Origin of the sequence: Thermosynechococcus sp., from assembly GCF_046299635.1 — a bacterium.
In the GTDB taxonomy this organism is placed as follows: Bacteria; Cyanobacteriota; Cyanobacteriia; order Thermosynechococcales; family Thermosynechococcaceae; genus Thermosynechococcus.
Genome location: NZ_JBKBHV010000011.1, coordinates 1 through 55,309 on the forward strand (window position 1 = coordinate 1; position 55,309 = coordinate 55,309).

The 55,309-nt window shown below is 54.6% G+C and carries 58 protein-coding genes, 1 tRNA gene and 1 pseudogene (1 of these 60 cut by a window edge); 34 read left to right on the forward strand and 26 right to left on the reverse strand.

Annotation, left to right across the window (positions count from 1 at the left end):
* The 5 genes from ACK4IR_RS06270 to ACK4IR_RS06290 form a co-directional block, all read right to left on the reverse strand.
* On the reverse strand, positions 1 to 471 hold a 471-nt coding region (locus ACK4IR_RS06270; protein ID WP_409873446.1), incomplete at its 3' end, for a right-handed parallel beta-helix repeat-containing protein.
* Between the two features lie 16 nt (positions 472 to 487).
* Positions 488 to 1,747, reverse strand: a complete 1,260-nt coding sequence (argJ, locus tag ACK4IR_RS06275; protein WP_409873447.1) for a bifunctional glutamate N-acetyltransferase/amino-acid acetyltransferase ArgJ — start codon at positions 1,745 to 1,747, stop codon at positions 488 to 490.
* A 140-nt stretch (positions 1,748 to 1,887) separates the two neighbouring features.
* Complete coding sequence (gene ppc / locus ACK4IR_RS06280; protein WP_409873449.1) at positions 1,888 to 4,923, reverse strand: phosphoenolpyruvate carboxylase; 3,036 nt, start codon at positions 4,921 to 4,923, stop codon at positions 1,888 to 1,890.
* A gap of 102 nt (positions 4,924 to 5,025) precedes the next feature.
* Positions 5,026 to 6,525, reverse strand: coding sequence for a DUF3352 domain-containing protein (locus tag ACK4IR_RS06285; RefSeq protein WP_409873451.1), 1,500 nt, complete (start codon positions 6,523 to 6,525; stop codon positions 5,026 to 5,028).
* 26 nt (positions 6,526 to 6,551) lie between these two features.
* Complete coding sequence (locus ACK4IR_RS06290; protein ID WP_409873453.1) at positions 6,552 to 7,556, reverse strand: phosphoribulokinase; 1,005 nt, start codon at positions 7,554 to 7,556, stop codon at positions 6,552 to 6,554.
* A gap of 210 nt (positions 7,557 to 7,766) precedes the next feature.
* Here ACK4IR_RS06290 and ACK4IR_RS06295 point away from each other — a divergent pair, with 210 nt between their 5' ends.
* The 5 genes from ACK4IR_RS06295 (at position 7,767) to ACK4IR_RS06315 (ending at position 10,458) form a co-directional block, all read left to right on the forward strand.
* Positions 7,767 to 7,949, forward strand: coding sequence for a 50S ribosomal protein L32 (locus ACK4IR_RS06295; RefSeq protein ID WP_409873558.1), 183 nt, complete (start codon positions 7,767 to 7,769; stop codon positions 7,947 to 7,949).
* Between the two features lie 3 nt (positions 7,950 to 7,952).
* Positions 7,953 to 8,126, forward strand: coding sequence for a hypothetical protein (locus tag ACK4IR_RS06300; RefSeq protein WP_011057753.1), 174 nt, complete (start codon positions 7,953 to 7,955; stop codon positions 8,124 to 8,126).
* Positions 8,127 to 8,150: 24 nt separating this feature from the next.
* Positions 8,151 to 8,933 carry a 2,2'-beta-hydroxylase CrtG gene (gene crtG, locus ACK4IR_RS06305; protein ID WP_409873455.1) on the forward strand — a complete coding sequence of 261 codons (783 nt, stop codon included), beginning with the start codon at positions 8,151 to 8,153 and terminating at the stop codon, positions 8,931 to 8,933.
* A 72-nt stretch (positions 8,934 to 9,005) separates the two neighbouring features.
* Positions 9,006 to 9,827, forward strand: coding sequence for a hypothetical protein (locus ACK4IR_RS06310; RefSeq protein WP_409873457.1), 822 nt, complete (start codon positions 9,006 to 9,008; stop codon positions 9,825 to 9,827).
* A 112-nt stretch (positions 9,828 to 9,939) separates the two neighbouring features.
* Positions 9,940 to 10,458 (forward strand): (2Fe-2S) ferredoxin domain-containing protein, encoded by a 519-nt coding sequence (locus tag ACK4IR_RS06315; protein ID WP_409873459.1) that lies wholly within the window; start codon positions 9,940 to 9,942, stop codon positions 10,456 to 10,458.
* Here the strand turns inward: ACK4IR_RS06315 and ACK4IR_RS06320 are convergent.
* The gene (locus ACK4IR_RS06320) at positions 10,435 to 12,672 is read right to left on the reverse strand and encodes a heavy metal translocating P-type ATPase (RefSeq protein WP_409873461.1); all 2,238 of its coding nucleotides are present in this window, start codon (positions 12,670 to 12,672) and stop codon (positions 10,435 to 10,437) included. The genes ACK4IR_RS06315 and ACK4IR_RS06320 overlap by 24 nt on opposite strands.
* Before the next feature lie 183 nt (positions 12,673 to 12,855).
* Here ACK4IR_RS06320 and ACK4IR_RS06325 point away from each other — a divergent pair.
* From ACK4IR_RS06325 to ACK4IR_RS06335, 3 genes and pseudogenes are all read left to right on the forward strand, one after another.
* Positions 12,856 to 13,364 (forward strand): annotated as a pseudogene (locus ACK4IR_RS06325) (Uma2 family endonuclease); the annotation flags it as partial.
* 101 nt (positions 13,365 to 13,465) lie between these two features.
* Positions 13,466 to 14,248, forward strand: a complete 783-nt coding sequence (locus ACK4IR_RS06330; RefSeq protein WP_409873463.1) for an ABC transporter permease — start codon at positions 13,466 to 13,468, stop codon at positions 14,246 to 14,248.
* Between the two features lie 66 nt (positions 14,249 to 14,314).
* Positions 14,315 to 14,386, forward strand: a tRNA-Thr gene (locus ACK4IR_RS06335).
* Positions 14,387 to 14,426: 40 nt separating this feature from the next.
* On the opposite strand, the gene ACK4IR_RS06340 is transcribed toward ACK4IR_RS06335, so the two are convergent.
* Entirely contained in the window at positions 14,427 to 14,981 is a 555-nt protein-coding gene (locus ACK4IR_RS06340; RefSeq protein ID WP_409873465.1) for a TSUP family transporter, read from the reverse strand.
* A 19-nt stretch (positions 14,982 to 15,000) separates the two neighbouring features.
* Entirely contained in the window at positions 15,001 to 16,362 is a 1,362-nt protein-coding gene (gene trxB, locus ACK4IR_RS06345) for a thioredoxin-disulfide reductase (RefSeq protein ID WP_409873466.1), read from the reverse strand.
* A 157-nt stretch (positions 16,363 to 16,519) separates the two neighbouring features.
* Between trxB and ACK4IR_RS06350 the strand changes: the two genes are divergently transcribed.
* The 3 genes from ACK4IR_RS06350 to ACK4IR_RS06360 all read left to right on the forward strand — a co-directional run bounded on the left by ACK4IR_RS06350 (position 16,520) and on the right by ACK4IR_RS06360 (position 21,880).
* Complete coding sequence (locus tag ACK4IR_RS06350) at positions 16,520 to 17,518, forward strand: DNA-methyltransferase (protein ID WP_409873468.1); 999 nt, start codon at positions 16,520 to 16,522, stop codon at positions 17,516 to 17,518.
* 102 nt (positions 17,519 to 17,620) lie between these two features.
* Positions 17,621 to 21,127 (forward strand): chromosome segregation protein SMC, encoded by a 3,507-nt coding sequence (gene smc / locus ACK4IR_RS06355; RefSeq protein WP_409873560.1) that lies wholly within the window; start codon positions 17,621 to 17,623, stop codon positions 21,125 to 21,127.
* Positions 21,128 to 21,238: 111 nt separating this feature from the next.
* On the forward strand, positions 21,239 to 21,880 hold the full coding sequence (locus tag ACK4IR_RS06360; RefSeq protein WP_409873469.1) for a DUF3747 domain-containing protein: 642 nt from the start codon (positions 21,239 to 21,241) through the stop codon (positions 21,878 to 21,880).
* Between the two features lie 2 nt (positions 21,881 to 21,882).
* On the opposite strand, the gene smpB is transcribed toward ACK4IR_RS06360, so the two are convergent.
* A complete protein-coding gene (smpB, locus tag ACK4IR_RS06365; protein ID WP_409873471.1) occupies positions 21,883 to 22,341 on the reverse strand; it encodes an SsrA-binding protein SmpB in 459 nt (152 codons plus the stop codon).
* A 103-nt stretch (positions 22,342 to 22,444) separates the two neighbouring features.
* Here smpB and eda point away from each other — a divergent pair, with 103 nt between their 5' ends.
* The gene (gene eda / locus ACK4IR_RS06370) at positions 22,445 to 23,071 is read left to right on the forward strand and encodes a bifunctional 4-hydroxy-2-oxoglutarate aldolase/2-dehydro-3-deoxy-phosphogluconate aldolase (RefSeq protein WP_409873473.1); all 627 of its coding nucleotides are present in this window, start codon (positions 22,445 to 22,447) and stop codon (positions 23,069 to 23,071) included.
* Here the strand turns inward: eda and ACK4IR_RS06375 are convergent.
* The gene (locus ACK4IR_RS06375; protein ID WP_409873475.1) at positions 23,022 to 23,714 is read right to left on the reverse strand and encodes a DUF1997 domain-containing protein; all 693 of its coding nucleotides are present in this window, start codon (positions 23,712 to 23,714) and stop codon (positions 23,022 to 23,024) included. The genes eda and ACK4IR_RS06375 overlap by 50 nt on opposite strands.
* A 154-nt stretch (positions 23,715 to 23,868) precedes the next feature.
* Between ACK4IR_RS06375 and ACK4IR_RS06380 the strand changes: the two genes are divergently transcribed.
* On the forward strand, positions 23,869 to 25,950 hold the full coding sequence (locus ACK4IR_RS06380) for a glycosyltransferase (RefSeq protein WP_409873476.1): 2,082 nt from the start codon (positions 23,869 to 23,871) through the stop codon (positions 25,948 to 25,950).
* 83 nt (positions 25,951 to 26,033) lie between these two features.
* Positions 26,034 to 26,426, forward strand: coding sequence for a DUF1823 family protein (locus ACK4IR_RS06385; protein ID WP_409873478.1), 393 nt, complete (start codon positions 26,034 to 26,036; stop codon positions 26,424 to 26,426).
* Here the strand turns inward: ACK4IR_RS06385 and bioA are convergent.
* From bioA to ACK4IR_RS06435, 10 genes are all read right to left on the reverse strand, one after another.
* Entirely contained in the window at positions 26,402 to 27,712 is a 1,311-nt protein-coding gene (gene bioA / locus ACK4IR_RS06390) for an adenosylmethionine--8-amino-7-oxononanoate transaminase (RefSeq protein ID WP_409873480.1), read from the reverse strand. The two genes, ACK4IR_RS06385 and bioA, sit on opposite strands and share 25 nt — an antisense overlap.
* Positions 27,705 to 27,968, reverse strand: coding sequence for a YlxR family protein (locus ACK4IR_RS06395; protein ID WP_409873482.1), 264 nt, complete (start codon positions 27,966 to 27,968; stop codon positions 27,705 to 27,707). The genes bioA and ACK4IR_RS06395 overlap by 8 nt, the downstream gene beginning before the upstream one ends.
* Before the next feature lie 5 nt (positions 27,969 to 27,973).
* Positions 27,974 to 29,161: a transcription termination factor NusA gene (gene nusA, locus ACK4IR_RS06400; protein WP_409873484.1), complete on the reverse strand. Its 1,188-nt coding sequence runs from the start codon at positions 29,159 to 29,161 to the stop codon at positions 27,974 to 27,976.
* A gap of 42 nt (positions 29,162 to 29,203) precedes the next feature.
* Positions 29,204 to 29,665, reverse strand: coding sequence for a ribosome maturation factor RimP (gene rimP, locus ACK4IR_RS06405; protein WP_409873485.1), 462 nt, complete (start codon positions 29,663 to 29,665; stop codon positions 29,204 to 29,206).
* 206 nt (positions 29,666 to 29,871) lie between these two features.
* Positions 29,872 to 30,171 carry a hypothetical protein gene (locus tag ACK4IR_RS06410; protein WP_409873487.1) on the reverse strand — a complete coding sequence of 100 codons (300 nt, stop codon included), beginning with the start codon at positions 30,169 to 30,171 and terminating at the stop codon, positions 29,872 to 29,874.
* A gap of 113 nt (positions 30,172 to 30,284) precedes the next feature.
* On the reverse strand, positions 30,285 to 31,538 hold the full coding sequence (arsJ, locus tag ACK4IR_RS06415) for an organoarsenical effux MFS transporter ArsJ (protein WP_409873488.1): 1,254 nt from the start codon (positions 31,536 to 31,538) through the stop codon (positions 30,285 to 30,287).
* Positions 31,539 to 31,548: 10 nt separating this feature from the next.
* Positions 31,549 to 32,559, reverse strand: a complete 1,011-nt coding sequence (locus ACK4IR_RS06420; protein WP_409873489.1) for an ArsJ-associated glyceraldehyde-3-phosphate dehydrogenase — start codon at positions 32,557 to 32,559, stop codon at positions 31,549 to 31,551.
* 143 nt (positions 32,560 to 32,702) lie between these two features.
* Positions 32,703 to 33,419, reverse strand: coding sequence for a hypothetical protein (locus ACK4IR_RS06425; RefSeq protein ID WP_409873490.1), 717 nt, complete (start codon positions 33,417 to 33,419; stop codon positions 32,703 to 32,705).
* A 76-nt stretch (positions 33,420 to 33,495) separates the two neighbouring features.
* Positions 33,496 to 34,719, reverse strand: a complete 1,224-nt coding sequence (locus ACK4IR_RS06430) for a DNA methyltransferase (RefSeq protein ID WP_409873492.1) — start codon at positions 34,717 to 34,719, stop codon at positions 33,496 to 33,498.
* Positions 34,720 to 34,957: 238 nt separating this feature from the next.
* Positions 34,958 to 35,515 (reverse strand): SPOR domain-containing protein, encoded by a 558-nt coding sequence (locus tag ACK4IR_RS06435; RefSeq protein WP_409873494.1) that lies wholly within the window; start codon positions 35,513 to 35,515, stop codon positions 34,958 to 34,960.
* An 84-nt stretch (positions 35,516 to 35,599) separates the two neighbouring features.
* Here ACK4IR_RS06435 and ACK4IR_RS06440 point away from each other — a divergent pair, with 84 nt between their 5' ends.
* The 9 genes from ACK4IR_RS06440 (at position 35,600) to ACK4IR_RS06480 (ending at position 43,123) form a co-directional block, all read left to right on the forward strand.
* The gene (locus ACK4IR_RS06440) at positions 35,600 to 36,652 is read left to right on the forward strand and encodes a thiamine phosphate synthase (RefSeq protein ID WP_409873496.1); all 1,053 of its coding nucleotides are present in this window, start codon (positions 35,600 to 35,602) and stop codon (positions 36,650 to 36,652) included.
* Positions 36,649 to 37,839: a class I SAM-dependent methyltransferase gene (locus ACK4IR_RS06445; protein WP_409873499.1), complete on the forward strand. Its 1,191-nt coding sequence runs from the start codon at positions 36,649 to 36,651 to the stop codon at positions 37,837 to 37,839. The genes ACK4IR_RS06440 and ACK4IR_RS06445 overlap by 4 nt, the downstream gene beginning before the upstream one ends.
* Positions 37,836 to 38,786 carry a YgfZ/GcvT domain-containing protein gene (locus tag ACK4IR_RS06450; protein WP_409873501.1) on the forward strand — a complete coding sequence of 317 codons (951 nt, stop codon included), beginning with the start codon at positions 37,836 to 37,838 and terminating at the stop codon, positions 38,784 to 38,786. The genes ACK4IR_RS06445 and ACK4IR_RS06450 overlap by 4 nt, the downstream gene beginning before the upstream one ends.
* A gap of 73 nt (positions 38,787 to 38,859) precedes the next feature.
* Positions 38,860 to 39,270, forward strand: a complete 411-nt coding sequence (locus tag ACK4IR_RS06455; protein WP_409873503.1) for a hypothetical protein — start codon at positions 38,860 to 38,862, stop codon at positions 39,268 to 39,270.
* Positions 39,254 to 40,603, forward strand: a complete 1,350-nt coding sequence (yvcK, locus tag ACK4IR_RS06460; RefSeq protein WP_409873505.1) for a uridine diphosphate-N-acetylglucosamine-binding protein YvcK — start codon at positions 39,254 to 39,256, stop codon at positions 40,601 to 40,603. The genes ACK4IR_RS06455 and yvcK overlap by 17 nt, the downstream gene beginning before the upstream one ends.
* 63 nt (positions 40,604 to 40,666) lie before the next feature.
* Positions 40,667 to 41,257, forward strand: coding sequence for a DUF3177 family protein (locus tag ACK4IR_RS06465; protein ID WP_409873507.1), 591 nt, complete (start codon positions 40,667 to 40,669; stop codon positions 41,255 to 41,257).
* 3 nt (positions 41,258 to 41,260) lie between these two features.
* Positions 41,261 to 41,917, forward strand: coding sequence for a class I SAM-dependent methyltransferase (locus ACK4IR_RS06470; protein ID WP_409873509.1), 657 nt, complete (start codon positions 41,261 to 41,263; stop codon positions 41,915 to 41,917).
* Complete coding sequence (locus tag ACK4IR_RS06475) at positions 41,917 to 42,465, forward strand: 2'-5' RNA ligase family protein (protein WP_409873511.1); 549 nt, start codon at positions 41,917 to 41,919, stop codon at positions 42,463 to 42,465. The genes ACK4IR_RS06470 and ACK4IR_RS06475 overlap by 1 nt, the downstream gene beginning before the upstream one ends.
* A 298-nt stretch (positions 42,466 to 42,763) precedes the next feature.
* Entirely contained in the window at positions 42,764 to 43,123 is a 360-nt protein-coding gene (locus ACK4IR_RS06480; protein ID WP_409873513.1) for a PadR family transcriptional regulator, read from the forward strand.
* 1 nt (position 43,124) lies between these two features.
* Here the strand turns inward: ACK4IR_RS06480 and ACK4IR_RS06485 are convergent, their stop codons facing one another.
* Positions 43,125 to 43,832 (reverse strand): uracil-DNA glycosylase family protein, encoded by a 708-nt coding sequence (locus ACK4IR_RS06485; protein ID WP_409873514.1) that lies wholly within the window; start codon positions 43,830 to 43,832, stop codon positions 43,125 to 43,127.
* A gap of 440 nt (positions 43,833 to 44,272) precedes the next feature.
* Here ACK4IR_RS06485 and ACK4IR_RS06490 point away from each other — a divergent pair, with 440 nt between their 5' ends.
* The 11 genes from ACK4IR_RS06490 to psbZ all read left to right on the forward strand — a co-directional run bounded on the left by ACK4IR_RS06490 (position 44,273) and on the right by psbZ (position 51,768).
* Positions 44,273 to 44,791, forward strand: a complete 519-nt coding sequence (locus ACK4IR_RS06490) for a phycocyanin subunit beta (RefSeq protein ID WP_011057792.1) — start codon at positions 44,273 to 44,275, stop codon at positions 44,789 to 44,791.
* Positions 44,792 to 44,860: 69 nt separating this feature from the next.
* Positions 44,861 to 45,349 (forward strand): phycocyanin subunit alpha, encoded by a 489-nt coding sequence (gene cpcA, locus ACK4IR_RS06495; RefSeq protein ID WP_149818203.1) that lies wholly within the window; start codon positions 44,861 to 44,863, stop codon positions 45,347 to 45,349.
* A 113-nt stretch (positions 45,350 to 45,462) separates the two neighbouring features.
* Complete coding sequence (locus ACK4IR_RS06500; RefSeq protein WP_409873516.1) at positions 45,463 to 46,326, forward strand: phycobilisome rod-core linker polypeptide; 864 nt, start codon at positions 45,463 to 45,465, stop codon at positions 46,324 to 46,326.
* Positions 46,327 to 46,369: 43 nt separating this feature from the next.
* Positions 46,370 to 46,606 (forward strand): phycobilisome linker polypeptide, encoded by a 237-nt coding sequence (locus tag ACK4IR_RS06505; RefSeq protein WP_149818199.1) that lies wholly within the window; start codon positions 46,370 to 46,372, stop codon positions 46,604 to 46,606.
* A gap of 7 nt (positions 46,607 to 46,613) precedes the next feature.
* Complete coding sequence (locus tag ACK4IR_RS06510) at positions 46,614 to 47,444, forward strand: HEAT repeat domain-containing protein (protein WP_409873518.1); 831 nt, start codon at positions 46,614 to 46,616, stop codon at positions 47,442 to 47,444.
* Positions 47,441 to 48,082 (forward strand): HEAT repeat domain-containing protein, encoded by a 642-nt coding sequence (locus ACK4IR_RS06515; RefSeq protein WP_409873520.1) that lies wholly within the window; start codon positions 47,441 to 47,443, stop codon positions 48,080 to 48,082. Before ACK4IR_RS06510 ends, ACK4IR_RS06515 begins: the two co-directional genes overlap by 4 nt.
* A 15-nt stretch (positions 48,083 to 48,097) precedes the next feature.
* Complete coding sequence (locus ACK4IR_RS06520; RefSeq protein WP_409873522.1) at positions 48,098 to 48,931, forward strand: phycobilisome rod-core linker polypeptide; 834 nt, start codon at positions 48,098 to 48,100, stop codon at positions 48,929 to 48,931.
* Between the two features lie 3 nt (positions 48,932 to 48,934).
* A complete protein-coding gene (locus tag ACK4IR_RS06525) occupies positions 48,935 to 49,675 on the forward strand; it encodes a phycobilisome rod-core linker polypeptide (RefSeq protein ID WP_409873524.1) in 741 nt (246 codons plus the stop codon).
* A gap of 33 nt (positions 49,676 to 49,708) precedes the next feature.
* A complete protein-coding gene (locus ACK4IR_RS06530; protein ID WP_409873525.1) occupies positions 49,709 to 50,464 on the forward strand; it encodes a phycobilisome rod-core linker polypeptide in 756 nt (251 codons plus the stop codon).
* A 143-nt stretch (positions 50,465 to 50,607) separates the two neighbouring features.
* Entirely contained in the window at positions 50,608 to 51,462 is an 855-nt protein-coding gene (locus ACK4IR_RS06535; protein WP_409873527.1) for a M23 family metallopeptidase, read from the forward strand.
* Positions 51,463 to 51,579: 117 nt separating this feature from the next.
* Positions 51,580 to 51,768 carry a photosystem II reaction center protein PsbZ gene (gene psbZ / locus ACK4IR_RS06540; RefSeq protein ID WP_181496775.1) on the forward strand — a complete coding sequence of 63 codons (189 nt, stop codon included), beginning with the start codon at positions 51,580 to 51,582 and terminating at the stop codon, positions 51,766 to 51,768.
* Here psbZ and ACK4IR_RS06545 read toward each other — a convergent pair.
* The 5 genes from ACK4IR_RS06545 to ACK4IR_RS06565 form a co-directional block, all read right to left on the reverse strand.
* Positions 51,765 to 52,541: a TrmH family RNA methyltransferase gene (locus tag ACK4IR_RS06545; protein WP_409873561.1), complete on the reverse strand. Its 777-nt coding sequence runs from the start codon at positions 52,539 to 52,541 to the stop codon at positions 51,765 to 51,767. The two genes, psbZ and ACK4IR_RS06545, sit on opposite strands and share 4 nt — an antisense overlap.
* The gene (locus ACK4IR_RS06550) at positions 52,541 to 53,002 is read right to left on the reverse strand and encodes a type 1 glutamine amidotransferase (RefSeq protein ID WP_409873563.1); all 462 of its coding nucleotides are present in this window, start codon (positions 53,000 to 53,002) and stop codon (positions 52,541 to 52,543) included. Before ACK4IR_RS06550 ends, ACK4IR_RS06545 begins: the two co-directional genes overlap by 1 nt.
* Positions 53,003 to 53,323: 321 nt before the next feature.
* On the reverse strand, positions 53,324 to 53,791 hold the full coding sequence (locus ACK4IR_RS06555; protein ID WP_409873528.1) for a CAAD domain-containing protein: 468 nt from the start codon (positions 53,789 to 53,791) through the stop codon (positions 53,324 to 53,326).
* Positions 53,792 to 54,190: 399 nt separating this feature from the next.
* Entirely contained in the window at positions 54,191 to 54,418 is a 228-nt protein-coding gene (locus ACK4IR_RS06560) for a hypothetical protein (RefSeq protein ID WP_409873529.1), read from the reverse strand.
* A gap of 777 nt (positions 54,419 to 55,195) precedes the next feature.
* Positions 55,196 to 55,309, reverse strand: partial view of a helix-turn-helix domain-containing protein gene (locus ACK4IR_RS06565; protein ID WP_409873531.1) — the end only. The gene runs 126 nt beyond the window's last position; 114 of the gene's 240 nt are visible here — the last part of the coding sequence; its start codon lies off the right edge, out of view; its stop codon occupies positions 55,196 to 55,198.

A 55,309-nucleotide genomic window follows, 5' to 3' on the forward strand; every position in this document is an offset into this window, starting at 1 on the left:
ACTCTCTGTGACCGTGCACTCTTCAATGTTGGCCTTGGCTCCCTCACGGATAACAATGCCTCTTCTGCCCCCTTGAATATGGCAATCCTGCACCACGGGAGAAGTGGTTGAACCCGCAATTTCGATGCCGATGCCTTGATTGGCGTTTGGCAACAGCTCAATCCGACAGTTCTCTAGGATGAGCCTCCCTTGGGGAACCTTGATCGCTGTTCCCGCTCCCTTGTAGTCAAAGAGCACATTCACTATCCTCGCGACTGGTGCTGCCATCACCAAGCAGCTTGCATCGGGGCTGAAAATGACGACCTCCCCAAGCTCGCCTTCTCCCACAATCTCAATCGGTTTATTGATTTCTAGGGATTCGGCGTAATGCCCTGGTTTGATCGCGAGGGTACTATGGGCGGGAACCGCAGCCAGTGCTTCAGAAATACTGTGAAAATCCGCCGATCCAAAAGCAGCAACAGTAAAGACCATAAATACTAACAAAAAGTTAAGTCGTGTACTCAGCGTTGATTTTCACATAATCGTAGCTAAGATCGCAGCCCCAAGCCACACCTCGACCTTGACCATTGCCAATGCTCACTTCAATGACAATAGGATGGTCAATAGATTGCCCACCGGTAGGATCGGTGTTGGCGGCTGCTTGGTTCACCAAGTAGGTGTGGGCGGCAGTGCGATCAAAGGCGAGGGGTTGACCGTGGCGCATCATCGGTATTCCGCCAAGGGAAATGGCCAGATTCCCGGCATCAAAGGGCACCCCGGCACGGCCGGCGGCAGCTGCAATGCGTCCCCAGTTGGGGTCTCGCCCGTAGATGGCGGACTTGACCAGCATTGAACCGGCAATGGTTTTGGCAACCTGCCGAGCAGCGGCATCATCACTGGCACCACTCACCTGAACTTCGATGAGGCAGGTTGCGCCTTCGCCATCGCGGGCGATCGCCTTCGCCAAATGGACACAGACGGCCGTCAACATTTCCTCAAGGCGGGTGGCTGCCGCTCCCGGCTCTGTAATGGCCGGCGTACGGGATTGGCCGTTGGCCAACGCAAGCACACTGTCATTGGTGCTGGTGTCGCCATCAACGGTAATTTGATTGAAGGAGCGATCGCAAGCCCGTTGCAGCATCTCCTGCCACAGGTGGGGCGACACCGCCGCATCGCAGGTAATAAAGGCCAACATGGTTGCCATATGCGGATGAATCATCCCCGACCCTTTGGCCATGCCGCCAATGCGAATCGGTTGCCCCTCCCAGAGGGTTTCAAAGGCAATTTGCTTGGGTACCAAATCCGTTGTCATAATTGCCCGCGCAGCGGCCTCGCCACCGCCAGAACTCAACTGCGTCGTCAGGGTGGGCAGGGCTTGGCGCATCTTTTCGAGGGGAATGGGCTGACCAATCACGCCCGTGGAGGCCACCAGTACCATTTCTGGACTCAGGCCTAGCGCCGTGGCCACCATCTCGGCTTGGGCTAAAACCGCCTGCCGCCCCTGTTCTCCGGTTGCCGCATTGGCCTGACCGGAATTACACACAATTGCCTGCGCTGTTCCCTTGGTTTGCAAGCGTTGACGACAGTAGGTGACCGGAGCAGCACACAGGTGGTTGGTGGTAAAGACCCCGGCAGCGATCGCCGGCACATCGGAAACAATCAAGGCCAAATCCGGTGCTCCTGAAGCTTTGAGTCCTGCCGCAATCCCCGCAGCCCGGTACCCTTTGGCGGCAGTCACCCCGCCCGCAATTTGTTGCCAATGGCTCATAGCGTCGTCAACCAGAGATCCGTTGCGATTATAGCAGGGGGATTTGCCCAAACAGCGACAATTAATGGTTTTTGCGGAACTCTAGGGGAAAATTACGACTCAAAGAGAAGCAGTTGTTCCGTAATGGGCAATAGGAATCCCTAGCCCGTATTGCGCATGCCCGCTGCCACGCCATTGATGGTTAACAGTGCTCCCCGCAGCAACTCGCCGCGACCATAGCGGCAGCGCAAAATTGCCCCCGACGTGGTTTGGCTATTGTGCTGGCGCAGCCGTTTTAGGAGAGACACTTGCAAGAAGCCGAGGGGAACAATGGTGCGGTTACGCAGTTGCACCGATCGCTGGAGTGCCGGATCCCCATCCAGCAGCCGCTGATGGCCGGTAATGGTCAGTACCAATTCGGTGGTGAGGCGATACTCCTGAGCAATCTGATCATACAGGCGAAAGAAGGCTTCACGATTTTGGGGTTGGCTGAGTTCTTGGACATAGTAGCGGGCAATTTCCAAATCTACCTTGGCAAGGGTCATCTCCACCTTAGAGATCACCATGCGAAAGAAAGGCCACTTGTAGTAGAAGTAGCGCAGCAAGGAGAGATGCTCCGCCGGTTTTTCCTCTAGGAATTCTTTGAGGGCGGTTCCCACGCCATACCAAGCCGGTAACAGAAAGCGGGTTTGCGTCCAACTAAAAACCCAAGGAATGGCGCGCAGACTTTCAAAGGTTTTCTTGCCCCCCCGCCGTGTGGGTCGCGAGCTAATTTGCAGTTGGCTAATCTCTTGAATCGGCGTGACTTCATTAAAGAATTCAATAAACTCTGGTTGCTCATAGATGAGATGGCGATAGCACTGGCGCGATCGCGCTGCCAACTCTTCCATAATCTCGTGCCAAGGCGCAATCTCATCAATGCTACTGCGCAGCAAACTGGCTTGAATGACCGCTGTAGCCACCGTCTCCAAGTTAAAAAGCGCCAACTCCGGCAGGGAGTACTTAGAGGCCAGCACCTCCCCTTGCTCGGTGATCTTGATCCGTCCCTTAATTGTTTGCTCTGGCTGCGCCAAAATCGCTGCATAGGCAGGGCCACCGCCGCGTCCCACCGACCCCCCCCGACCGTGGAAAATCCGCAGTTGAAAACCAAAACGCTCGGCAATTTTTTGCAACTGCTGCTGTGCCTTGTAAATCTCCCAGTTGCTACTGAGGAAACCCGAATCCTTATTGCTGTCGGAGTACCCCAACATCACCTCCTGTAAAAAAGGAGTGCTTTGGCTTGCTAAATAGTTGCGGCAAAAGGGGAGCGAAAAGAATTCCGCCAGCACCTTCGGCGCATGCTTGAGATCCTCAACGGTCTCAAACAGGGGAATCGCTTGCAGCGTACTGGCGCCTGTAACCGGATCAAAAAGTCCGGCTTCTTTGGCAAAGAGCAGCACCTCCAAAAGATCGCTGACCTCATGGCTCATGCTGATAATGTAGGTATTGCATAGGTCGGTGCCGAATTCCTGCTGAAGTTGCCGCACCATGCGGAAGGTTTCAATGATTTCATTGGTGCGATCGCTAAAGGGCAGTTCCCCCGGAATTAAGGGGCGACGGGTGGAGAGTTCACTGAGGAGCCAGCGCGTGCGCTCCGTTTCCGACAGTTCTGTGTAGGGGCAGGGCAGAATGCCCAAATAGGCAGTAATTTCATTGAGAGCCTCAGCGTGACAGGTGCTTTCCTGCCGAATATCCAAGGCAGCCAAATTAAAGCCAAAAACCTCCACTTGGCAAATCAAATCCTCCAACTCACGGCAGGTGAGTCCTGTTTCTTTCAGGTTACGCTGAATCAGGAGGAGTTCTGCCAAAAAATCTTGGCCATGGCGATAAAATTGACCGCTATTTAGCTCCTCTGCCTCAGGGCGGCGAATGCAATAGGTTTGCAATGTTCGGTTGCGATCGCGGGTATTGTGCAGCCGTTTGAGCACATAGGTGAGTTTGAGACGGTAGGGTTCCTGCCGATAGCGCACGGCATACTGGTCATAGACACTGGGGAGTTGGCGCTGATCTTGCTCAAGGGAATCCAGCAACTCCGGCAGAACATCACACCAGTGCAGGGAAAGGCTCAGCAAATTGATCAAGCGCTCGACGGACTTAATGTACTCCTCCAGAACCAAGTTGCGCTGATAGCAAGCCGTTTGCCATGTTACTTCCGGCTTCACGTAGGGATTGCCATCGCGATCGCCCCCCACCCACGAGCCAAAGCGACAAAAATTGTGCCGAGGGGGATTTAAGTAGGGAAATGTTTCATGGAGCGATTCCTCAAGTCGCCGATAGAGCTTGGGAATGACAGCAAAAATCACCTCTTTGAAGTAGTGGAGCGTGTATTCCACCTCATCGAGAACCTCTGGCTTAAATTGGTGCAGTTCATCGGTGCGCCACCAGAGCCGAATTTCCTCCATCAGTTGACCCCGCAGGGTTTGGGCATTCCAGTCCGTCAGGTGCGGAGAAGCCCCCTCCAGCACATCCAGTTGCTCTAATAATCGAGCCACCCGCCGCTGCTTATCACGAATCGTTTGCCGCACAATCTCCGTCGGGTGAGCGGTGAAAACCAGCTTAATGTCCAGTTGATCTAGCAGCTTTTGAATATGGCGCGGCGGTACATTCAGCGTATGTAGCCGAGGAAAGAGCCAAGCAAAGGAACCATATTGCTGGGTGGCGGGAATGGCTTCGTAGAGACTATGCTCTAGGCGTTCACTGGAGCCGCTACGCACATCCGTTGCATTGGCAGCAGTATGGGGCAAGGGAAAGCCTTCACCACTGACACTGGAAATCGGTTCACCCATGAGACTGCGGCGCTGCAATCCCTCTTGAGCTGCACGTTCGCGATTGTATTGTTGTTCGTAGTGCTGCTCGACAATGTTGATGATTTGAAAGTAGAGGTTAAAGGCGCGGGCTGCTCTGATGGCTTGATTCAGTTCAAGAGATTCAATGACCTTCAGCAGATCGCCTTCTGGGGGATGGAGGGCATGACCTTCGGGCGAAGAAAGGGCACCCAAGCGCCGCAATAAATCAACCAATTCTTGACCAGATTCTGCCGCCAAGACATCCACCAAGACCTCTTCCACCAGTCGCAACCGTTCCTGTAGAGTGCGGGCTGCCAAACTTTCACTTTCAATGAGGCGATCGCGATGGGTCACATCGAGGACTGATGTCATATTTACCCCAGTGTGCAAATATAATACTCCCTACTTTACCCAATCCTGATGCAGCAAGGTACAACCATTGATAACAGGCCTGTTAAGGCTTTGTTAACACTTTTAATCTTTTTTGTTGACAAGAATCAGTTCGAGGTGTTGCAGGCGATCGCGCATGCCGTAATTTACTAGTGTAATACTTTGCAACCGCTCCAACCAGCCGGCGGTGATGCCATTGAGGTATTGAAGCAGCGGCCAGCGTTGGCTCAAGGGAGCAAATAGCTCCGACCAACGAGCATAGACCACTCCATAAATCCCCTGCCGCTGTTTCAGGAGGCTCTCTGGCAGCCAAGACACCTTACGTCCCTGCGAGACAGACAGGATCGATAGAGAGGAGGCCAACGTCAGGCGATCGCCCCGTTGTTCATAGGCTGCTGCCACATCAGAGACTAATCCCTCACTCGTCTGCGGGTCAAGAATCAATTTCACCCAAGCGGTTACGGGTTCTTGGTTCAGAACCAAGCGATTGACCTCATAGCCATTGGCACGGGCGAGATCATCCAGTTGTTGCAACAGGGTTGGTGTTTCCGGAGTATTGCGCGTCTGCCACCACCATTGCCAGTGTTCGTCAGCTTGTCGCCAAAGGGCAAGGCTAAAGCGATCGCTGGCCAAGGGAAAAATCTGTCTAGTCAAGTCCACCGGTACATCTGCCATTAAATCCTGCAGCAGTTGGCTGGCAATATCCCCCCCTTGGGGAGTTTTGCCAAAGCGGTAATCCGTCAACGCCTCCGTAAGTTGGCTATAGCTCTCTGGCAACTGGGAACCCGCAACGACCAAGGTGGGAACCGGTTCTTGGGCACGGAGGAGCTGAAGATCAAGGGGATCGGCGGTGAAGGTCGGATCGCTGGTACGGTGGAGAACCGTTTCTAGGTGCAGCTCGGTATTTTGTGCCGTCACAGCCAACAGCAGGCGATCGTAGGTGGGCGACAGTTCACGATTATCATTACTCAGAGATTGCAGGTTGGCATAGTAGAGGGCGGTTGGTTGAGCGTTTAATTGAGGGCGTGCTGCTTGGTAAAAGGTCAAACCTGCCAGATTGCCATCCGCCGTCACAGCCGACCCTAGGCTAGCGGTCATGGTCTCCACATCTGAGGTGAGGAGTAGGCGATCGCCCAGCCGTGCCGTTACCAAGTCCTTACCCACTTGCAGGGGAATATTCTGATAGACTTGCGACTCAAAAGGATGGCTCTGCCAGTACGTCTCCAGGAAAGCCGTCGCCCCTTCTGGACGCTTTAGGGGCAAAATCCACAACTGCCGGGGGGATGGACATGCTTCAGGGCAGGGAAACTGGGCAACAGTGACGCCCTCTCCTAGCCACGGATTGATCTCAGACCATGACCAGCCCCAATTAGTGAGTTGGGATGCCCAAAAACGCTCCCAAACAAAACGTAGGGGATCGCTACTGGGGCGTTGATAAAGTTTGAGGACACTTTGGGCTTGGCGGGGGACAAAGATCAGGTCATCGCTATCGGCAGCAAAGGCAGGCTGGCCACACGTTAAAACCAACCAGCAGAGAATGAAAGCCAAAAACGATGACCATAGCAAGCGACGGTGCAGTTGCATCGGTGCCCTCAATGTGGCAGGCCAAATTAACGGTTGGTGATCGTGGCCACATCCCGCGAGGTCAAGCGCTCATAAGTGGCACGCATTTTCAGCCCCGTCAGCACTTGGAACAGCCCCGAACCGTTATCGGAACCGGGGTAATCACGGTGCTTCAGCAGCAGCTCCGTCATTTCGCCATAGTGCTTGGTGGAGGTATTACTGAGGTGGCTTTCGATGTAGATCAGTTCATCAAGTTTTTCAAAGCGACCGTCCACTTCTAGTACCGAAACGGGGTGACCATAATATTCATCGGGGCCGTAGCTGAGGCGGATGCCCGGATAAGAGCAAGTGAGCTTACGACCGCAGGGAATCCAAGTAATTGTTGACCCTTCATCAAACAGATAAACTGGCTCGAAACCGGGGATGCCTTCCCGTTGCAGCATCCGTACCCGCAGGATATTGCCGACCTTTTCCTCTTTGACCAACTGGGTCGGCAGAATTTGCAACACAATGTCAGCGTATTGCTTTTGGGGATCGATGTAGGCCATGAAGTCGGGGCGACGAGCATTGATCGAGGCAATCACGTCTTCGTAGCTGTGACCCCGCTCCGCCATGTCGCGCTTGATTTTCCAAGCAATTTTTACATCGTCGCTGATGTCGAGATACACACTGAAGTCAATCAGCGATCGCACCCGTTCATCGTAGAGGGGATGTAGCCCTTCAATTACAATTACGTGGTTGGGATCAACCCTCTCTGGTGGATCAATCGTCCCCGTTTCGTGGTTGTAAATGGGTTTCATGATTGATTCACCATTTTTGAGCGCCTTGATCTGCTCATACATCAGATCAAAGTTATTGGCGCGAGGATCAAGCGCCGTAATCCCCGTTTCTTTCCGCTGCTTGCGATCTAGACTGTGATAGTCATCCAAACAAATCACAGTCATAAACTCTTCGCCAAACAGATCGGCCAGTCGGCGCAAAAACGTTGACTTACCACAGCCGGAGTCTCCGGCAACGCCGATGAGAACCACACGGTCTGGCTTACTGCTCATAGCTGACGATTCCCTTTGCTCGTAGAAGTGGACATTCCCTGGTGGGGTGGTTCAGTATTCCCTTACTGATATTACAAGGGTCATGTCCCTCTGTGATAGGTTTTGTGCAAAAAGAGCAATGTTGTCGTCTAGGGGGAGAGACAGCGGTTGCTCTAGGAGAGAGTTTTGGGATACACTAGTAGACTGCGACAGTTAATCCTAGGGATCATCATGGCCTGCCCCAAGAAGAAAACCTCGAAGTCCAAGCGCAGTATGCGCCGTGCGGTCTGGAAGCGCCAAGCTGCTCTGCAAGCTCAACGTGCCCTCTCGATTGGCAAGTCTATTTTGACCGAACGCGCCCAAGGCTTCTATTTCCCGGAAGCGGAAGAAGAGAAAGAAGACGAGCAGGAGTAATCCATGGCCACCCCCACAGAGCCGAGCCGCACCCCAAAACTGGAAACCCCCAAGTACGGCTTTAATACCTTTGCGGAGCGGATCAATGGCCGTGCGGCCATGGTCGGCCTGGTGGCTCTTTTGTTATGGGAATATTGGACTGGTGAAGGCTTGCTCCACTGGTTGGGCTGGCTTTAGAAGGGGTGTTTAGCACTTTCCAGCATGATTCCCTACAACCTCAGTGACCCCCGCCTTTTTGGCATTATGGTTGGGGTCATGTTTTTGATGGTGGTTAGCCGCCTCGTGCTGGTGGCCGGTTTTTTTTCGCTGGTATATGTGGTGGCTCGCTGGACGCCCCTCAAGAAACGGCGGGTAAATTTGCGCCCCTACCAACGGGGACAGTTTTGGCAGGAGTTTGGCTGGTCGTTGCTAACAGCGGCTATTTTTGCCCTCGTGGGGGCGATCGCTGCCGTGATGTGGCAGCGGGGCTGGACGGCGGTTTATCTGGAGTTAAATTCCCTTTGGGACTATCTCTACTTTCCCTTGAGCATTGGCCTTGTGCTGCTGCTCCACGAAACCTATTACTATTGGCTCCATCGCTGGATGCACCAACCGAAAATTTATCGTCGGATCCATCGGGTGCATCACCATAGTATTGTCCCTTCCCCTTGGACGGCATTTTCATTTCACCCTTGGGAGGCTTTCCTACAGGCAATTTTCCTGCCGCTGGTTCTGGTCTTGGTGCCGCTGCACCCCTACGCGATTGTGATTCAGCTCAGCCTGATGACGGTCTCCAGTGTGATTAACCATTTGAATTTAGAGATTTATCCCCGTGGTTTTGCCGAGCATTGGTTGGGGCAGTGGTTGATCGGTGCTACCCACCACAGTTTGCACCACAGTCAATTTCGCTGTAACTATGGCCTCTATTTCACCTTTTGGGATCGCTGGTTGGGGACGGAAAGCCGCGATTATCTGCCCCTGTTTCGCGATCGCACCAAGGGCTGAACTGCCGACGAATTCTGCATAGACCCCTTGCCCTCGGCGTAAGAGCGTTTGTCTAATCGAGTGGCAGTGAGTATGGTCAAGGTTCTCTCCTTTCCCATGATGGCGGAGCGGCAACATCCCCTGATTCAGCCGCTACTCACTTGGTCCGATGAGGAATTGGTTCACCACTTTCAGGAGGAGCGCGATCGCGGCTGCTACTTTGTTGCCCTGTATTGTCGTTATGCGCCTCTTGTCTGGAGCGTCCTGCAACACCACGGGCGATCGCCGGTGCAGGTGGACTATCTTTTTGCCAAGGTGTGGCATGGGATCTTTTTCAGCCTTGACCTTGTGGAGTTTACCCCTGAGGGAGTAAAAGTGGGGGAGGAGGACGCCCGCTCCCTGCGCAATTGGATGGTCAATCGCACTGCTACCCTGATCCAAGAGGAACTCCCCGGCATCGAACACATTACCTATGTCCTGCAGGATGCCCCCCCGCCCCTTTGGTGCTATTTGGAAGCCGCCCTTGCTTATCTGAGTCCCCTAACTCGCTTGGTGCTGGTGACCACCCAGACCTTCCACTGGAGCCTTGAGCGGCTGCGCGCCTACCTAGAAGTCCAAGGGGAAAGCTACAGCCTTGGGGAACTCAACCAACAGTTAGAAGAGGGGCTAGCGCGCCTGGTGGACTCTCTGCCGCCAGACATTCGCCAAATTTACTTAATACCCGACCTCGATTCAGGGGAACCCTCTGCTACTCAGCCTACTCTCGAAGAACTCTTTCCCAATAGTGTCGAGGAGGTGGGCAGCCATTTTGATAGCACTGCTGCGGAAACCGTGGTTAGCGACAACGTCACTGGTGCCACGGACGCTAGTATTGATAACTTACTGGCCGAGTGGGAGCGGATTCTCTCTGGCTGACATTATTTTTCTCTTTAGACAAGTTTGACAACGACCTCGGATAAGCCCAAGACCGTACCTTCTATGCTAGACTCAATTTATTGAGAAAAACTTTTAACAAAATCTTACTGTCATGGGTCTGGGTGTCATTGATTTACCAACATTTAGCCTTGAGGGCACTGTCGAAGAGGTCTTCTACAAGAAGGGGCTACCCAAGGTCGTAATTTTGAAAACCGCGATGGGGACGGTCTGGATTAGGCTGGAAAAGTCATTGCGGTGTGAGTTAACACAACCTCCCAAGGTGGGCGATCGCCTGCGGCTAGAAGGAACCATCAGCAATAAGTATGATGGCTGGGTCAAACAATACAAGGCAAGCCATTTAGAATTTTTACCAACGGCTCAACCCTCAGTCGCAAAGAGTTCTCAACCCTATAAGGTGCTCATTTGTCAAAAATCCGCCTGCTGTCGGCGGGGAGCCAAGGAATTGTGGCAAGAATTAGAGGCACAGCAGCTCCCGATTACCTTGAAGGCGACTGGCTGTATGGGGGAATGCAAGCGGGGGCCAGCAGTGGTTGTCCTGCCCCATAAGAAACCACTCACCCGCGCCAATGCCCAACAGATTCGCGAGCTAGTTTGCTCGACTAAGACTTAGGGAATTGAGGACAACGGCAATCGAACTCACGGCCATACAAGCGGCAGCAATTCCCGGCGTGAGACCGAGTCCCCACAGGGGTAATCCGACACCGGCGGCAAGGGGTAAACCGACGATATTGTAGGCCACTGCCCACAGAAGATTCTGCTGAATTTTACGGAAAGTGGCACGGCTGAGGCTCAGCACGGTGAGCACATCCTCCACACGATTGCGGGTGAGGATAACATCCGCCGCTTCAATGGCCACGTCGGTGCCCGTGCCAAGGCTAATCCCCACCTGAGCGGCGGTTAAGGCAGGCGCATCATTCATGCCATCCCCCACCATGGCCACTCCTTTCCCTTGGGCTTGCCAACCTTCAATGAGGGCAAGTTTTTGCTGGGGCTGCAGATCGGTGTGCAGATGCGTTGGCGGTAGGCCGAGGGGGTCTAGAAGGTGCTGCGCTGCTTTGGCGGTGTCTCCCGTCAGCACGTGGATCTCGTAACCTTGGGCTTGCAGGGCTTGAACGGTGCCGACTGCCTCAGGGCGCAGGCGATCGCGAAAGGTGACAACCGCAATGAGCCGGCGATCGCAGGCCAAGGCGACATGGGTTTCTAGCTCTAGGGCTGGGCAGTCAACCCCCTGATCCCGCAGCCAACTCAGGCGCCCCGCCCGATAGACCTGTCTTTCAATCCGGCCGCTTATCCCCAGTCCGAGGGCAGTTTCAACCTCTGTCACGGTTGCGAGTGCTCGGTTTTGGCCGGTGGCAGCCCATGCTTTCTGTATTGCCCCTGCGAGGGGATGGTGGCTTTTTTGCTCTAGGCTGGCAAGGAGATAGAGCACCTCCTCTGGGGAGTGATTGCCATAGCAGCTAACCTGGGCAACTTCCAGTTCACCGCTGGTGAGGGTTCCCGTCTTATCAAAAACAATCGTGTCTAACTGCTGACTGCGCTCCAGAACATCGCCGCCGCGAATAATGATGCCTTGAGTAGCAGCCTGACTGGTGCTCACAAGCAGGGCGATCGGCGTGGCAAGGCCAAGGGCACAGGGACAGGCAATCACTAGAACGTTTAAGGCCAACTTTAAGGGCAACAGGGGCATGCTATGGGTCAATTCCGGAAAAAAATGGGGGGCGATCGCCCGCCAAAACACAAAGGTGGCTCCCGCTAAGGCCAGCACCCCATAGCCAAAATAGCCCGCTACCCCATCCGCCATCTGCTGCACCGGCGCCTTGCGGTTTTGTGCCTGCACCACCAACTCTAAAATCTGTCCTAAAAAGGAGGCACGGCCACAGCGTTCCACTCTGAGGGTGACCGCCGCTCCCACATTGCGACTGCCCGCCAGAACGGCTGACCCCACCCCCTTGGCCACCGGTAGAGATTCCCCTGTAAGCAGAGATTCATCCACCAAGGTTTCTCCCGTTACAATCGTGCCATCGGCGGGAAAGGGTTCGCCGGCATCCACCCACAGCCAGTCTCCCACTTGGATACGATTGACGGGAATCGGCCAGCGATCGGTCGTGGTCAAACTGGGTTGCCACAGCGCCTGCTTTGGTTGAAGGGCAAGGAGCGATCGCAAGTCCCGTTGCGCCTGTTGACGTACCCGCTGCTCTAGGCTGCGTCCCAGCAAAATAAAGCCGAGAATCATCACCGGCTCATCAAAGAAACACTCCCACCCCAAGGATGGCCACAACCACGCCACTGTACTGGTGAGGTAAGCCCCCAGCGCACCCAGAGCCACGAGGGTATGCATATTCGGGCGACCTTGGATCAGGCCTCTTATCCCTTCTTGCAGGATCTCCCACCCCGGTAGGACTAGGGCAATCGTGGCTAATCCCCAATGCCAGATCATGGCTTCTAACATCGGCCAGTGCCCCGGCAGCAGATCGATCCCGTGGCCGACACTGGAGAGAACCAGAAGCACAAGGGCGATCGCCAGCCTTGGCAAAGAAGCTTCCTCGCAAGGAGCCGGCAATTCTAAGGGAGCATTGGCTTCTGCGAGGGTGGCCTGAAACCGCCCTTGGTTGAGGCGCTCGACAATAGCAATGGGGGCAGTCTCGGTGGGGGAATAGGTAACTACGGCGGTTCCTGTTACCAGATTTACTGCGGCAGCCTCTACGCCCGGCTGCGCTTTCAACTGATTTTCCAGCGATCGCACACAGCCCGCACAGCGCAAACCGCTCACCCGCAGGATCGCCACCTCAGGGGTTTGGGAATCAAGACTTGAACTTAGGGACACGTCACACCCCCTCCAAAAAGAACTCCATTCAATTGCCTAACTGCGCCCCACCGCCTATTGTGGCACGCTGGCTTTGGGATGGCAGGGAAAGGGCAGGCTATCCTCAAGAGTGAGGCTTTCACGAGAAATGTAAACAATGGTAACTGCCAAGGACACGGACGATCGCGATTTCGCACCGGCGGAGAGCAACCGTTAGAGAAGCATGAGTTGATTGAGGGTTGCAATAGCGGGTGGTAGTAAGAACCCCAGCATTATTAAACTGAACTTTGGCACTCTGATTAAACCCCATCTACGGGGTCTTAACTCTGGCCTAAGGGTGAATATCCTTCGCACCGCTAATGTTACTTATTCTGATCTGAGTGTCATCTGTGACGATCGCGATCGCCAGAGTCCTTTTTTCATCACCTATCCCTGCTTCATTGTCGAAGTGCTCTCCCCCGCCACGGCAGCCTACGATCGGGGCAAAAAGTTCGATCTCTACGGGTGTAACCCCAACCTTGTGGATTATGTGCTTGCTAGCTCAGAGGAGATGGCGATCGACATTTAGCAAAAAAATGAGGCGGGGGATTGGCTGCTGCGCTGCTACCGTGGGGGCGATCGCGTCCAGTTGAGGAGCATTGACCTCAACCATCGAACAGTTTTATGAAGACGTTGACCTCTCTCCCCCCGCCGTAGATATCACTGCCCCGTGAAACAGCGAGCGGCTCTCCCTGTTGAGGGGGGGGAAAGAGGCTATTGAAAAAGCAAAATTGGGTATTCTTTGAGAGGAGAGTAAATTCAAGGGGTACCAAGCATGCTGCCGCTAACGCTGAGTCGCCTCTGGACAATTAGCCGCAATGTCTTTAATGAAACACTGCGGGAGCGGGTTCTGTATGTCACCGCTGTTTTTGCCATTGGCCTTGCCTTAGCCATTGTAATCTTGGGGCAGGTGTCGGCAGGAACCCAAGACAAAATTAGCCTTGATGCCGGGATGGCAGGCATTTCTCTCTTTGGCTTGCTGATTGCTGCCTTTGTCGGCGGTGGTTTGCTCAATAAGGAGATAGAAAAGCGTACGATTTTGGTCATGTTGGCAAAACCCATTAGCCGTGCGGAGTTTATTATCGGCAAGCATTTGGGTCTGTCGGCGGTTCTGCTGGTGCTGGTGGCTCTGATGACACTGATCCTCTTTATTTTCATGAGCCTGAATCAGTTTGCCTATGCCGCAGGCCCTCTGATTGTGACCTCTTTTTACATTGCCCTACAGCTGTCACTCCTAACCGCAGCCGCTTTGCTCTTTGGCAGCTTCACCAGTTCCTTGATTGCCACGCTGCTCACGGTGGCACTGTACTTTATGGGGCACTTTAGTCAAAACTTGGTCATCCTCAGCCAAAAGATGGAGAGTGATGCCGTGCGTCAACTGATGCAGTTTCTCTACCTGATTTTTCCCGATTTATCCCGCTTGGACTTTAAGAATACGGCAGTGTACGGCATCTTGCCCTCCTTGCCGGAACTAGTGGCCAATGCGTTCTATGGCGTGATTTATACGGTGGCACTGCTGGCGATCGCCACTTGGATTTTCTCTCGGCGTAACTTTTAAGAAAATAGGCAGTCGCCCCGTGCAATTGTTCCCCCTATAGGTTAGAATGAAGCCCTAAGGATTTTTGCCCGTGTAGCTCAGTGGTAGAGCACACCCTTGGTAAGGGTGAGGCCACGAGTTCAATCCTCGTCACGGGCTTTGCGTTATAACCCTTCGGAGATAGTCTCTTAACGGCAGTCTAGTCGGTCACCACCGTCGCCAGCAAGTGATGGCCGGTAGGACAGCTAAAGCCACCACCATGCGGCTTGACCGCACGGGCAAATTTGCCCCCCAAAAGCCCGCCAACAACGCTGGCGATCGCCATCCCCAGGGCAATAGGCCATACCACCTCCCCCGACACCACAAAGAAGGCAGCGGCAGCGACATTGATCCCAAGGGCTAAAATTTGCTTCCAGCCATTGAGGCGCGTCAGACTCTCTCCCAAAACGAGGCTCAGCACGGCTAGGAGAATCACGTGCAGCAATAACATTGCCCCTGTCATCCCCCCTGCCACAGCACTGAGAAAGAGCCAACCAGGGCGCTGTTGCTGACCTTGGAGATCCTCTCGTTGTGCCACCGTCGCCCCCAAGTAAGCGGGAAGCAAAGCCACAGTACTGGTGAGATTGGCAACCACCGGCGGCAAGCCGATCGCCACCAAGGCCGAAAAACTAATCAGGGTTCCCCCACTGGCAACGGCATTGACAAAGCCGGCCGCCAGACCGGCAAGGGTCAGCAGTCCAATTTCGCCGAGCATGCCCCCGATCGGCCAGACCCTAGGCAAGGTGGCGTTGGATGGTTTCGCGGTACTGGCTCTTGGGTTTCATCCCCACCATGACTTCTAGGAGTTCTTTATTTTTGAAGAGTTGAATCGTGGGTGTGCTTGTTACCCCCGCTTGCTCGGCGATCGCGCTATCTTCGGTGATGTCAATTTCAATCAATTGCACCTTGCCATCGAATTCCTCCACCAGCCGATCCAAAATGGGTTTGAGGGTATGGCACGGACCACAGGTAGGAGAGACATATTTCACCAGCAGCAGGCGATCGCTCTCGTGGAAGAGTTTGCGCAAAGCATAGCTGCCCCGATGCTTGATGGCATTGGGATCAAAGTCCTGTGCCGGTGAGGTGGCAGGTTTTGCCGTCTCTGCGGGTTTGGTCTCGGTTGCCGTTTGCTGAAACTCCTGAATCAGACCCCGCGCCGAAAGCCAACGTTCGGCATCGAGCGCCGCCATACAGCCACTGCCTGCGGCGGTAACCGCTTGCCGGTATTCATGATCTTGAACATCCCCTGCGGCAAAGACCCCCTCCACACTTGTGTGCGTTCCGTGGTGGGTGACAATATAGCCGACACTATCTAATTCCAGAAAGTCTTTGAAAAGTTGAGTATTGGGCGTGTGACCGATGGCGTAGAATAGGCCGCGCACCGGCAGGATAGATTCTTTCCCTGTGGCTTTATTGATAATCCGCAGACCTGTCATTAAATTGCCATCCCCAAGGATTTCGCGGGCTTCGGTCTGCCAGTGCACCGTAATTTTGGGATTGGCAAACACGCGATCCTGCATTGCCTTACTGGCCCGCATTTTGTCACTGCGCACCAAAAGATGGACGTGGGAGCCGTATTTGGTGAGATACACTGCTTCCTCTGCTGCGCTATCGCCACCGCCAATCACCGCCAGCTCGACATCCTTAAAAATGGGCGCTGCCCCATCGCAAATGGCACAGGCGGACACCCCCTTCGTCCAATACTGCTCTTCGCCGGGAAGATGGAGGCGTTTGGCCGTCGCCCCGGTACAAATGATCACGCTATGGGCATAGACTTGTCGCTCCGCCGAGCAAATGAGAAACGGGCGCTGATGAAAATCCACTCGAATCACATCTTCGGTGACCATCTCTGTGCCCCAGCGCTCCGCTTGCGCCCTCATGCGGGCCATGAGTTCAGGGCCTTGAATGCCTTCGGGAAAGCCGGGAAAGTTTTCCACTTCGGTGGTGGTCATGAGTTGTCCCCCCGGCAACCCGCCAATTTGATAGCCTTCAAACATAAAGGGCTTGAGGTTGGCGCGAGCGGCATAGATGGCGGCGGTGTAACCCGCCGGCCCCGACCCGATAATGACAACGTTCTCAATCCGTGGCGGTGTCATGGCTAAAATAAACTCGAAACGACTATGAGTTATTTGATTCTAACCTGATTTTCCGTGGCAAACAAGGGGAGCCTCTTTGGGCATAATGGGTGTACCGAAAATGACCAGAGAACTATAGTTGAGATCAATTCCCAGTCCTAAAGTGCAGGAGTGTGATTTGAGCCAAATTCCATTGTTATCTAATGCTCGCGCTATTGCACCAATTGAGAGCCATTTCCAACCCGACGCTCATATTACTGTTTTTTCTGGTGATGCCAATGATTTTGTTAAGCAGATTCCCGACAATTCGGTTGCGTTGGTGGTGACTTCGCCGCCCTACAACCTCGGCAAAGCGTATGAGCATCGGCTGTCCCTTGACGAATATCTGAACCTTCACGCTCAATTGATTACTCAACTGCACCGTATCTTAAGGGAAGATGGCAGCATTTGCTGGCAAGTCGGCAATCTCGTCATAGAGGGGGAAGTCTATCCGCTTGATGTGCTCTACTATCCGATTTTCAAAAAGCTGGGCATGAAATTGCGAAATCGCATTGTTTGGAAATTTGGCCATGGATTACATGCCTCTAAGCGCTTTTCAGGGCGCTACGAGACTATTTTATGGTTCACGAAATCCGATAATTACATCTTCAACCTCGATGCCGTTCGTGTGCCGGCAAAATATCCGGGCAAACGTCACTTTAAGGGGCCTAATAAGGGAAAGCCATCGGGGAATCCTCTAGGTAAGAATCCCTCGGATGTGTGGGAAATTCTGGTGCGGGATTGGGAAGAGTTGGTCTGGGATATTCCTAACGTCAAGTCCAACCATCCTGAGAAGACGATTCATCCCTGCCAATTTCCCATTGAACTGGTGGAGCGCTGTGTTCTTGCCCTTACTCATGAAGGTGATTGGGTATTCGACCCCTATATGGGGGTAGGGTCTGCATTGATTGCGGCTCTCATGCATGGTCGGCGAGCTATGGGTTGCGAGCAAGAAACAACCTATGTGGAGATAGCCCGTCAACGCATTCAAGCATATTACAGCGGTACGCTCCGTTATCGTCCGATGGGCAAACCGCTCTATCAGCCAACGGGGAGAGAGAAAGTCTCCCAAATTCCTGAAGAATGGAAAGCGGCTTCCCAAGTGTGCCTTCTGGAACAACCCGAGGAATCCAAATGATCAAGCAATATTGGAAGCCTTCGCCATACTCTTAGGGAGGGGGAATGTCACGTTCGACTGGCCTACGGATAGGATGGATATCGTTGAGCGGCTTCCTTGGTTGTGTACATCAAGCAGTTAGAATTGACAAATTTTAAGTCCTTTGGCGGCACAACGGTGATTCCGCTGCTGCCGGGGTTTACGGTGATTTCAGGCCCCAACGGCTCAGGGAAGTCGAATCTGTTGGATGCGTTGCTCTTTGCCCTTGGCCTGGCGGGGTCGAAGGGGATGCGGGCCGAACGGTTGCCGGATTTAGTGAACCATAGTCAAGCGCGGCGCGGCCATAGTGTTGTCGAAACGCGAGTCACGGTGACCTTTGCTTTGGATGCCGAAACCGAATGGCGGGTGACGCGGCGACTGCGGGTTACCAAGCAGGGCACCTATACCTCCACCTATGCGGTCAATGATCAACCCTGCACGCTCAATGAACTCCACGAGCAGTTGCAGGCATTTTGTATCTATCCCCAAGGTTACAACGTGGTTTTGCAGGGGGATGTCACCGGCATTATTTCCATGAACGCCAAGGCGCGGCGGGAAATGATTGACGAGTTGGCGGGGGTGGCGGATTTTGACCGTAAGATTGCCCAGGCTCGCGAAAAGCTAGAGACGGTCAAGGAGCGCGAAGAACGCTTTCGCATTGTTGAGCAGGAGCTAATCCAGCAGCGCGATCGCCTGCAACGGGAACGCCTGCAAGCAGAAAAATACCAAGCCCTGAGGTTAGAACTGCAAGAGCGCGAGCAATGGCTGCTGGTGCGCCAATGGCAAGCCCATGAACAAGAAAAAGCGCGGCTGCAAGCCCAGATTCAAGTCCTGCAAAAAGAACAGGTTCAACGTCAAGCACAACTGCACCAAAAAGCACGGGAGATTGAAGCGGCCACAAGAACCCTTGAGAACCTGAATCAACAGGTGAAAGCCCTCGGCGAGGAAGCCTATCTCCGCCTGCAAGCAGAGCTAGCCGATCTCCATGCCCAACAGCGCCAATGTCAGTGCCAGCAAACCGCCTACCAACAGCAGCGGGAACAGTTAGACCAACAACTGCGGCAGCACCAAGCCCAGTACCACAGTCAGCGATTGCAACAACAGCAACTTGCCGAAGAGTTAGAGCAGCAACAGGGCGATCGCCCCCCCTTAGTCGAAGCTGTGGCCACCAGCCAAGCCACCCTCAATGCCCTACGGCAACAGGCGCAGCAGTTGAATACAGCCGCCCAAGCTTGGTTTCAGGAGCACAGCCAGCGGCGGCAGCGCATTGATGCTCTGATCCACGAACTGGAACCGAGTCGCAGTGAATTCTCGCGCCTTCAGGAGCGATCGCAACAACTGCGGCAGCGGCAAGAGGAACTCAATCAGGCTCTCACTACCCTCAAGGCACAACAATTGGAATTGGAAAATGCCCTTGTTCAAGCCAAGACAGCAGTCCATCAACAGGAGCAGCACCTGCAAACCCTTGCCCAAGACTTAGCCACCGCGCAGCAACAATTGCGCTTAACCGAAGAAACCTATCACCGCCTTGAGCGGGAACAGCGCCAAAAACAGCGGGAACTGGATCAACTAGAAGCACGGCAACAGGCGGTTCAAGAAAGTCAAGGAAGTGTTGCGGCGCGGCTGATTTTAAGGGCTGAGATACCGGGGGTGCTGGGGCTGGTGGCACAACTGGGACAGGTGGAACCCCGCTACCAACTGGCCTTGGAAATTGCCGCCGGGGCACGCTTGGGCAATATCGTGGTGGCGGATGACCGGGTGGCGGCGGTTGCGATCGCCCTCCTCAAACGGGAACGAGCCGGCAGAGCCACCTTTTTGCCCCTCAACAAGATGGCACGTCCCAAAACCCTCCCTCCCATTTCTTTGCTAGGCTGTATTGACTATGCCCTAAATCTTGTCACCTTTGAGCCGCAATACGCCCCCATTTTTGCCTATGTGTTTGGCAATACATTGGTGTTTGCAAGCCTTGAGGCAGCGCGACAATACCTAGGGCAATATCGGATGGTCACCCTAGAGGGAGACTTATTGGAACCTTCGGGGGCAATGAGCGGGGGTAGCCCCCATCGCCCCAACACCCTCCATTTTGGTCAGGGTGTTTCCCCCCAAGAGTCGGCAGAAGTCCAACCGCTGCGCGATCGCCTTGGGGAATTGGAACGCCTGTTAGATCGCCTCCTGCAAGAGCGCACCCGGCAGCAGGGGAGAGTCAGCGATCTGAGCCAAGCCCTTGGTGAAGCCCGCCAAAGCCATCGCGATCGCGGGCGGCAATGGGAGCAACTTCAGCAGCAACAGCAGCAGCTCAACCGGCAGCAAGCCGATCTAGAGCGTCAACAGCAACAGCTTAGCCAAGAGCTAGCCGCAGTCGAGACTGAACTTGCGCACCTCGAGACTCGCCTTCCGGCACTAGAAGCAGAACTTGCCACCGAACGCCTTGCCCTCAACGCCCTTGAAGCGAATCCCGGCCATCGGCATTGGCAGGAGCTTCAGGAACAGATCCAGGCGCAGGAGAAAATCCATGCTGACCATGTGGCCGCCCTGCAAGCGATGGATCAAGCCTTGGGGGATCGCCGGCGTCAACTAGAGCGCCTTGGGCAAGACTTGCAACAGAGGGAACAGGAGATACAGCGACTGCGTCACACCCAACAGGAGATAGCGTCTCAGCAGCAAGCCCTCGATCAAACCCTTGGGGACTTGACCACGCAAATTCAAAAGACGCAAACTGCCCTGCGGGAATTGGATGCCCGCCTAGGACAGCTCAGGAGCGATCGCGATCGCCAAGATGACCAACTGCGCCAGCAGCAAAAGGACTACCAACAACTGGAATGGCAATGCCAAAAAGGCAGCGACACCCTCGCCAGCCTGCAAGCCCAACTTCAGGAATTGGGCACCACCGAGACACCCCCCTTGCCGCAGCCCTTGCCCGAGGTACCTGCTGAGCTTTCCCTCAGCGACCTTCAACAGCAGTGCCAAGCCCTCGAAAAACAGCTCCGCGCCATGGAACCCGTCAATATGCTGGCAATTCAGGAATTTGAAGAGACGCAAAGGCGGCTCAATGAGCTACAGGAAAAGCTGGCCGTTCTGGAAGCCGAGCGCACGGAGATTTTACTGCGGATTGAAAACTTCACCACACGGCGTCACCAGTCCTTTCGTGAAGCCTTTGATGCCGTCAATGCGAACTTCCAAACGATTTTTGCCACCCTTTCCGATGGCGATGGCTATTTACAACTGGAAACCCCTGAGGATCCCTTTGCCGGCGGTCTGAATCTGGTGGCGCATCCCAAGGGGAAACCCGTCCAGCGTTTGGCTTCCATGTCTGGCGGTGAAAAATCCCTAACTGCTCTCAGTTTTATCTTTGCCCTGCAACGCTATCGCCCCTCGCCCTTCTATGCCTTTGATGAGGTGGACATGTTTCTCGATGGTGCCAATGTCGAGCGCCTTGCCAAAATGATTCAGCAGCAGAGCCAAGAAGCACAGTTTATTGTCGTCAGTCTGCGGCGACCGATGATTGAAGCCGCGCAGCGAACCATTGGGGTTACCCAAGGCCGGGGACAACAGACCCAAGTGATCGGCCTAGACCTAACGGCTTACCGTTAATGCTTGAAAAAACATGCCTAGAACTTTGATAATTAATCGCCGTGGATCGTAGGGAAACATAAGCATACCTTTGCCCGTCAAATCCTCCACCTTTTGCTGAGGAGTTTCCCTATGGAATATTGGAAAAGAGTCAGCCTGAGCCTATTGACCGTGGCCTGTTTGGGAACCATTGCCCCTCGGCCTGCCCAAGCCAATCAAGCCAATCTGTTTACCCAAACCGAAGTGGATCAAAGCCGCTACGTGGTGATGGCTGTGCCCCTGGCACGCGGTGGGTATCGCCTACTGGTGGTGGAGCAACTCAAGGATACTCGTCCCTGCTGGAGCGAGTCGGGCAGTAATCCTGTAGTGATTGAGCCGCTCCTGACCACGTTTGACTTTACGGGCATTTGTGGTCGCGCTACAGATAGCAATGGCTACTCCATTCGGGTGGCACAACAGGATTTGGGTTTACAGTACAATCTGCGCATTGAACGGGGAAATGGGGAGTTACTCTTGGTCGGCAGCAGCAATCGCGGTGGCTCGCGGATGGTCATTGGCCGCACCCACGGTATGCAGGAAGGGCAATTTCTCAAGTTTCAGCTGGAACCCACTTGGCGCCTAACGCGGCGCACCTATGAAGGGCGGGTGCTCGGCCATGTCTATTTCACCAACGACTCTTGGGAAGCGGCCACAGGAAGCGCGCCCAACAACTTGCCTGCCCCTACCACCCCCGCTAGTACAGAGGCCAACCCGATGCCCAAACCCCAAAGTTAAGCCTAGCGTTGCTTCATTGCCCGCTCCATTTCCCGTTTGTCCTGTCGCTGCTTGAGGGCTTGGCGTTTATCGTGGAGTTTTTTGCCGCGGGCTAGAGCCAAGGCAACTTTAATGCGACCCTTTTTCAGGTAAAGCTTGAGGGGCACCAGCGTCAAGCCCTTTTGTTCTACTTTGCCCACCAGCTTGCGGATTTCTTGCTTGTGGAGGAGGAGCTTGCGATCGCGCAGGGGATCGTGGTTATAGGATTGGTTGGTGCCCTCGTGGGGGGAGATGTGCACATTCATTAACCATGCTTCGCCATTGCGGATGCGGGCAAAGCCATCCCGCAAATTCACCTTGCCGGCGCGAATGGACTTGACTTCAGTGCCGAGCAACACAAGGCCACACTCATAGGTTTCCAAAATTTCGTATTGAAAGCGCGCTTGGCGATTTTCACTCAGGACTTTGATGCTCTCACCCATCGGAGACTCGCAAGGGTATTGCCAATATACCGTAGTTTAGGGGTAGGGGAAGTTTTCATCTTATCACTGCCCTTCCACCCTCTTGCTGAGTTGTTGTCACGCCATGTCCAAGCCTTGGCCACAGCAGTTGCAGTTTTTGCAGTCCCTACCTCTGATTGCTGTGGTGCGGGCTGCTGATCCTGCCGCAGCGATCGCCCGCGCTCAGGTTTACGTTGAAGCAGGGTTTTCCTGCCTAGAGGTGACTTGGACAACGCCTAAGGCTGCGGCGGTATTGCAGCAGCTCCGTCAAGACTATCCCCATTGCACGATAGGAGCTGCCAGTCTCAAAACGCCGCCAATGGTTGAGGAAGCGATCGCCGCCGGCGCGCAGTTTTTAGTGACCCCCCACACGGCAACAGAGGTGGTGCCCCTTGCCCAGGAGGCCAACCGTCCCCTCATTTTGGGCGCATTGACCCCCACGGAAATTTTCCACGCTTGGCAAGCCGGGGCAGTGGCGGTCAAGGTGTTTCCGATTATGGCGGTGGGGGGAGCGAGCTATCTGCGGGCATTGCGACCCTTGTTTGCTGAGATTCCCCTAATCCCCTGTGGGGGGATTGGCTGGGAGGATGTCGTGCCCCTTCGGAAAGCGGGGGCGATCGCCATCGGCATGGGCAGTCAACTCGGTACGGATGTGGCCATGCTCAAGCAGCAGGTGGCTCAGGCTCGTCAGGCGGATCAGGAGCAGGGGTGAGGGTGCGCACCCGCTCGGCATGGAATCGCTTGCGTCGCCAGCGTTTGCCCAAATTTAGGCCAATGGTTTTGTGGAAATCGTCTTGCACTTTTGCCGTCAGCCGGTAGGAGACTTGACGCACAATTTGAGCCAAGACGCGATTGCCCGTGCCCTGCACCAGACCATGGGGCAGGCGGTAGATAAAACGAGGAAAGTACATTGTCACCCGCAGATCCAGTTCCCAATTCACCCGTGTGTAGTCCACCACATTCAGGTTCAATAGCTCCTTATCGGTGTCCGGATTGGCTTGCATCGGCACCAAGGCCATGGCCGCTTGAAAGTTCACCTCATAGTTCAAAAATGGCTGTTCCGGCACAGGCATCGTCTCAATGCGATAAACCCCTTGCTCTTGGGGAAGCAAATGGAGTCCAATTTTCGGTTCCACCTCATAGCCATGGGAACCATAGCGCCCAATGGTGAGAATGTAGCCGTGCTTGCCCACCGGTTCTGTTTTCATGGGATGGGCACAGCGATGAAACCATTCCTGGTGATTGTTGAGATAAGTTTCGTAGCGCTGCACGGGCGCATAGACTTCCATCCAGCCTTGAAACTGGTTGTGAAAAATAAAGGGCGGCAGCGTTGTCCCCTCTTGGGCATCGGTCATAGCATTACATCAGCACATCGAAATTTGGCGATTTTCATCCTGACATACCTCTGGGGGCGATCGCTACGGCGGGGAACCTTGAGGGTCGGATCTTCTGTCCAACGGTTGGTTTACATTTCGTTACATTACTATTCAGTTGGTTGAGGCTTCACCAATGCCCATTATCCCTTCTTGGCTCGCCGTTGAAGACCTAGACAAACCGTGGCTCTTTTGGCCGTTGTGCTGGATGGTGATTCTCAGCAGTATTGTGTTGCGCTGGGGAAAGGTGCAGCAGCTGTGGGCGCGGGTCATTGTGGTGGGCAGTTTAATGGCCTTGATGCTGCATTACCTGCTGTGGCGATCGCTGGCCACCCTCAATCTGCGCACCCCCCTAGAGGCTGCCGTTAGCCTCCTCCTACTCGGCATTGAAGGGTTGATGATGGCTGGGTATGGCCTGCAACTCTATCTGCTCTTGTACATCAAAAACCGTCGTCCGGAAGCCGATGCCGCTGCCCTTGCGGTCAAAAGTGGCCACTATCAGCCTTGGGTAGATATTTTCATTCCCACCTACAACGAACCCCTGACGATTTTGCGACGCACGATTTTCGGCTGCCAAGCCCTTGACTATCCCCACAAGCGGATTTATGTTCTGGACGATACTCGTCGCCCTGCCCTCCGAGAGTTGGCCTTGGAATTAGGCTGTGAGTACCTCAGCCGTCCTGACAATCGCCATGCGAAGGCGGGCAACCTCAACCACGCCCTTGGCCATACGACGGGAGAGCTGATTGCCGTCTTTGATGCCGATTTTGTTCCTACGCGCAACTTTCTCACCCGCACGGTGGGCTTTTTTCAAAGGCCTGAAATTGGCCTTGTGCAAACCTACCAGAGCTTTTACAACCCCGATCCCATTGCCCGCAACCTCGGCCTAGAGGATTACTTGCCGCCAGAGGTGGAGATTTTCTCCCGCCATTACCAAGTGTTGCGGGACAGTATTGAAACAGCTCTCTGCTACGGCAGTGCCTTTGTCGTGCGGCGATCGGCCCTGGAGGCCATTGGCGGCTTTGTCACCGCATCCCTCAGTGAGGATTACTATACAGGCATTCAATTGGCCGCAGCGGGCTATCGGCTCATTTACCTCAACGAAAGTCTCAGTGCCGGCCTGTGTGCCGAGGAAATGGCGGCGCATATTCGTCAGCGTCAACGCTGGGCACGGGGTACCCTCCAAGGGTTCTTCATTCCGGCCAATCCCCTGCGGGTGCCGAATCTCACTTGGCTGCAGCGCCTTGCCCACCTCGAGGGGATCATGCAGTGGTTCCACAGTCCCCTGCGGTTGCTGTTGCTGCTGTTGCCCCTGATGGCCGCCTTTTGGGGGGTGGTGCCCCTGGAAACCACCCTGCGGCAGTGGCTCTACTACTTTGTGCCCTACTACTGGCTGCTGTTGAGTACGTTCCGCTGGCTCAACGGCCAAAGTCGCTCTGCCTTGGTCTCCGATCTCTATGCGGTGATTCAATGTGTACCGTTGACCCTGACGGTGATAGACACGCTGTTGCGTCCCTTTGGTCGGCCTTTTTGGGTCACCCCGAAGGGGAGTTGTTGCGATCGCTACCATTTGCAGTGGCGCCTCGCGGCACCGCTCCTTGTTTTGTTTGGACTCTCGGTGGCTGCTGCCCTCTTGAATTGGCAGGCCTTGCAGGCCAAAGGCCTCCTGCTGGCTTGGGTCTGGAACCTCTACAATCTCGTGATTCTTGCCCTTGCCCTCTACAGTCTCATTGAGCGCCCCCGCCCTGATCCCTACGACTGGCTCCGGGTGCAGCAAACCGTTGAACTCCATCTGGCTTGGGATCAAGCCACTGCCCTCTGGGGCACGACGATGCGCCTGTCTGAAGGCGGTGCGGTGATTCATCTGCATCAACCCCTCCCCCCCTCGGCCATGGGGGTGCCCCTCACCTGTCGGCTTTTGGAGGCAGGCATTGACCTCAGCGGCCAAATTGTGGCGATGCCCAATCCAACGACCCTAAAAATTTATTTCGATCCCCTGAGCACCCCTCAATACCGCCAATTGGTCGCCTTACTGTTTTGTCAACCCAACCGCTGGCAATGGCAAAAAGCTCCCAATGAATGGCAAACTCTATGGCTGCTCCTGCGCACTCTTGTCTTACCTCCTTTGATTCGTGAGCGGAGGCGGTCGCGTCCCCTGCCCAAGCAACAGTCCGGCATTGAGCCGACGGCTATTCCAAGCAATTCCAACAAAAAATGAGGTCGTACAATAGCCCAATCAAGATTCCAATAGGATTAAATAGTTATGGCGATGAACGGCAAGCGTGGTAATTGGGCAAGGCAATGAGCATTCCTGCTTCCCAACTTCCCCCCCTCACAGAAGCTACCTTGTGGCAAATTCTCAACGATGAATTGGAGGATGCAACGGTCAATCAGCTCCTGTGGCACTGCCTGGGGTATCGCTACGATCCCCATACGCAAACTTGGCAGAGCGATCGCGTGCCCCCAGAATGGCGCCAAGACTATCCCGAACCGCCGGACTTTATGGGCAGCCGCCCCGCCATTGTCAAGCTCACCCGCTCCATTCCGCCGGCCCACAAACAACTCCTCAAGGAACAGTTGGGCTTTCCCGGCTATGAAATCAAGGAACTGACACCGCGCCGTACCCGCCGTGCCACTGCGGTCAATTGGCTCCTCAGCTATAGGGCCACTCAAGCCGAGGCCGGGGCAAAGTAACCTTCGGCCATCTCGATCGCCACTTGGCGGATGGCTTGATAGACCGTGGCCAATTCCGCATCGGTAATACAGTAGGGGGGCAAAATATACAGCGTATTCCCCAGCGGCCGCAGGAGAACGCCCAATTCCACAAAGCGGCGGCGCAGTTGCGGCACCAGGGCACTAAAGTAGGAAGCTTCAGTTTCCAATTCCATGGCCGCGATCGTGCCACAGGTACGAAACTGCTTGAGATTGCTGACATCGGCCAGATACTGGTGGTAACACTGCCAATGGCGTGCCTCTAGACCTTGGTAGGAGTCAGGCTGGGCAAGCAGCAATTGAAACGAAGCCACACTGACGGCACAGGCCAAGGGATTCCCAGTGTAGGAGTGACTATGGTAAAAGGCGCGCGTTGGGTCGTCATCATAGAAGGCTTGGTAAATTTCTTCGGTTGCCAAGGTCACGGCAATGGGCAAGCAGCCGCCCGATAAACCCTTCGACAGACACAGCAGATCCGGCTGCGTGCCGGCTTTCTCACAGGCAAAGAGGGCACCGGTGCGGCCAAACCCCGTCATCACCTCGTCATAGACCACTAACACTCCATAGGCCTTGGCAATCTCGGCAATGGCTTGCAAAAACGCAGGACGACACATGCGCATTCCCCCTGCGCCTTGGACCAGGGGTTCAATAAACAGGGCTGCATAGGCCTCAGGGTCTGCCTTCAGGGTGTCTTCCAGTTGCGCGATCGCCTGTGCCTCCTTGGTCTCCACCTCTGGATCTCCCGGGTAGGTTGCCGGGTAGGGCAGGATTGTCAAGGGGGGAAGCAGCGGTTGAAAAGGCTGCCACCAAGGGGAACTTTGGCCGACCGCCATTGCCCCAAGGGTATCGCCATGGTACCCCCCTGCAAAGCCGATGAAGCGCGATCGCCGGGGTTGATCTCGCCGCTGCCAATACTGGTAGGCCATCTTCAGCGCCACTTCCACGGCTGTGGAGCCATTGTCGGAAAAAAAGACCCGCTGTAACCCCGCCGGGGTGTGGGCGCACAAGAGGTGAGCCAGCTGCTCTGCCGGTTCATGGGTAAACCCTGCAAAAATGACGTGCTCAAGGGTTTGCGCCTGCTCGTAGAGCGCCTGAGCCAGCCTAGGATGGCTATGCCCATGGAGTGTCACCCACCAACTGGAAATGGCATCAATGATCTGTCGGCCATCACTGAGTTCAAGGCAAGCCCCTTGGGCACGCACCACCTTCAGGGGCGGATCCGCCGTTTTCATTTGGGTAAAGGGCTGCCAAATGGGGGAGTTAGTCATGGGGGCTATCGGCCTCTAGGCGAGCAGCAAGGGTAGCGAAAATCTCCTCGGGAATTGAACAGCGGAGCGATCGCGCCAGTCGTTTTTTTTGTTTGGCCACCTTGAGACATTCGGCCGTGCGACACAAATAGGCTGATCGCCCCATCCCCTGATCCAACTGCACCTTGTGATCCGGCCAGCAGCGCACAACGCGCCAGAATTCGGAGCGATCGGCCAAGCGGCCACAGGCTACGCAGCGGCGTTGGGGAACGGCCATCTTTCCTAACCGGCAAGCTGTTCTTCGAGAGCGGCCATGGCCAAGCGATCCTCCTCTTCGTAGTTGTATTGGGAGCTATCGCGTACCTCGATTTTCCAGCCGGTAAGGCGGGTGGCCAAGCGCACATTTTGGCCTTCCTTGCCAATGGCTTGAGAAACTTTATCGGGAGCCACGAGGACATGGGCAATACGGGCTTCGGGGTTAATGAGCCGCACCTCCTCCACCGGCGCCGGACTGAGGGAATTGGCAATATAGGTGGCAGGATCCGGCGACCAGCGGATCACATCAATTTTTTCCCCCCGCAGTTCATTGACCACCGCCTGAATGCGGGATCCCCGTGCCCCAATACAGGCACCCACAGGATCGACATCCCGCTCTAAGGTATCCACGGCAATTTTAGTGCGCGGGCCGACTTTATGGGTTGGGGGATTGGCTTCGCGGGCAATGGCGACAATCCGCACCACTTCATCCTCAATTTCGGGCACTTCGTTGGCAAAAAGATAGACCACCAAGCCGGCATCGGCGCGGGAAACCTCCAATTGGGGCCCCCGTTGCAGGCCTTCTTTAACACGCTTGAGATACACCTTGAATGTGGAGTTGGCGCGGTAGTTGTCGTTGGGGAGTTGTTCCCGTTTTGGCAGTTCGGCCTCCACTTCCGGCTGGCTAGCGTCACTGCGCACGGCCATAATCACCGATCGCCGCTCAAAGCGGAGCACCCGCCCCATGAGTACGGTGCCCTCGAGATCTTTGAATTCCTCTTGAACCAAGCGACGCTGCTGATCTCGCAATTTTTGCGCTAGGACTTGCTTGGTTTGCATGGCGGCCATGCGGCCAAATTCCTGATGATCTGGCGTGACATCCAAGAGCACCGTATCGCCGACACGGGCATCCTGCACCACCTCAATCACATCGGCAAGGGCAATCTCGCGATCCGGGTTCTGCACCGTTTCCGTAATTGTTTTGGTGGCCAACACGCGGAAGCCCTCCTGCTCGGTGTCTAGTTCCACTTCAAAATTGGCAAAGTGATCCTCTTCAAAGTGACTATGATCCGGGCGCAGACTACGGCGATAGCGTTCGTATCCCTTGAGTAGTGCTTCTTTGAGGGCTTGATGCACTGCGTGCTTGGGCAAGTTCCGCTCTTGGCTAATTTCGTTAATCATGGCCCGGAGGCCGGGTAAGCGATAGAGAGTCATCGTCCGTTATAACCTCAATTCACTGGATGAAATTAATTTGGGCTAAGGTTCACCACCGGGGGTGTACAGTTGAACACTGGCAATAAGGGAGCGGGGAATGGCCAGCGATCGCCCCCGTTGATTGAGATAGACATTCACCTCGTCACGGCGAATCAGGTTGCCCTCCCAAAGGGTTTTGCCCCGATGGGGTGCAGTAGTCATGACCCGCACCGGAAACCCGCGAAAGGCATCAAAGTCGCGATCGCTACTCAAGTAATCCGACAGACCCGGACTCGATACCTCCAGAACGTAGGCAAACTCCAACTCTGGCAGCCCATCCAAAGCCATCTCCAATGCCCGACTCAAGCGTTCACAATCCTCTAAGCTGGTGTCATGCTCAGGATGACGCACCTCCACTCGCAAAATCGGGGGCGATTGATGGGTCAGCCACTGCACACTCACCAGATCAAGGTGTTCTTGGTCGGCAACCTGCTGAGCAAGGGTTTGCACCACCGGCAAAAGCATCTGTATCTGCATAGGAAATAAAAAAGGCGGGACATTGCCCACCACACCCAAACAATCTCAACAAATGACAACTCCCCTTCCCTACGGGAAAGAGAATTCTGAACCGTTCACAGTAGAACGTTCATGGGTGCTGCCAATACACCACTGTTCGTAGCATTTAGTATAGCAGTTAACAGTGGACGATCGCCACCTCGTCCAATACGCCCCTAGCGATCGCTAAAATCGCCATTTGTTAGCTCATCACCGTCGTAGTCCTGTTCCTCTAGCTCCACATCCTCCAAGACCGGGTTCAGGAGCACTGCCATCTCAGCCTCATGGTGGGTGAGCCACTGGCCTGGGGTGCGGAACCAGCGAGGCGGGTTAATGTAGCGAGCATAATACCACGGCGGAGCGGTGGGCTGGCTAATTTCCGCCTGTACGCGAATTTTCTCACCCGGATAGTAGGCATCTTCGGGTTCCACTTCCAACCACACTTTTTGGCCGATGATTTCTTGGGGGAGCATCATAATGGCACTTCCTCGAGGAACCTCTCCTACAGCTCTTTACGGCGTACTATCCTGATGAAAAGAGCTGTACCTTAATTTTAACCGGTGGTAGCCGATCTGCGGAAATGTTGCACTTATTCACCATCCCCCGCAGCAAAGGAGGGGTAAGGCTGCTGCCGTTTCGGATCCTCTAGCTTCAGGGAAATAATTCCCGCGCAGAGAACGAAAACCATTGAAACCCACAGACAGCCGACAATGCCCCAAATTTGATAGATAAGGCCAGAGAGTACCGTTCCCGCCAGTCGCCCGCCGGAATTGGCCATGTAATAAAAGCCAACATTTAAGGCCACTTTTTCATCATCAGTGTAGGCTAGCACCAAGTAGGAGTGTACTGCCGAATTCATGGCAAAAATCAAACCAAACAGGAGCAAACCGCCAATGATGACGGCGTTGGGATTCCAAGCACTCATCAATCCCAAGGCAATCACCGCCGGCACCAGCGTCAGCGTGAACGTCCAAAATTGGATAGTGGCGGCTTGGGGAGGGCGACCGCGATTGAGATATTTCAACAGAAGCGGTGCCGAGGACTGTACCGCCCCGTAGCCGATGACCCACAGGGCAAGAAAGCCCCCCACTTCATAAAAAGACCAGTTGAGGACACTTTGCAGATAGACGGGCAAGCCCACCACAAACCAGACATCCCGCGCCCCAAAGAGGAAAAAGCGGGCCGCAGAAAGGATATTGATCTCCTTGCTCTTGGAAAAGAGTTGGCGAAACTTGATTTTCTTTTTGATCTGCCCCATCCCCCGTGGCAGCAAGAAACCAGTAAACATGATCAGCAGAAGGGCGATCGCCATAATCCACAGGGACGCGACAAAGCCTGCCAATGTCAATAGCACACTTCCCACAAAGAAGCCTGCCCCTTTAAGGGCATTTTTAGACCCCGTTAGAATGGCCACCCACTTAAAGAGCCGCGACTCTGCCTCCTGGGGCACCACCAGGCGAATGGCGCTCTTAGAACTCATTTTGGTGAGATCCTTGGCCACCCCCGACATTGCCTGTGCTGTCATGACATAGGGCACCGCAAACCACAAGGGCCAGTCCTGCGTCAGGGGCGTAAGCATGATCAGCGAGATTACCTGTAAACCAATGCCCGCGTAGAGGGTGACGTTCAGTCCCACCCGAGCACCAATCCAGCTGCCAAGGAAGTTGGTGATAATACCAAAAACTTCATAAAAGAGAAATAGGAAGGCAATTTGCAGCGGTGTGTAGCCAATCTGGTTGAAGTAGAGCAGGACGAGCATCCGCAGGGCGCCATCGGTAATCGTGAACCCCCAGTAGGCGAGGGTAACGATCATATAGCTGCGGACAGCGGTGGACACAGCCATAGCAGACTCCCTAGGGCAAAGTCATGGCGACGCGGCGAGCTAATTCGGCTAGGCGGTTACTGTAGCCCCATTCGTTGTCATACCACGCGAGAATTTTCACCTGCGTTTCATCCACAACCATGGTGGAGGGGGCATCCACAATGGCAGAACGGGGGTCGTTGCAGTAGTCAATAGACACAAGGGGGCGCTCCTCATAGCCGAGAATGCCCTTGAGTGCTCCGGTTGCGGCGGCCTTGAGGGCTGCATTTACTTCCGCCACACTCGTGGGACGGCTGACTTCAAAAACACAGTCGGTGAGCGAGGCATTCAACAGGGGCACCCGTACCGCCACGCCGTTGAGTTTGCCTTGGAGTTCCGGATAAATCAGCCCAATCGCCGTTGCCGAGCCGGTCGTTGTCGGCACAAGAGACAGGAGACTAGAGCGGGCACGGCGCAAGTCCTTGTGGGGGGCATCAACGACGGTTTGCGTATTCGTGACATTGTGGATCGTTGTAATCAAACCATGGCGAATGCCAAAGGTTTCGTGAATCACCTTAACAACGGGGGCAAGGCAGTTTGTTGTGCAGGAGGCGGCGGTGAGCAAGTGGTGTGCTTGGGGATTGTAGAGGTGGTCGTTGACGCCCATAACGATGTTGAGGGCCTGTTCTTTGACGGGGGCAGCAACAATCACTTTTTTCACCCCGGCGGTAAAATAGGCCGCCAGTTGCTCGGCGGTTCGGAATTGACCAGAGCATTCCAAAACAATCTCGACGCCACGTTCTTGCCAAGGTACCTCCGCCGGGGTTTTCGCTGCCGAAAAGCTGATGATCTGATCGTTGATGGCGATCGCCCCCGCCTTGGCTTGGATAGCCTGTGGCCAACGGCCATGAACTGAATCAAACTCCAGCAAATGGGCAGCCGCAGGTGTGCCTCCCTTAATCTCGTTGATGTGGCGAAAATCCAGTTCAGGCCAACCCCATGCAGCCCGCAACACCAAGCGACCAATGCGGCCAAAGCCATTAATGCCGATGCCAACCCCCATCGTTGCGGCTCCAGCGGGACATCCTTACGCTATTTGAACTCATCTTGAATTGTCAATCGCCAAAAAGGCTTTATCAAGAGAATTTTGTTCGACCCCAAGGCAAAATAACCCTGCGCTGACTCTCCCCCCATGACCCCCAAGACTCAGGTGGCATTGTCCAGATGAGCGAGCACCTCAAGGGCAGCCCGGCGAACCATGGCATCGGTTTCCTGGGCCAGCAGGAGATATAGAGCTTCCTGCACTTGGCGGCGATCGCCCCCCTGCGAGACGCGAGCGAGTTGGCGAATGGCCACCAGCCGATGCAGGGGTTGAGGATGGGTGAGGTCGGCAAACCACCGCGAGAGCTGTTGGCTCTGCTGTTGCTGGTGCAGTTGTTCAATCATTGTCCCCAGAAGCAGGATGACCCCCACCAGCAGCAGGCCAAGGAGGACAAGGGCTACCACCAACCACGGATCCGCTGTGTGTTGACCGATATGCAGGAGGGTATAGGTGCCCAAGCAGGCCAGCAGCCCCGCCCCCACCGTCAATGCAAAAGGGTGGTGTAACCAGCGATGAACCTCTTGGCGCAGGTCTTGCCATAGCGTTAAAAGCCGGCGTTGGCGGCGACTGAGGTAAAAAATCGTCCCTACGCCACTGACGGTTGCCGCCAGCAGCGAGCCATCGGTGTGCCATAACAGGAGACCGGCGCCTAGCCCGGCAATCACCCGCAAGAAACGCTCCGACAGCAGATTAAGAACAAACGATTTCCAGTGTCGTTGTCGCGATCGCGTAGCGTGCCCCGTGGGCAATCGCCGTTGGTGCAGGGGAGCTGATCGCCGTTGAGATCGGAGCAATGACCATGTCGCCCAAGAGCTAACCATAGGGTTGGGTGTACTGCAAATCATGCTTTATTGTATCGTAATCCCACGGTGCAGCCCCTCAGTCCGCTGGAACTGCCTAAAATGATCCTTTCCAGTACAAAATCACCACTTCTTCGCGCAGTTGCTCCTTCGTGGCAGTGGCAAACCGCGTGCGAAACAGATCGGTGCGCACCACTTCATAGCCTAGCGCTTGGGCAATCTCGGCCAGTAATTCCCCCGTGGGAATCCTCACCCGCAAATAGGAGGCTTGATCGCCGACAACATAGGCCAGTTGGGCATGGGGGCGCAAGCGCGATCGCAGGGCTGCCAAGTGACGGGCCATGCCGCCAAAGTAGAGCTTGGTAACCCGGGCGTAGCGTTTCTCAAAGCCAGAGGTCTTGCCCAGTTCGATGCGGCGACGTTCAATCTCCTCGGCAATGGCTTGGATCTTGGGGTGATCCTGAATCCAGCGATCGTCGGTGTCGGTCTGATACACATTGCGACTGTTGGAACGCAGCAGCCCCTTCTTGAGGGCTTGCAAATCGGCCTTGGTGTTGATGAAGCCCAAGATCACCGATTCGAGGCGAGTGGTGCGGGTGTAATCCTTTTCGTTGGGGTAAGGGGGAGAGGTGATCACCGCATCTACCGACTGGGGGGCTAAGACGCTATCAAGACCTCTGGCATCCGCTAGATAAACTTGGGCAACGGTATGCTTGCAATCCTGTCTTTGCCGTAAATCGTCGGCCATTTGCCTCACTTTGGCCAGCCAAGCGCTCACGACCGGTGCATCCACTTTGGGTGAACCCATCCCCACCTCTGGACCAAACCGAAGATTACTGGCCACAAACACCAGCGTGTGGGCGATCGCCAGCAATTGATGCCGATAGATCTTTTCTACTCTGTATTTCTGCAAGCACTCAAGGAGAATCAATACCTTGTGCAAGGGAATTGGACTGATTGACCCCGCCAAGATAAGTTGATTTTGCTCTGGAGAGAGTTGGCGCAGCGATAGGTCGGTAATCTTCCCCGGAAAAGGAACTGAGTCCTCTATTCCCTGCCGCCGCAGGATCTCAAGGGCAAGGTCTGCCACGTCACAGGAGTGGCGGTCGAGTAAGTCTGGATCAACCTGCCAATCCGTCTTTACCGACGTTGCAAAATGGGCAAATGGATTGGCTTCTGTACCCAATGAGGGGATGCCCCGCAGCTTTGATTCAACCAGCGTTGTCCCTGTGCCACAAAAGGGGTCTAGAATGACACTCTTTTCATTCAAGCCAAAGTCCTCTATGTAATCCCGCACAAGATGGGGCGGATAGGACAGCACAAACCGATACCAATCATGAAAAGCGCGGTCTTGCTCATCTAGCTTGTTGATGTTGCCGTTGTCTCTAGGTACTTTTATATCCTTGGAATTTTTAAGCAACTCGGCTCCCGTGGCTCTTCACTTCTAATTCTCTAAGTGTATGAAAAATTGACTGCTTCGGCAGGGGGGTTACGTTGCCGACCAAGAACCCCGGGAACTCTAGCCCTCTTGGCAGCATTCTCCAGCCGCTGGCGGTACGTTAGGGGAGACGTTGAATCTCGGCGCGGAAGCCGTTGACCTCCATAAAGGCGCGCATTTGATTGGCGTTGGCCTCGTTTTGGAAACTGCCCACTTGCAGGGCGCGGCGCTGACCAAGGGTAATGGATATCACCTCGGGAACGAGCGATCGCAGGCGTTCTTGGTTGGCCACATCATCATCTCGCAGGTTCAAAACAATCACCCGAAACCGCGTTCTGGGGGCGACGGGAGTGAGCGGGGTCAAATCGGCATCGGCAACGTCTGGAGGAGGCGGCAATTGATTCATCGCGCGATCATTGCCAACAAATCCCAGCGGAATAGGGGCACTGGGAACCGGTAATCGTTCAAGGGAGTTGTCAAGCGGCTGGGGCATTGGGCTAGGAATTGGCGCCGTACTCACCTCTGGGGCAGGCACAGGAATCGGAATGACGGTATTCACCTCTGGCGGTGGTACGGGGATGGGAATCGGTTCTGCCGCTAATCCAGGCGTCCCCCAACCCATTAGGATCAAACATAGGGAACTCCACCACGGCTGGGAGTGAATGCTGAAACGGCTCATCAAAAATTTCATTGCTCTATCCACAATGCCGACGAACGGTGAACAGAACTGTGTTGATTCTTTTCTGTGGGGATCGGACGGGCTATGCAAAATTTAGCTCCCGCATCGGAGGGGCAACGCATTCGGCGGATTCTCGATGCCAACCTTGACCGTGCCCGCGAGGGGCTGCGGGTAATTGAGGAATGGTGCCGCTTTGGCCGTGAAGAGGCGGCTCTGAGCGCCCAATGTAAAGATCTGCGTCAAACCCTTGGCCGCTACCATACCCCAGAGCTGCGGGCGGCTCGACAAACGGATCAGGATCCGGGGACTGCCCTGAGCCATCCCCAAGAGCGCGATCGCCAGACCCTCGACGAGGTGCTTACCGCCAACTTTGCCCGCGTCCAAGAAGCGCTGCGGGTGATTGAGGAATACGCCAAGTTAACCAATGCCGAGTTGAGTGAAACGGCAAAGACCCTGCGCTATCGCGTTTACCTGCTGGAGCAAGCCCTAATCAACCCCCGCCAGGCACGACAGCGGCAACTGCAACAGGCCAAACTCTATCTGGTCACCTCTGCTAGCGATCGCCTGCTGGAAATTGTGGAGGCCGCGTTAAAGGGGGGATTGCCCCTTGTGCAGTACCGCGACAAGACCAGCGACGATCAGACCCGTCTTACCACGGCTCGGCAGTTGCAGGCGCTTTGCCGGCGCTACGGTGCCCTGTTTTTAGTCAACGATCGCGTGGATATTGCCGTGGGTGCCAATGCCGATGGGGTGCACCTCGGACAAACCGATATTCCCATGGAACTGGCGCGGCAAATTTTGGGGGGCGATCGCCTTGTGGGACGCTCCACCACCAACCCCCAAGAACTGGAGCGTGCCATTGCCGAGGGAGCCGATTATGTCGGGGTAGGGCCAATTTTTGCCACCCCCACCAAACCCGGTAAAGCAGCTGTGGGGTTTGAATATCTGCAATACGCCCGCAAACACGCCCCGATGCCGCAGTTTGCCATTGGCGGCATTGATCTGGGTAACATTGATCAGGTGGTCAAGGCCGGAGCGACGCAGGTGGCTGTTGTCCGCGCCATTATGGAGGCAGCCGATCCTGAGGCAACCACCCGTGAATTCCTACAGCGCTTATCTCAAGGGGAAGCATCATGACTTCGGCGGCTGAGATTACCGCAGCTGTGCGGCAACTGTACAATACCTATCCCTTTCCGCCGGAACCCCTCTTGGATGAACCCCCACCGGGGTACAACTGGCGCTGGTCTTGGCCGGCGGCCTATAGCTTTTGCAGCGGCTGCTATCCCCCTCAATTGGACATTGCCATCCTCGATGCAGGCTGTGGCACCGGTGTGGGAACGGAATACCTTGCCCATTTGAATCCGCAGGCCCAGATCACGGCCTTGGATGTCAGCGAAAGGGCTTTAGAGATTGCCCGAGAACGCTGCCGGCGATCGGGAGCCTGCAATGTTGAATTCCATCACCTGCCTTTGGAGGAGGTGGCACAACTGAGGCAAACCTTCCAGATGATTAACTGTGTGGGGGTGCTGCACCACCTGCCGGATCCGCAGCGGGGCATTCAAGCCCTCGCCGATGTCCTTGCGCCCGGCGGCATTTTACACCTCTTTGTTTACGGAGAACGCGGTCGCTGGGAAATTAAGCTGATGCAGCAGGCCATTGCCCTGCTTTTAGGGGGCGATCGCCACAACTATCGCGAAGGAGTGGCCATTGGCCGCCAACTCTTTGCCGCCCTCCCGGAAAATAATCGCCTGAAAAAGCGTGAGCAAGAGCGCTGGAGCCTTGAAAATCAGCGGGATGAATGCTTTGCCGATATGTATGTGCATCCCCAAGAAATTGACTATACGATCGCCGGCCTTTTTGATCTCATTGCCGCTTCTGGTCTAGAGTTTGTCGGCTTTTCCAATCCTCAGGTTTGGCGGTTAGAGCGACTCTTGGGCAGCCAACCCGAACTGTTGCAGCGGGCACGGCAACTGCCCCCCCTTCAGCAATATCAGCTCATTGAATGCCTTGATCCGGAGGCAATGACCCACTTTGAATTCTTTTTGGCCAAACCCCCCCTGCCCCGTCACGATTGGTCTCAAGATGCCGATCTGCTGGCGGCTGTGGCGTGGCGACACCCCTGCTTGGACGGTTGGCCGGGCGTCTGTGTCTTTAACTGCCACTATGAGGTGATTCAGCTCAATCGGGCTGAACAACAATTCCTAGCGGCTGCAACGGGTCAAAAAAACGTGACCGAGTTGTTAGCTGAGCAACCGGATTTGAATTTGGCAGGGGTGCGATCGCTCCTTGAGCGGAATTTGCTTCTTTTGGGAGTGCAAAAATGACGCCGCTAAGGGATCTACTGGAGAGGATCGCAACCGATGGTGCGGTTTATGACTGTAGCCATTGGGGTCGCCTACGCCTCAGCGGGCGCGATCGCCTGAAGTTTTTACACAATCAAAGCTCCAACAATTGCCTGGTTCTGCAACCCGGCCAAGGGGCAGACACGGTTTTCCTGACTTCGACCGCTCGCACCCTTGATCTTGCCACCCTCCTTGTCCATCGGGAGTGGGTGGATCTACTGGTATCCCCACAGCGCCGCGAGTTTCTCCTCCAATGGCTCGATAAGTACATTTTCTACAGCGATGAGGTTCAGGTGAGCGATCGCACCTCTGAGAGCTACTGCTATCGAGTTTTTGGGGGTGTTGCCGAAAAAATCACTGCCCAGTTTGGCCTAGAAGGATTTACCCATCCCTACGATCATGTCACTGTTACCCACGACGGCGCTTGCCTCACCCTTGCGGCCACCAGTGGCCTTGCCCTCCCCGGTTTAACCCTTTGGAGCGATCGCCCCCTCGGCGATTTACTCTGTCCCTATCCCCAACTCAGCGATGCCGACTGGGAGCACCTGCGCATCCGCCAAGGCCGTCCGGCGGCCGATGCCGAACTCACCGAAGATTACAACCCCCTTGAAGCGCGGCTGGGGCATACGATCTCTTTTAATAAGGGCTGTTATATCGGCCAAGAGACAATTGCCCGCCTGCACACCTACCAAGGGGTCAAACAACATCTTTGGGGACTTGAATTAAGGGTGCCGGTGACACCCCCCACCCCCCTCCTGTTAGGGGATGAAAAAGTGGGTCTTCTAACCAGTTGCACTTCCCTCAATGGGGGTGCCTTTGGTTTGGGCTATGTGCGCACCAAAGTAGGCGGTGCAGGATTAACGCTGCAAACTCCAGAGGGTATCCCTGTCCAAGTGGTGGAGGTGCCATTCTTAAGAAGTGTTGCCTAAAAATGCTCTTATCAGAGAATGTTATAATCCAATCGGCTCGTGCAGAGATTGACTGACCGAAGGAAGGAAGCCTATGGCCACGGCACAGGTGTTAGCATTCATGCAAAAGACTGCTGAGGATGCCCAACTGCGGAACGAACTGGAAAACCTTTTAGGGGTGGGTGACGGCAACATCAGTGGGGCTGCCGAACTGGATGCCGAGGAGCTGGCAGCGCTGCGGGGAGAAATGGCTCCCAAGGTTGTGGATTTTGCCAGTCGGCACGGTTTTGAGTTTTCCACCGAGGAACTGGTGCAGGTGGTGGATTCCTTTGCCCGGCATCAGGCGGGGGAAATCAGTGATGACGAATTTTCCGGAATTCTCGGCGTTCCCGTCAACAGTGCTCACGCCGAACACAAAAAACGCATAGCCAATCCTCTGCGGCGCCTTGCTCGCTATCTCAGCAAAACCTACTTGGGTATCGATCCGGATGAGGAGAGCGAATAAGGCTCACCCCCTCTCCGCAAAGCTGCGTCCGGCGCGTCGGAAAATCCGTCTGTGGTTCCAATGGCTTCTCCCTGGGCTACTGGTGAAGCGCTGGCTTCTGGTAAGTGCATTAGGGGTGTTGCTTGCCAGCCTAGGCTTTGCCATTAGTATCAACTTGACTCCCATCTTCTATTTTTTACAATTTCTGGAGCGGTTTCTCCAGAGTGTGGCTCGTTTTGTCCCCAGTTACATCAGTGGCCCTTTGCTGCTCCTTGTGGGCTTGGCTCTCATTGCGTGGGGGTATGCCCGTACCCTGGGTTCGATTACGGAAGTCCTGCTGCCGGAGGATGATAAAGCACTGGTGGAGCGCCTCTTGGCCTATCGCCGCTTGGGGCGAGGACCGAAAATTGTAGCCATTGGGGGCGGTACGGGGCTATCAACGCTCTTGCGGGGACTCAAACTCTATAGCGCCAACATTACTGCAATTGTGACAATGGCCGATGATGGCGGCTCCTCCGGACGGTTGCGGCGAGAAATTGGGGTGCTACCCCCAGGGGATATTCGCAACTGCTTGGCAGCTCTCGCGGATGAAGAAAAATTGGTAACAGAACTCTTTCAGTACCGCTTTGAGGCGGGGGATGGCTTGGTGGGGCACAGTTTTGGCAATTTATTTCTGACGGCAATGACGAATATCACAGGGGATCTGGAGCGGGCGATCGCCACCAGTTCGGCGGTTTTGGCCGTTCGTGGTCAAGTGCTACCGGCAACGCTGACGGATATGACCCTGTGGGCACGCCTTGCCGATGGTCGCCTCATTCACGGGGAGTCCAACATTACGGCCGCACGGGGCAAAATTGTCGAAATCGGCTGCTCGCCCCCTGCCCCCAAAGCCCTGCCCCGGGCAATTCAAGCCCTCCGTGAAGCCGATTACATTATTCTAGGCCCCGGCAGTCTCTATACGAGTATCATTCCCAATCTCTTGGTGCCTGAGATTGCCCAAGCCCTTGCGGAGCGCCGCTGCCCCTGCGTTTACGTCTGCAACATTATGACCCAGCCGGGGGAAACCGATGGCTATGCTGTGAGTGATCATGTGCGCGCTCTCGATGCAGTGACGGGCGATCGCCTATTTGATGCGGTGCTGGTGCAAAAATATCCCCCCAGTGCCGCTCACCTAGAACGCTATGCCCAGCAGGGCAGTACACCCGTAGCCATTGATCGCGACGAACTGGCCCGCCAAAACTGCCGCCTGATCCTTGCCGATGTGATGGATGAATCCACGCCGACGGTACGTCATGATTCACGGAAGTTAGCCGCTATTCTCATGCGTTGGTATGAGCGGGTGCGATCGCTCTAGCCTTGTGCCTTGGGAAGGCGATCCCTAATAATAGAACCGTTGCCCTTGGCTCGGTGGCCTGCCATGTCTTTGGAACTGTTGCGATCGCTTGTGTGGATGGACTACCGCCTTGCAGTCCTCTTTACGGTGGTCATTCCGTTGATCCTGCTGCTGTGGTCAACGGTTAAAAACGTGCCGGCCATTACCCAACTGCTGATTATCTATTGGCGGGTCTCTAGTCTCTTGGCAATTACGGTGTACCTGATGATGCCCCAGTGGCCGGTGGCCTACGTCACAGGGTTCATGGCCTTGGTGCTGATTCCCATTAGCCTCTGGTTTTGGGTTGATCTCAACGAAGAAATTGGCGATCGCCAAGACCTCCTCGGCCAAGTTTTTAGTAGCTGGCGTTGGGCAGTGACGCTCTACTGTGTCCTTGCCGCCATTGGTCAGGCCTTTTATCTGCCTTGTGCGTTTGTGGCCGCTGCCGTTCAGACTCCCAGTTGTCAAGTCTGGCTGGAGCCACCCCTGATGTTCAAGGAGATTTTCCACCCCCAAGCCCGCGCCGGTACCCTTGGCTTCTTTGCGGCGGTGGCCCTTGGGATCTATATGCTCTATCTGAGCTACTTTGTGTTTGTGCGCTTGCCCAAGCAGGGGCGATCGGCCACGGGGCTATAGCCTATGTCGCTGCCCCGCATTCTTGAACCGGAGGTCATGGAGACGCCAGAAGCGGCTGCCGCCTATGACGCCATGGAATTTACTGCCGTGAATGCCGCCTTCTGTGACGATTTGGCTGCCGTCTTGCCCAGCGTGGCCCCACCCTTAAGAGTGTTGGATGTGGGCACGGGGACAGGGCGAATTCTCCAAATGCTGCATCAACGCCATCCCCATTGGCAACTGACGGGCATTGATCTGAGTCCGGCGATGCTGGCGATCGCCCGGCGCCACAGCCCGCAGTTAAACTTTGTTCAAGGGGATGCCAAAGCCTTGCCCTTTGCTGCGGCAAGCTTTGATGTGGTCATCAGCAATAGCCTCATCCATCACTTGGCCGATCCTCAACCGGCCCTAGGGGAGATGCTGCGGGTGCTGTGTCCCCAAGGAACCCTATTTATCCGCGATCTCTGTCGTCCCAACAGTTTGGTAGAGCTGCAAGGCTTGGTTGACCAATATGCCGGCCACGACACCCCCCAACAGCGGCAACTCTTTGCCGACTCTCTCCATGCGGCACTGACCTTGATTGAAATTAACGATCTTTTGAAGACATTGCCGCAGCGGCCTCGGCAGTGGCAAGTAACCCGCACCTCCGATCGCCATTGGACTCTAGTGGCACAGGGCTAATGAAGCGGCGACATTACTTCATTGCTCTGTTGCCCAATGCTGAAATTCAGGATCAGGTGACCCGCCTCAAGCAGTACTGTTGCGATCGCTACCAAAGCCAAGCGGCTCTGCGCTCTCCGCCCCATGTCACCCTCTATCCCCCGTTTTGGTGGTCAGATGAGGAGGTAGAAGAACTCGAAAAAGCCCTAGAAGCCTTTGCACTGCAGGCCTCCCCTGTTGAATTGATCCTCGATGGCTTTGCCGCCTTTCCGCCGCGGGTCATCTATATTCATGTGGTAGCCACGCCGGCGCTCCAGGCTCTCCAAAGGCAGCTGGTTAAAGCGGTAGCCACACCCCTGAACCTTCCGCCCACGCAACGGCACCCCTTTACCCCCCACATGACAATCGCCTTTCGGGATTTAACCAAGGAAAACTTTCACCACGCTTGGGCAGAGTTTCAGAAACAATCCTTTGCCGCCCGCTGTTGGGTATCCCACCTCACCCTGCTGGTGCACAATGGCCGACGCTGGCAGGTTCATCGTGAATTTTTGTTAAGAAATCTTGCCTAGGATGCTTCCTCAAAGCGGGGGGCAACAAGGCCGTGACTTGATTTTGGCTCACAGAGAAATTATGATGCAGAAAATACTTTTCTCTGAAAATTCCTAAAATCAAAAGTAAGACTACTCTAGCCTTAGTAGCGATAAATACTCAGTGTCTTTAGAGCATGCTAGGGGATCAGAGGTAAAGTCTCAAGAGCGAGGGGGCATATCGGTGTTTCCTATTCTTTGGAATCGCAGCGTTGAATCCAAACCCTGCCATAATCCGGGGAATCGTGGGGAACAGTAGCCCATTGCTGAGGATAAGGTTATGAAACTGGAAGACATTTACACCTTTTTCCGCCAGCCGCCGCCGGTTTACCTGAGCAAGGAAGTTGCCGTGTGCTATGTGCTCTACACTTTGGTTGAAAAAGGGGATTCCTATGGTACGGCGCTGATTCAAGCCATTGAAAATGAGTATCCCCTTTACCGCCTTTCCGATACGGTTCTTTACAGTGCCCTCAAATTCCTGGAGGATGAGGGGATTATTGACGGTTATTGGAAGAAGGTGGAAGGTCGTGGCCGGCCTCGGCGGATGTACCACATTGTTAATGAAAAGGAGCAACAGGCACGAGAACTTTCAGAGCTTTGGCTGCGCTATTTACAGGAACATCCCCACCGTCAGGAGTGATTTAGGGTTCGAGTTGACGCAAGCGATCGCGCACGGCTTGAATATCTTGCCACGTTAACCACTTGGGACTACCCGGCTCCCGTGAGTTATTGCGCAACAAATACGCCGGATGAAAAATGGGCATACACCAGCGCCCCTGCCATTCAATCCACTGGCCTCGAATTTTGGTAATCCCGCGATTATCTTTCAGTAGTCCAGATACAGCCGTTGCCCCTGCCAGCAGAATAATGCGAGGGTTGACCAAGCGAATCTGCTCTAATAAGTAGGGCAAACAAGCCGCTGCTTCAACCGGTGTTGGAACGCGGTTACCGGGGGGGCGGCATTTAACAATGTTGCAGATATAGGCATCTCGCTCACTGTCGAGATTGACGGAAGCAAGGATTTTATCGAGGAGTTGCCCTGCCTTGCCCACAAAGGGGCGGCCGGTTTCATCCTCTGCTTGACCCGGTCCTTCACCAATAATCATCAGCTTAGCAGCAGGATTCCCCCGGCTGACCACCACATGGGTACGGGTAGCCGCCAAACCACAGCGTTGACACTGCTGACAATGCACTGCAAGAGCCTCTAAGTCGCGGTAGGTACCGGCGGGGATGGGCACCTCAGCCCGCAGTGGAATCTGATCATAGGTGGCAGGATCAAGGGGCGGCGCTGGCGCAGGTTCGGCCTCGGGGAGGGGATCAAATAAGCTAAATTGCAGTGGCTCACTCATGGGGTCGTAGCTTCCTGAGAACAATCTTAAAGAAAATTCACAAAACTTAGGAAAAACTTAGGATAAATTGCATCACCTTTGTGGCGATCGCTAGAACTTTAATTTATCTCAAAAAAGTATTTTACAAATTAATAACTACGGCGAAACAGGTTTCCCACCGCATTGTATAAGAAATACCTGAAGGGTTTAACTACACCGTTGTTGTTTCCCAGACCCCTTTGCGGAACAACCTATCAGTGATCGTTAGACCTTTCCGGCACGCCCAAGAGCGTTGTGCGTTTCTTAAAAACACACCAAGGATCAGCTTGGTCGCTCTCAGGTTGCTTGGCACAGCCTTTGGGGAGTTGCTGATCAGCTCTCTAAGAATCCTGCGTTATCTTTATGACCAGGAATGTCAAGAAGGTCTCACTTCTTTAATAACCTTTAAGGAGAATTGATCCATGCTAGATGCATTTGCCAAAGTTGTCGCTCAGGCCGATGCCCGCGGTGAATTCCTCACCAACGCCCAGTTCGATGCCCTGTCCAACTTGGTGAAAGAAGGCAACAAGCGTCTGGATGCTGTCAACCGCATCACCAGCAATGCCTCCACGATCGTTGCCAATGCTGCTCGTGCCCTCTTTGCAGAGCAACCCCAACTGATCCAACCCGGTGGGAATGCTTACACCAACCGTCGTATGGCTGCTTGCCTGCGCGACATGGAAATCATCTTGCGCTATGTGACCTACGCCATTTTGGCCGGTGACTCCAGCGTGCTCGATGATCGCTGCTTGAACGGTCTGCGGGAAACCTACCAAGCCCTCGGTACTCCCGGTTCCTCCGTGGCTGTGGCTATTCAAAAAATGAAAGATGCCGCGATCGCGATCGCCAATGATCCCAACGGCATCACCCCTGGCGATTGCAGCGCCCTGATGTCCGAAATCGCTGGCTACTTTGATCGTGCCGCTGCCGCTGTTGCCTAAGGCACCTTTGACATGACTCTAACTTTGACCGTTCTGAACACGCACATTTTTTAGGGAGATATTTTATCCATGAAAACGCCGATTACTGAAGCCATTGCCGCCGCCGATACCCAAGGTCGTTTCCTGAGCAACACCGAACTGCAAGCGGTTGACGGTCGCTTCAAGCGCGCTGTGGCCAGCATGGAAGCTGCTCGCGCTCTGACCAACAATGCTCAGAGCCTGATTGACGGCGCAGCTCAAGCGGTGTACCAAAAATTCCCTTACACCACCACCATGCAAGGCTCTCAGTATGCCTCGACCCCTGAAGGCAAAGCCAAGTGCGCCCGTGACATCGGCTACTACCTGCGGATGGTGACCTACTGCCTCGTTGCAGGTGGCACCGGTCCGATGGATGAGTACCTCATCGCTGGCTTGTCGGAAATCAACAGCACGTTTGATCTTTCCCCAAGCTGGTATGTGGAAGCTCTGAAATACATCAAAGCCAATCATGGCTTGACCGGCCAAGCTGCGGTGGAAGCCAACGCCTACATCGACTACGCCATTAACGCTCTCAGCTAATAGGCGTTTCCTTTCGTTGCCCGGTGAGGTAAGCAGATGTTGTCGGCGTTGGGCTGACCCTTTGTTTACAACACCGGGCTTGTTTGTACCCTCGATATTTAGGAGTTTGTACCGTGGCTATTACTGCTGCTGCTTCGCGCTTGGGTACCTCCGCTTTCAGTGATGCCCCTCGGGTGGAGCTGCGTGCCAACTGGAGCGAGGAAGATCTAGAGACTGTCATCCGTGCCGTTTACCGTCAGGTCTTGGGCAACGACTATGTCATGGCATCGGAGCGTTTGGTGAGTGCGGAGTCACTGTTGCGCAATGGCAAAATTACCGTGCGGGAGTTTGTGCGCGCAGTGGCCAAGTCAGAACTCTACAAAGAGAAGTTTCTCTATGGCAATTTTCAAACCCGTGTCATTGAACTGAACTATAAGCATTTGTTGGGGCGGGCACCCTACGATGAGTCGGAAGTGATTTTTCACTTAGATCTCTACGAAAATGAGGGCTTTGATGCCGACATTGACTCCTACATTGATTCCCCCGAGTACACCAATAGTTTTGGGGATTGGGTGGTGCCCTACTACCGCGGCTTTAACAGCCAGCCGGGACAAAAAACCGTCGGCTTTAACCGCATGTTCCGTCTTTATCGCGGTTACGCCAATAGCGATCGCGCCCAAGCGGAAGGCAGCATGTCCCGTTTAGCACGGGATTTGGCCACCAACAGTCCCAATACAGTGGTGCCCCCTTCGAGTAGCGATACGGCCTTTGCCTACTACACTCCCAGTGCTGATGTTCCCCCACGGGCTTGCTTGGGTGGTTCCTTTGGTGAAAGTGGTCGCGTCTATCGCATTGAAGTGGCGGGCATTCGCCAACCGGGCTATCCAGGAGTGCGCCGCAGCAGTACCGCCTTCTTGGTACCCTATGAGCAACTGTCGAGCAAAATGCAGCAGCTTCAGCGCACAGGTGCTCGCATTGTCAGTGTCAATCCTGCCTAGGAATGTTTGTTTAACGTCCTTTTGAGATTGGGAGTCAGGTGTCATGTTTGGTCAAACTGCGTCTGGAAGTGCTGCCCTTAGCCCCTCCGGCGCTCGCGTTTTCCGCTACGAGGTTGTGGGTCTGCGTCAAAACGAAGAAACCGACAAAATGGGGTTTCCAATTCGGCGCAGCGGTAGCACCTTTATTACGGTGCCCTACAACCGCATGAATGAAGAGATGCAGCGCATTACCCGCATGGGCGGCAAAATCGTTTCCATTACCCCAGTGGTCGCCTCTTAAGTGGCTGATGTTAGGAGAGGGAATGACGGCGGTCTCTGAACCAGTGCAACTGACAGTGCCCCAAATGCTGGCGCAGCTTCAGGGGACGGATACCAGTCTCCGTTACTACGCGGCCTGGTGGTTGGGGAAGTTCGGTCTGGAAACGGCAACGACAGCGGAGCGGCAGGCGATTGTTGAGGCTTTGATTGTGGCGTTAGCCGATGAGACCGATCGCACAGAATTGGGGGGCTACCCCCTGCGGCGCAATGCTGCCCGTGCCCTAGGCAAGTTGGGCGATCGCCAAGCCGTACCAGCGTTAATTGAGTGCTTACGCTGCGAGGATTTTTATGTGCGGGAAGCGGCGGCCATTGCCCTTGGTCAATTGGGGGATCCCCAAGCGATCGCACCTTTGCAAGCCCTTCTAGAAGGCGGTGTGGCGATGGCGCGGCGGGTGCCCGGGCGTCCCCACCTGGTGCAGCCGGTGGAAGCCGTGATTGAAAGCTTAGGTCACCTCGGTGCCACCAGAGCCATTCCCCTGATTGAGCCATTCCTAGCCCATGAAATGCCGCGAGTCCAATTTGCCGCTGCGCGGGCACTGTTTCAGCTCACGGGGGCGGCGGAATATGGCGATCGCCTGCTGGCAGCGCTGGAAAGTGAGGATGTCCAACTGCGGCGGACAGCGCTTCTAGATTTGGGAGCGATGGGGTATTTACCCGCAGCAGAGGCCATTTTGCAAGCAGGGGTTGAGGTCAGCTTCAAGCTCATTGCCCTCCACGGCATCCTAGGCAAGCAACTGCGGCAGGCCACCCCACCAAAGCAGATCCTCCCCCTCTTTCAAGGATTGGATCAACTGCTGTGAGTGATCTCCTTGCCTATATCCATGCGGTTGAGACGGCCACCTCCGCTGTGGCCTTGCAAGAGGCTGTGACTCAGCTTGCCCAGCAAAAAGACACCGCTGCCATTCCCACGCTCATTGCCGTTTTGAGGTATAACAACCCCGCCGCCGCCCAAGCTGCCGTAGAAGGTCTCATTGCCCTTGGGGATGCCGTGGTCGAGCCACTGCTGGCTCAGTTGGATGAATACAACTATAGTGCCCGCGCTTATGAAGTGCGCATCTTGGGGAGCATCGGTCATCCAGCCGCCCTGCGGGTCTTATTGGCTGCTGCCCAGTCGGATTTTGCCCCCAGTGTCCGCCGTGCCGCCACAAAGGCCTTAGGAACGCTGCGCTGGCAGTTAATTCCTGAGGAAGCTGAAAGAGTGACTCAATTACAGAAGGCACTGACAGTCCTCCAGCGCAACAGTGAAGCAGCGGATTGGGCGGTTCGCTATGCCGTTGGCGTTGCCCTCGAGCATCTCTATCAGCAGGCGGCTGCTCGTGCCCTTCGGGAGGCTGTGCGTTCACTCCTGAATCATTTGAGCGATCGCGACCCTGACATTGTGGTGCGTTCCCGTTGTCAACTTGCCCTCCAGAGGGACTCTCTGTCCATGCACACCTAAAAGGATTGGAAAGTTATGTCGTTACCCTTGCTGGCTGTGAAGCCCAGAACCCTTGACCAGCGGGTGGTCAGTTATGAAGTCCCCGCCGAGGATGATCCCGTCATCTACCGCCTCACTGATGCCACCGATGCCGCAGACGTGGATGCCCTGATTTGGGCAGCCTATCGCCAGATTTTTAGTGAACACCTGATTTTGGCCTCCTACCGTCAGCCCTTCCTAGAATCCCAACTGCGCAATCGTGCCATTTCTGTTCAGGATTTTATCCGTGGCTTGGGTAAGTCCGAGGTCTATCGCGAGCAAGTGGCAGCCGTCAACTCCAATTACCGCCTCGTGGATGTCTCCTTCAAGCGCTTCCTTGGCCGCCCCACCTATGGCCAGCAGGAGCAGATTGCGTGGTCGATTATTTTAGCCACCCGTGGACTTGAGGGATTTATTGATGCCCTCGTAGACAGCGACGAGTACCAGCAAAACTTTGGTGCCGATATTGTCCCCTATCAGCGGCGGCGGCGCCGGGCGCGTCCTTTTAACCTCGTTAATCCTCGCTACAGCGACTACTGGCGCAACAAGGAAATTTCCCTCAGTGGCCGTTCTTACTACCAGGTGCGCTACTACACCGCAGGACCACTCGATAAGCAAGTTATTCGGGGTGCGATTCCTGCCAACTTCCTGTCAATGGCACGCTCCATTGTGGTGCCCACCCTTGATACTCAACGCCATGTAGCACGGGCAACCTCAAGTTTGGTGACAGTTCCTGAAACAGCCCAAGAGCGAGATCTGCCGCCCACTCCTGTCAAACCTGTGCCCGTTGCGTTGCCCTATCGTTATTTGCCCTCTCAACCAAAGGTGTAAGCCATGACGATCCCCTTGCTCAGCTATGCCCTCAGTTCCCAAAATCAGCGGGTACCGGGCTATGAAGTGCCCAATGAAGACACGCCTTGGCGCTATGCCCTTGAGGATGCAGCCGATCAGTCGGATATTGATGAACTGATTTGGGCAGCCTATCGCCAAGTGTTTAGCGAACACGTCGTCCTCAAGAGTACCCGCCAGCCCCACTTGGAGTCACAACTAGCCAATCGTGCCATTTCAGTACGGGATTTTATTCGTGGCTTGGCCAAATCGGAGACCTTCCGCCGTTTGGTGGTGGAGACCAACTCCAACTATCGCTTGGTGGAAATTGCCCTGAAGCGGCTCCTTGGGCGTGCCCCCTACAATAAACAAGAAGAACTGGCGTGGTCTATTCGCATTGCTACCGATGGTTGGCAGAAATTTGTGGACACCCTTGTGGACAGTGACGAATATACGCAAAACTTCGGTGATAACACCGTGCCCTACCAGCGGCGTCGGTATAAAGATCGTCCCTTTAACTTAGTTACCCCTCGCTATGGTGACTACTGGCGCGATAAGTTAGAGAACAGTCGCTACAAGTGGGGCGACATTCGCAATTTCTTGGAGATGGCACGCTCGGTCAAGGTGACACCTGTGCAGTTCAAGCCAGTGTCCACAGCCAATGTGCAAATCCCCGATACCACACGGCGCGATCGCCCGATTGTACCGGTGTCGATCAACCCGACGGCGACCTTTCCGCTGCGCTAGCTATTGTTTCACTCTTTGACTTGGGAGAGATCCATGGACTTACCTCTGCTTGCTTATAAGCCTACGACTCAAAACCACCGCGTCGCTAGCTTTGGCATTGCCGATCAAAACGAAGATACCCCCTATATCTATCGGCTTGAGGATGCGGCCTCCTATCCGGAAATTCGCGAGGTGATCTGGGCCTGCTATCGGCAAGTGTTTAGCGAGCATGCCACCTTGGCCTTCAACCGTCAAATCACCCTAGAATCCCAACTGGTGAATCGGGTGATTACGGTGCGCGACTTTATTCGCGGTCTGGCCAAATCGGAGCGCTTCTACAATACCGTGGTGGCGGTGAACGACAACTACCGCTTGGTGGATGTTTGCCTACGGCGGTTCTTGGGGCGCAGTGCCTACAACGAAGAGGAAAAAATTGCTTGGTCAATTAAAATCGGTACCCTAGGCTTCCATGGATTTGTGGATGCCCTCCTCGACAGTGAGGAATACACCAATGCCTTTGGGGACTTTACGGTGCCTTACCAGCGCAAGCGGATGGAGGGACGTCCCTTTAACCTCGTAACGCCGCGCTATGGCTTTGAATACCGCGATAAAGTGGGCACCACCAAGACGGATTGGCGGTTTACCTTGGAAAAATTCTATGATCGCAAGTTCCAGGAGCGGCGGCTACCGGAGGGTGACCCCCGCAAATACCGCGAATTGGCAGCCGCGATCGCGCCCAAGACGCGCTATGCCCAGCAGTTGCGTGCTGCTGACATTGACTACTTGGCCAAAGTGCCCCGCCGCCGTTAAGTCGGGCTGAAAAATGTGCTAATGGTGTGGCCGTCGGTGAATTGACTGGCGGCTTTTTTCTTTTATATTTTATACTCCGTGAATTTCTGGGAGCGCTTACACATTTCAACAGTCTAATCTTGAGTTAGTTTTTTCTGGAAGCTATGAGCGATCGCCTTCTCCCTTGGCTGGTACCTGCCATCGTCACTGTCACTGTGCTGCCCGCCAGTAGTCAAGTTACGATTCCGCTGACGGTTACCGTCAGTCCTGAGCGCGCCGTTTTGGGGGATACACTGGCCATTGTGGTTACCGCTTCCGAGCAACCCACCGTCGAGGTGGCAGGTAAAGTCCTGCCGGTGTTTCTCATCGGTCCACAGCAATGGCGGGCGTTTATGGCCACCACACCCCTCCAGACCCCCGGCCGCCGCTCATTGGTGGTTCGCTCAGGACAGGAAACCCGCAACATGCTCCTGTGGGTGGGCGATCGCTCATTTCCTGTGCAACGCATTTGGCTACCACCGGGCAAAGACACCTCAGGAACCGATTTTGAATTCGATCGCGTGGATGCTTTTAAGGCTTTGGTCACACCCACAAAACTCTGGCAAGGTGCCTTTCACCGCCCCAACAGTGGCCCTGTAACCACCCCCTACGGTGTGCGGCGATATTACAACGGCGTTTTTGCCAAGGACTACTTCCATCGCGGTTTGGACTATGCCGGCCCTAAAGGATCACCCGTGGTGGCCGCTCAGCGGGGACGTGTGGCCTTAGTGGGGCGAGAATCCCAAGGGTTTCTCATCCATGGCAACACGGTCGGCATTAACCATGGGCAAGGGGTACTGACAATTTACCTTCACCTCGATCAAATCCACGTTCAAGAAGGGCAAATGGTTGAAGCGGGGCAAGTCATTGGCACCGTAGGGGATACGGGTGCCTCCACAGGGCCGCATTTACACTGGGGACTCTACGTGAATGGTGAGTGCGTCGATCCGCGATCGTGGTTAACTCAGGGCTGGCAGTAGTTGCGCAATGAACTCGCTTCCCTGCCTAGTTTAGGGTCAAGAAATGGGAGATAATGCTACTTCAGAGGTAGCCACTTCGCTACCATTGCCGCTGATAAGATTTGGGAGTTAGCAACAATGACGATTCTTTTTCAACTGGCTCTTGCTGCCCTTGTCATCCTGTCCTTTGTGATGGTGGTGGGTGTGCCGGTGGCCTACGCCTCTCCCCAAGATTGGGATCGCTCAAAGCAGTTAATTTTCCTTGGCTCTGGGCTATGGATTGCCCTAGTGCTGGTGGTGGGCGTTCTCAACTTCTTTGTGGTTTAGTCCAACCAGCGTTGGCGATAGACTTCGTACAAGAGCACCGCTGTGGCGATCGCCACATTCAGGGATTCAACGTTTGGCTCCTGAGGAATCCGCAGTGCAGTAAAGGTCAGATTTTGGTAGGCCGGGGGTAACCCTTGGCCTTCATTTCCCATGACGAGCAAGGTAGGTTGACGAAAATCCGCTTGCCAATAGATAAGTGGTGCAGTCGGTAGTGTGACCACAATTTGCCATCCTTGGGCTTGATAGGTCTTGAGGGTTGCCAAACCATCGGTAACGGTTTGCATGGGGAGGCGAAACCACTGACCAGCACTGGCACGCAAAACTTTTGGATGGGTTATGTCTACGCAATCAGGAGTCAGCAATAGTCCCTCAACACCCACTGCGGCAGCGGTGCGGATGATTGTTCCCAGATTACCGGGATCCTGAAGTGTGACCAAACACAGGCCTAAACGCTTCAACGGCAATGTAGGCAGGGGCGTATAGTCGGCAACGGCCACCACACCATCGGGTGTTGTTGTTGTACACAGGGCAGCAAGTACCTCTTCACTGACTTCAACGGCGCGATCGCTCCTGTGCAGAATCTGTTGCCAAAAGGCTGGCGATTGCTTAGCCTGCCAAGACGCCGTGTAGCAAACCACTGCAAAGCGATAGCCGGCTGCTAGGGCTTCCTGTAGCAGGTGAGTGCCCTCTAGCAGTAATTGCCCTTGGCGATATTTGCGCTGGTGCAGCTTGCGGATCGAACGCACAAGGGAATTTTGCCGACTGGTAATGATCACGGACTGATCCAGCGATCCAGTAAATGTTCCAGATGGGGGGTCAAGAGTGCCGTTTGCGCCGCTTGGGCTTGAATTTCGGTTGCCGATTGAATGAAGGAACCGCGTACTAGTTCGTGCTGACAGTGCCGAATCAACTCCCCAAAGCTTGCGGAGGTCACTTCTAGGTGAAACTGAAGACCGACAACGCGATCGCCCCACAGGAATCCCTGCTGCAGACAGGCGGCACTTTTGGCCAAGAGAATTACGTCGGTGGGGAGGCTAAACATCTCCCCATGCCAATGCAGCACCGTCAGTTGGGATGGCCAATCTTGAAACCAAGGATGCGCTTGGGCGGCTGCTGTGAGTTCAATGGGAAACCAGCCAATTTCCTTCGTGGGTGCTGCGATCACCTCTGCTCCTAAAACCTGCGCTAAGAGCTGAGCACCAAGGCAAATCTGCTCTGTAAGACTTATACAAATCTATACAGTTACAAATCTATCCAGTCAAGTCAAATAGACTCCATTGTTTAGTTTAGATTTGCTGCTGACTTCCTGCTTCATCGAAGTCTCAAGAGCGACGCTCTCAAGGGGGATTACTTCTCCACAGGCTTCAATTCCCCCAGAGCTTGGGGTACTTAATAAACTTTAACAGATGGGGTCTCCTACCGCCGCAGGGTTTGGGTGGACACGCCCTGTCATGATGACTGCCTTGCCAATCAAAACCGCAGGCCGCCCACCGTGCAATGTGTGCAGGGGTCTCAAAGGGCACGTGCTGGAGATAGTGCAGCTACATGAATTCCCTTAGGAAGAGCTGCCGCCTTCATTCCCAAGGATACGAGCTTTATACTCGTTCACCTTTTGACCCAATTCCCGACGACCCGACTCAAAGAGAACGTAGCGATAGAGAAACCAGCAAGTGTAGCCAAAGCCCACAAGTTCGCAAGTGGGACTTAGGAGGGGAATGGCATTGACCACCTCCAGAATGGCAACCGCCAGTGCCACAAAGGGAACGGTGGCGAGAATGATGAGGAGCGTGCGCAAAGGCTGCTTGTATTCACCCAGAAACGTACTAACCTGATCGGGGAAGACCGTGAGGAGCCAATAGAGTTTTTCCCGTGCTTGTTGCCACTGCTCGTCCGTGAGACCCCCCACTTTCGGAGCTGTGGACTCTTCCCGTTCCGCTAAAGGTGCGGGCGCAGGGGTTGGTTCAAAAATAGGCTTTTCTGTATGAGTGGTTTCTGTGGTTGGGGATGTCTCAAATTCATTCATGCGCTTAATTTCCTTCACTACCTCAGCAAGTGTAAGCTAGGTTCACCGATCAGCGTTGGCTCATAGCTAATAATTGTTTAACATAGGTGGTGCTTTACCGCTAGCATCTCATATTCCCAAAAGACAACTCTACTCATTGAGTACCCAAGTATCCTTGCTCCTTCCCCTTTGAAAGGAATTCACCACCCCTGAGCCACGTTTCATCACTACCAAGATGCTCATAACTCTGCCGTACAGGCCGTCCAGAACTAGAGGGGCGCAAGTCCATTGAGCAGCCGACAATTTTATGTCTTAAAAGAACGGGTACTGGCACCACCGTAACGGGGCGCCAATGAATGAATGTTAAACCTCGCCTGTTGTACCGTTTTTGGGGCTACTTCTCCCGCTAGGAGCGATCGTTCAGGGGTCTTGCTCTAGAGGAGTGGGCAAATTGGACACCGCCACTAAATGAAACCCCATTTGACAGCGAAAGTGTTGACATCCCGCCTCGGCGGTACTCCCCAGAGGTGCCCCACAACGGAGCCGACCCTCTTGCCAGCGAGGTTGGCCTTGGCGATCGGCCAACAAGCAAGATTGACACACAGACTGTGACGGTAAAATCTGATTTTGGGTGAGGATCACAAGCATCGGACACCTCCCGCCGATCAGAGCCTTTAATAGGCAGTTAATATGTAGTCTCTATAGAACCTCATAAAAATAAAGACTCTAACCCTGATGTTTTTATCTTACCGTGAAAGCTTAGCGGATACGGTTGACTACCACTGCTAACTTTGCTACAAATTGCAACTCGCAGCCCTCTACTTAAATGGAAAGCAAAGACTGTGTGACGTTCTCTCTCGCTAACCTAAAGGAAAGGTATAGTGAAGGCTTCCAATATCGCTATCAGAGTTTCCTGCTTTACAGACTGGGCAACCCCTAGAGACATCGTGAGTTCCAAGGCGTATCAAGGTGCGGTTGAGGATCACTCTCGCTGAGTTTTGGTCTCGAGAAAGGCTCTGCGATCACCGATAAAACTTCGGGTGAGAGACTTCTTCTCCTTGAGCGGTCACCAAGAAGCTGTTCAACCCCAAGTCAATCCCAGTGGCGCTTTTGATATTTGATTGATTCTTTGGAACAGGCGCAGGCACGGTCTTGTCTTCTAGGGTGAGGCACACAGACCAACTATCCGCGGTCTGAACAACACTACAGGTTTTTGGCGTCACTCCGTTTGGTAAAAGACGGTGCAAAATGATTGGCATCTCGCCTATCTTGCTCAGCTTGATGGTTTGTCCCGTATTTCTTAAACTTGGGTCTGCCGCCGCGCCTGCTAGCAGCACTAGGAAACAACCAACGCTTCCATGCGTTTTCTAGCCGCAGTAAGCTCTGTTGTTGCACCTCGTGATAAATCAGCTTGTACTCAGGAAATCACTCTTGCGTCTGTTTCAGTTGTGCCGCTTGAGAATAGGGGGTAGGACAGTCAGGAATCTCACCACTTGGCTGCGAGACCAAAGAGCATCGATCAATCCAGCATCGAGTCCG

What these genes read in the sequence shown, in the direction of transcription:
- argJ (WP_409873447.1), bottom strand. Translation starts at nt 1,747, where the DNA reads ATGAGCCATTGGCAACAAATTGCGGGCGGGGTGACTGCCGCCAAAGGG.
- ppc (WP_409873449.1), bottom strand. Translation starts at nt 4,923, where the DNA reads ATGACATCAGTCCTCGATGTGACCCATCGCGATCGCCTCATTGAAAGT.
- ACK4IR_RS06285 (WP_409873451.1), bottom strand. Translation starts at nt 6,525, where the DNA reads ATGCAACTGCACCGTCGCTTGCTATGGTCATCGTTTTTGGCTTTCATT.
- ACK4IR_RS06290 (WP_409873453.1), bottom strand. Translation starts at nt 7,556, where the DNA reads ATGAGCAGTAAGCCAGACCGTGTGGTTCTCATCGGCGTTGCCGGAGAC.
- ACK4IR_RS06295 (WP_409873558.1), top strand. Translation starts at nt 7,767, where the DNA reads ATGGCCTGCCCCAAGAAGAAAACCTCGAAGTCCAAGCGCAGTATGCGC.
- ACK4IR_RS06300 (WP_011057753.1), top strand. Translation starts at nt 7,953, where the DNA reads ATGGCCACCCCCACAGAGCCGAGCCGCACCCCAAAACTGGAAACCCCC.
- crtG (WP_409873455.1), top strand. Translation starts at nt 8,151, where the DNA reads ATGATTCCCTACAACCTCAGTGACCCCCGCCTTTTTGGCATTATGGTT.
- ACK4IR_RS06310 (WP_409873457.1), top strand. Translation starts at nt 9,006, where the DNA reads ATGGTCAAGGTTCTCTCCTTTCCCATGATGGCGGAGCGGCAACATCCC.
- ACK4IR_RS06315 (WP_409873459.1), top strand. Translation starts at nt 9,940, where the DNA reads ATGGGTCTGGGTGTCATTGATTTACCAACATTTAGCCTTGAGGGCACT.
- ACK4IR_RS06330 (WP_409873463.1), top strand. Translation starts at nt 13,466, where the DNA reads ATGCTGCCGCTAACGCTGAGTCGCCTCTGGACAATTAGCCGCAATGTC.
- ACK4IR_RS06340 (WP_409873465.1), bottom strand. Translation starts at nt 14,981, where the DNA reads ATGCTCGGCGAAATTGGACTGCTGACCCTTGCCGGTCTGGCGGCCGGC.
- trxB (WP_409873466.1), bottom strand. Translation starts at nt 16,362, where the DNA reads ATGACACCGCCACGGATTGAGAACGTTGTCATTATCGGGTCGGGGCCG.
- ACK4IR_RS06360 (WP_409873469.1), top strand. Translation starts at nt 21,239, where the DNA reads ATGGAATATTGGAAAAGAGTCAGCCTGAGCCTATTGACCGTGGCCTGT.
- smpB (WP_409873471.1), bottom strand. Translation starts at nt 22,341, where the DNA reads ATGGGTGAGAGCATCAAAGTCCTGAGTGAAAATCGCCAAGCGCGCTTT.
- eda (WP_409873473.1), top strand. Translation starts at nt 22,445, where the DNA reads ATGTCCAAGCCTTGGCCACAGCAGTTGCAGTTTTTGCAGTCCCTACCT.
- ACK4IR_RS06375 (WP_409873475.1), bottom strand. Translation starts at nt 23,714, where the DNA reads ATGACCGATGCCCAAGAGGGGACAACGCTGCCGCCCTTTATTTTTCAC.
- ACK4IR_RS06380 (WP_409873476.1), top strand. Translation starts at nt 23,869, where the DNA reads ATGCCCATTATCCCTTCTTGGCTCGCCGTTGAAGACCTAGACAAACCG.
- ACK4IR_RS06385 (WP_409873478.1), top strand. Translation starts at nt 26,034, where the DNA reads ATGAGCATTCCTGCTTCCCAACTTCCCCCCCTCACAGAAGCTACCTTG.
- bioA (WP_409873480.1), bottom strand. Translation starts at nt 27,712, where the DNA reads ATGACTAACTCCCCCATTTGGCAGCCCTTTACCCAAATGAAAACGGCG.
- ACK4IR_RS06395 (WP_409873482.1), bottom strand. Translation starts at nt 27,968, where the DNA reads ATGGCCGTTCCCCAACGCCGCTGCGTAGCCTGTGGCCGCTTGGCCGAT.
- nusA (WP_409873484.1), bottom strand. Translation starts at nt 29,161, where the DNA reads ATGACTCTCTATCGCTTACCCGGCCTCCGGGCCATGATTAACGAAATT.
- rimP (WP_409873485.1), bottom strand. Translation starts at nt 29,665, where the DNA reads ATGCTTTTGCCGGTGGTGCAAACCCTTGCTCAGCAGGTTGCCGACCAA.
- ACK4IR_RS06410 (WP_409873487.1), bottom strand. Translation starts at nt 30,171, where the DNA reads ATGATGCTCCCCCAAGAAATCATCGGCCAAAAAGTGTGGTTGGAAGTG.
- arsJ (WP_409873488.1), bottom strand. Translation starts at nt 31,538, where the DNA reads ATGGCTGTGTCCACCGCTGTCCGCAGCTATATGATCGTTACCCTCGCC.
- ACK4IR_RS06420 (WP_409873489.1), bottom strand. Translation starts at nt 32,559, where the DNA reads ATGGGGGTTGGCATCGGCATTAATGGCTTTGGCCGCATTGGTCGCTTG.
- ACK4IR_RS06425 (WP_409873490.1), bottom strand. Translation starts at nt 33,419, where the DNA reads ATGGTTAGCTCTTGGGCGACATGGTCATTGCTCCGATCTCAACGGCGA.
- ACK4IR_RS06435 (WP_409873494.1), bottom strand. Translation starts at nt 35,515, where the DNA reads ATGAGCCGTTTCAGCATTCACTCCCAGCCGTGGTGGAGTTCCCTATGT.
- ACK4IR_RS06440 (WP_409873496.1), top strand. Translation starts at nt 35,600, where the DNA reads ATGCAAAATTTAGCTCCCGCATCGGAGGGGCAACGCATTCGGCGGATT.
- ACK4IR_RS06445 (WP_409873499.1), top strand. Translation starts at nt 36,649, where the DNA reads ATGACTTCGGCGGCTGAGATTACCGCAGCTGTGCGGCAACTGTACAAT.
- ACK4IR_RS06450 (WP_409873501.1), top strand. Translation starts at nt 37,836, where the DNA reads ATGACGCCGCTAAGGGATCTACTGGAGAGGATCGCAACCGATGGTGCG.
- ACK4IR_RS06455 (WP_409873503.1), top strand. Translation starts at nt 38,860, where the DNA reads ATGGCCACGGCACAGGTGTTAGCATTCATGCAAAAGACTGCTGAGGAT.
- yvcK (WP_409873505.1), top strand. Translation starts at nt 39,254, where the DNA reads ATGAGGAGAGCGAATAAGGCTCACCCCCTCTCCGCAAAGCTGCGTCCG.
- ACK4IR_RS06465 (WP_409873507.1), top strand. Translation starts at nt 40,667, where the DNA reads ATGTCTTTGGAACTGTTGCGATCGCTTGTGTGGATGGACTACCGCCTT.
- ACK4IR_RS06470 (WP_409873509.1), top strand. Translation starts at nt 41,261, where the DNA reads ATGTCGCTGCCCCGCATTCTTGAACCGGAGGTCATGGAGACGCCAGAA.
- ACK4IR_RS06475 (WP_409873511.1), top strand. Translation starts at nt 41,917, where the DNA reads ATGAAGCGGCGACATTACTTCATTGCTCTGTTGCCCAATGCTGAAATT.
- ACK4IR_RS06480 (WP_409873513.1), top strand. Translation starts at nt 42,764, where the DNA reads ATGAAACTGGAAGACATTTACACCTTTTTCCGCCAGCCGCCGCCGGTT.
- ACK4IR_RS06485 (WP_409873514.1), bottom strand. Translation starts at nt 43,832, where the DNA reads ATGAGTGAGCCACTGCAATTTAGCTTATTTGATCCCCTCCCCGAGGCC.
- ACK4IR_RS06490 (WP_011057792.1), top strand. Translation starts at nt 44,273, where the DNA reads ATGCTAGATGCATTTGCCAAAGTTGTCGCTCAGGCCGATGCCCGCGGT.
- cpcA (WP_149818203.1), top strand. Translation starts at nt 44,861, where the DNA reads ATGAAAACGCCGATTACTGAAGCCATTGCCGCCGCCGATACCCAAGGT.
- ACK4IR_RS06505 (WP_149818199.1), top strand. Translation starts at nt 46,370, where the DNA reads ATGTTTGGTCAAACTGCGTCTGGAAGTGCTGCCCTTAGCCCCTCCGGC.
- ACK4IR_RS06510 (WP_409873518.1), top strand. Translation starts at nt 46,614, where the DNA reads ATGTTAGGAGAGGGAATGACGGCGGTCTCTGAACCAGTGCAACTGACA.
- ACK4IR_RS06520 (WP_409873522.1), top strand. Translation starts at nt 48,098, where the DNA reads ATGTCGTTACCCTTGCTGGCTGTGAAGCCCAGAACCCTTGACCAGCGG.
- ACK4IR_RS06525 (WP_409873524.1), top strand. Translation starts at nt 48,935, where the DNA reads ATGACGATCCCCTTGCTCAGCTATGCCCTCAGTTCCCAAAATCAGCGG.
- ACK4IR_RS06530 (WP_409873525.1), top strand. Translation starts at nt 49,709, where the DNA reads ATGGACTTACCTCTGCTTGCTTATAAGCCTACGACTCAAAACCACCGC.
- ACK4IR_RS06535 (WP_409873527.1), top strand. Translation starts at nt 50,608, where the DNA reads ATGAGCGATCGCCTTCTCCCTTGGCTGGTACCTGCCATCGTCACTGTC.
- psbZ (WP_181496775.1), top strand. Translation starts at nt 51,580, where the DNA reads ATGACGATTCTTTTTCAACTGGCTCTTGCTGCCCTTGTCATCCTGTCC.
- ACK4IR_RS06555 (WP_409873528.1), bottom strand. Translation starts at nt 53,791, where the DNA reads ATGAATGAATTTGAGACATCCCCAACCACAGAAACCACTCATACAGAA.
- ACK4IR_RS06560 (WP_409873529.1), bottom strand. Translation starts at nt 54,418, where the DNA reads ATGCTTGTGATCCTCACCCAAAATCAGATTTTACCGTCACAGTCTGTG.